This is a genomic window from Bacteroides congonensis (assembly GCF_900130125.1).
In the GTDB taxonomy this organism is placed as follows: domain Bacteria; phylum Bacteroidota; class Bacteroidia; order Bacteroidales; family Bacteroidaceae; genus Bacteroides; species Bacteroides congonensis.
Genome location: NZ_FQXY01000008.1, coordinates 692,059 through 749,729 on the forward strand (window position 1 = coordinate 692,059; position 57,671 = coordinate 749,729).

At 42.6% G+C, this 57,671-nt stretch carries 45 protein-coding genes, 2 pseudogenes and 1 riboswitch (1 of these 48 running past the window's edge); of the genes and pseudogenes, 20 read left to right on the forward strand and 27 right to left on the reverse strand.

Going from position 1 to position 57,671, the window contains the following annotated elements:
• Positions 1–498 precede the first annotated feature (498 nt).
• Positions 499–1,347, reverse strand: a complete 849-nt coding sequence (locus BQ7997_RS06155) for a helix-turn-helix domain-containing protein (RefSeq protein WP_022136740.1) — start codon at positions 1,345–1,347, stop codon at positions 499–501.
• 278 nt (positions 1,348–1,625) lie between these two features.
• Between BQ7997_RS06155 and BQ7997_RS06160 the strand changes: the two genes are divergently transcribed.
• The gene (locus tag BQ7997_RS06160) at positions 1,626–2,138 is read left to right on the forward strand and encodes a calycin-like domain-containing protein (RefSeq protein WP_073344542.1); all 513 of its coding nucleotides are present in this window, start codon (positions 1,626–1,628) and stop codon (positions 2,136–2,138) included.
• Between the two features lie 304 nt (positions 2,139–2,442).
• Positions 2,443–4,488 carry a PCMD domain-containing protein gene (locus BQ7997_RS06165; protein ID WP_083589177.1) on the forward strand — a complete coding sequence of 682 codons (2,046 nt, stop codon included), beginning with the start codon at positions 2,443–2,445 and terminating at the stop codon, positions 4,486–4,488.
• A gap of 165 nt (positions 4,489–4,653) precedes the next feature.
• Here BQ7997_RS06165 and BQ7997_RS06170 read toward each other — a convergent pair whose 3' ends face one another.
• From BQ7997_RS06170 to BQ7997_RS06195, 6 genes are all read right to left on the reverse strand, one after another.
• On the reverse strand, positions 4,654–5,439 hold the full coding sequence (locus tag BQ7997_RS06170; RefSeq protein ID WP_073344547.1) for a porin family protein: 786 nt from the start codon (positions 5,437–5,439) through the stop codon (positions 4,654–4,656).
• A 22-nt stretch (positions 5,440–5,461) separates the two neighbouring features.
• Entirely contained in the window at positions 5,462–6,649 is a 1,188-nt protein-coding gene (locus BQ7997_RS06175) for a PCMD domain-containing protein (RefSeq protein WP_073344550.1), read from the reverse strand.
• 183 nt (positions 6,650–6,832) lie between these two features.
• A complete protein-coding gene (locus BQ7997_RS06180; protein WP_073344553.1) occupies positions 6,833–8,167 on the reverse strand; it encodes an NADP-specific glutamate dehydrogenase in 1,335 nt (444 codons plus the stop codon).
• A 164-nt stretch (positions 8,168–8,331) separates the two neighbouring features.
• Positions 8,332–8,508, reverse strand: coding sequence for a hypothetical protein (locus BQ7997_RS25675; RefSeq protein WP_097677749.1), 177 nt, complete (start codon positions 8,506–8,508; stop codon positions 8,332–8,334).
• Positions 8,505–10,796 (reverse strand): NADP-dependent malic enzyme, encoded by a 2,292-nt coding sequence (locus BQ7997_RS06185; protein WP_073344555.1) that lies wholly within the window; start codon positions 10,794–10,796, stop codon positions 8,505–8,507. Before BQ7997_RS06185 ends, BQ7997_RS25675 begins: the two co-directional genes overlap by 4 nt.
• Before the next feature lie 553 nt (positions 10,797–11,349).
• Positions 11,350–12,198 (reverse strand): helix-turn-helix transcriptional regulator, encoded by an 849-nt coding sequence (locus BQ7997_RS06195; protein WP_044656305.1) that lies wholly within the window; start codon positions 12,196–12,198, stop codon positions 11,350–11,352.
• A 158-nt stretch (positions 12,199–12,356) separates the two neighbouring features.
• Between BQ7997_RS06195 and BQ7997_RS06200 the strand changes: the two genes are divergently transcribed.
• The 5 genes from BQ7997_RS06200 to imm9 all read left to right on the forward strand — a co-directional run bounded on the left by BQ7997_RS06200 (position 12,357) and on the right by imm9 (position 19,096).
• Entirely contained in the window at positions 12,357–13,502 is a 1,146-nt protein-coding gene (locus BQ7997_RS06200) for an efflux RND transporter periplasmic adaptor subunit (RefSeq protein WP_083589178.1), read from the forward strand.
• 18 nt (positions 13,503–13,520) lie between these two features.
• The gene (locus BQ7997_RS06205) at positions 13,521–16,718 is read left to right on the forward strand and encodes an efflux RND transporter permease subunit (protein WP_073344560.1); all 3,198 of its coding nucleotides are present in this window, start codon (positions 13,521–13,523) and stop codon (positions 16,716–16,718) included.
• A 19-nt stretch (positions 16,719–16,737) separates the two neighbouring features.
• Complete coding sequence (locus BQ7997_RS06210) at positions 16,738–18,102, forward strand: TolC family protein (protein ID WP_073344563.1); 1,365 nt, start codon at positions 16,738–16,740, stop codon at positions 18,100–18,102.
• Positions 18,103–18,112: 10 nt separating this feature from the next.
• A complete protein-coding gene (locus BQ7997_RS06215) occupies positions 18,113–18,721 on the forward strand; it encodes a TetR/AcrR family transcriptional regulator (protein WP_073344565.1) in 609 nt (202 codons plus the stop codon).
• 216 nt (positions 18,722–18,937) lie between these two features.
• Positions 18,938–19,096: an Imm9 family immunity protein gene (imm9, locus tag BQ7997_RS26095; protein ID WP_022137975.1), complete on the forward strand. Its 159-nt coding sequence runs from the start codon at positions 18,938–18,940 to the stop codon at positions 19,094–19,096.
• 19 nt (positions 19,097–19,115) lie between these two features.
• On the opposite strand, the gene BQ7997_RS06225 is transcribed toward imm9, so the two are convergent.
• A complete protein-coding gene (locus BQ7997_RS06225; RefSeq protein ID WP_073344568.1) occupies positions 19,116–20,603 on the reverse strand; it encodes a glycoside hydrolase family 30 protein in 1,488 nt (495 codons plus the stop codon).
• 209 nt (positions 20,604–20,812) lie between these two features.
• Here BQ7997_RS06225 and BQ7997_RS06230 point away from each other — a divergent pair, with 209 nt between their 5' ends.
• On the forward strand, positions 20,813–21,718 hold the full coding sequence (locus BQ7997_RS06230) for a hypothetical protein (RefSeq protein ID WP_073344570.1): 906 nt from the start codon (positions 20,813–20,815) through the stop codon (positions 21,716–21,718).
• A gap of 125 nt (positions 21,719–21,843) precedes the next feature.
• Here the strand turns inward: BQ7997_RS06230 and BQ7997_RS06235 are convergent, their stop codons facing one another.
• A complete protein-coding gene (locus BQ7997_RS06235) occupies positions 21,844–23,124 on the reverse strand; it encodes an O-acetylhomoserine aminocarboxypropyltransferase/cysteine synthase family protein (RefSeq protein ID WP_073344573.1) in 1,281 nt (426 codons plus the stop codon).
• 128 nt (positions 23,125–23,252) lie between these two features.
• Here BQ7997_RS06235 and BQ7997_RS06240 point away from each other — a divergent pair, with 128 nt between their 5' ends.
• Positions 23,253–24,293: an N-acetylmuramoyl-L-alanine amidase family protein gene (locus tag BQ7997_RS06240; protein WP_073344575.1), complete on the forward strand. Its 1,041-nt coding sequence runs from the start codon at positions 23,253–23,255 to the stop codon at positions 24,291–24,293.
• Between the two features lie 339 nt (positions 24,294–24,632).
• On the opposite strand, the gene BQ7997_RS06245 is transcribed toward BQ7997_RS06240, so the two are convergent.
• From BQ7997_RS06245 to BQ7997_RS06255, 3 genes are all read right to left on the reverse strand, one after another.
• A complete protein-coding gene (locus BQ7997_RS06245; protein ID WP_073344577.1) occupies positions 24,633–26,252 on the reverse strand; it encodes a RagB/SusD family nutrient uptake outer membrane protein in 1,620 nt (539 codons plus the stop codon).
• Between the two features lie 20 nt (positions 26,253–26,272).
• The gene (locus tag BQ7997_RS06250; protein ID WP_073344852.1) at positions 26,273–29,314 is read right to left on the reverse strand and encodes a SusC/RagA family TonB-linked outer membrane protein; all 3,042 of its coding nucleotides are present in this window, start codon (positions 29,312–29,314) and stop codon (positions 26,273–26,275) included.
• Positions 29,315–29,394: 80 nt separating this feature from the next.
• On the reverse strand, positions 29,395–30,171 hold the full coding sequence (locus BQ7997_RS06255; protein ID WP_073344580.1) for a glycoside hydrolase family 16 protein: 777 nt from the start codon (positions 30,169–30,171) through the stop codon (positions 29,395–29,397).
• 238 nt (positions 30,172–30,409) lie between these two features.
• On the opposite strand from BQ7997_RS06255, the gene BQ7997_RS06260 reads away from it, so the two are divergent.
• Both BQ7997_RS06260 and BQ7997_RS06265 read left to right on the forward strand, forming a co-directional pair.
• Positions 30,410–33,283 (forward strand): two-component regulator propeller domain-containing protein, encoded by a 2,874-nt coding sequence (locus BQ7997_RS06260; protein WP_073344855.1) that lies wholly within the window; start codon positions 30,410–30,412, stop codon positions 33,281–33,283.
• 412 nt (positions 33,284–33,695) lie between these two features.
• On the forward strand, positions 33,696–34,730 hold the full coding sequence (locus BQ7997_RS06265) for a YeiH family protein (RefSeq protein WP_073344583.1): 1,035 nt from the start codon (positions 33,696–33,698) through the stop codon (positions 34,728–34,730).
• Positions 34,731–34,829: 99 nt separating this feature from the next.
• Here the strand turns inward: BQ7997_RS06265 and BQ7997_RS06270 are convergent, their stop codons facing one another.
• From BQ7997_RS06270 to accC, 3 genes are read right to left on the reverse strand one after another with little or no spacing between them, the layout of a single operon-like run.
• Entirely contained in the window at positions 34,830–36,365 is a 1,536-nt protein-coding gene (locus BQ7997_RS06270; protein ID WP_073344586.1) for an acyl-CoA carboxylase subunit beta, read from the reverse strand.
• 2 nt (positions 36,366–36,367) lie between these two features.
• A complete protein-coding gene (locus tag BQ7997_RS06275) occupies positions 36,368–36,877 on the reverse strand; it encodes an acyl-CoA carboxylase biotin carboxyl carrier protein subunit (protein WP_022137964.1) in 510 nt (169 codons plus the stop codon).
• A gap of 22 nt (positions 36,878–36,899) precedes the next feature.
• The gene (gene accC, locus BQ7997_RS06280; protein WP_073344588.1) at positions 36,900–38,411 is read right to left on the reverse strand and encodes an acetyl-CoA carboxylase biotin carboxylase subunit; all 1,512 of its coding nucleotides are present in this window, start codon (positions 38,409–38,411) and stop codon (positions 36,900–36,902) included.
• Positions 38,412–38,546: 135 nt separating this feature from the next.
• A riboswitch (cobalamin riboswitch) is annotated at positions 38,547–38,751 on the reverse strand.
• Positions 38,752–38,954: 203 nt separating this feature from the next.
• On the opposite strand from accC, the gene BQ7997_RS06285 reads away from it, so the two are divergent.
• Positions 38,955–39,278: a thioredoxin family protein gene (locus BQ7997_RS06285; RefSeq protein WP_022137962.1), complete on the forward strand. Its 324-nt coding sequence runs from the start codon at positions 38,955–38,957 to the stop codon at positions 39,276–39,278.
• Positions 39,279–39,596: 318 nt separating this feature from the next.
• The gene (locus tag BQ7997_RS06290) at positions 39,597–40,364 is read left to right on the forward strand and encodes an N-acetyltransferase (RefSeq protein ID WP_073344591.1); all 768 of its coding nucleotides are present in this window, start codon (positions 39,597–39,599) and stop codon (positions 40,362–40,364) included.
• A gap of 1 nt (position 40,365) precedes the next feature.
• On the opposite strand, the gene pncB is transcribed toward BQ7997_RS06290, so the two are convergent.
• The 6 genes and pseudogenes from pncB to BQ7997_RS26100 form a co-directional block, all read right to left on the reverse strand.
• Positions 40,366–41,532 carry a nicotinate phosphoribosyltransferase gene (gene pncB / locus BQ7997_RS06295; protein ID WP_073344593.1) on the reverse strand — a complete coding sequence of 389 codons (1,167 nt, stop codon included), beginning with the start codon at positions 41,530–41,532 and terminating at the stop codon, positions 40,366–40,368.
• A 95-nt stretch (positions 41,533–41,627) separates the two neighbouring features.
• Positions 41,628–42,158 carry a hypothetical protein gene (locus BQ7997_RS06300; protein WP_073344596.1) on the reverse strand — a complete coding sequence of 177 codons (531 nt, stop codon included), beginning with the start codon at positions 42,156–42,158 and terminating at the stop codon, positions 41,628–41,630.
• Between the two features lie 187 nt (positions 42,159–42,345).
• Complete coding sequence (locus BQ7997_RS06305; protein ID WP_073344598.1) at positions 42,346–43,071, reverse strand: T9SS type B sorting domain-containing protein; 726 nt, start codon at positions 43,069–43,071, stop codon at positions 42,346–42,348.
• Positions 43,068–43,682 (reverse strand): TetR/AcrR family transcriptional regulator, encoded by a 615-nt coding sequence (locus tag BQ7997_RS06310; RefSeq protein WP_073344601.1) that lies wholly within the window; start codon positions 43,680–43,682, stop codon positions 43,068–43,070. The genes BQ7997_RS06305 and BQ7997_RS06310 overlap by 4 nt, the downstream gene beginning before the upstream one ends.
• A gap of 371 nt (positions 43,683–44,053) precedes the next feature.
• Positions 44,054–44,833: a 7alpha-hydroxysteroid dehydrogenase gene (gene hdhA, locus BQ7997_RS06315; RefSeq protein ID WP_022137956.1), complete on the reverse strand. Its 780-nt coding sequence runs from the start codon at positions 44,831–44,833 to the stop codon at positions 44,054–44,056.
• Between the two features lie 374 nt (positions 44,834–45,207).
• Positions 45,208–45,393: pseudogene (locus BQ7997_RS26100) on the reverse strand (hypothetical protein); the annotation flags it as partial.
• A 423-nt stretch (positions 45,394–45,816) separates the two neighbouring features.
• Here BQ7997_RS26100 and BQ7997_RS06325 point away from each other — a divergent pair.
• The 3 genes from BQ7997_RS06325 (at position 45,817) to BQ7997_RS06335 (ending at position 48,148) form a co-directional block, all read left to right on the forward strand.
• Positions 45,817–46,686, forward strand: a complete 870-nt coding sequence (locus BQ7997_RS06325) for a DUF6845 domain-containing protein (protein ID WP_073344603.1) — start codon at positions 45,817–45,819, stop codon at positions 46,684–46,686.
• A 198-nt stretch (positions 46,687–46,884) separates the two neighbouring features.
• Entirely contained in the window at positions 46,885–47,688 is an 804-nt protein-coding gene (locus tag BQ7997_RS06330; protein ID WP_073344605.1) for an AraC family transcriptional regulator, read from the forward strand.
• Between the two features lie 94 nt (positions 47,689–47,782).
• Positions 47,783–48,148, forward strand: coding sequence for a VOC family protein (locus tag BQ7997_RS06335; RefSeq protein ID WP_073344607.1), 366 nt, complete (start codon positions 47,783–47,785; stop codon positions 48,146–48,148).
• Between the two features lie 127 nt (positions 48,149–48,275).
• Here BQ7997_RS06335 and BQ7997_RS06340 read toward each other — a convergent pair whose 3' ends face one another.
• On the reverse strand, positions 48,276–49,133 hold the full coding sequence (locus BQ7997_RS06340) for an AraC family transcriptional regulator (RefSeq protein WP_073344610.1): 858 nt from the start codon (positions 49,131–49,133) through the stop codon (positions 48,276–48,278).
• A gap of 312 nt (positions 49,134–49,445) precedes the next feature.
• Between BQ7997_RS06340 and BQ7997_RS06345 the strand changes: the two genes are divergently transcribed.
• Positions 49,446–49,670: a winged helix-turn-helix domain-containing protein gene (locus BQ7997_RS06345; protein WP_022137951.1), complete on the forward strand. Its 225-nt coding sequence runs from the start codon at positions 49,446–49,448 to the stop codon at positions 49,668–49,670.
• Positions 49,671–49,933: 263 nt separating this feature from the next.
• On the opposite strand, the pseudogene BQ7997_RS06350 reads toward BQ7997_RS06345, so the two are convergent.
• Positions 49,934–51,246, reverse strand: a pseudogene (locus tag BQ7997_RS06350) (amino acid kinase family protein).
• Positions 51,247–51,690: 444 nt separating this feature from the next.
• Here BQ7997_RS06350 and BQ7997_RS06360 point away from each other — a divergent pair.
• Together BQ7997_RS06360 and BQ7997_RS06365 are read left to right on the forward strand one after the other, a co-directional pair.
• Positions 51,691–52,983 (forward strand): MATE family efflux transporter, encoded by a 1,293-nt coding sequence (locus tag BQ7997_RS06360; protein WP_073344615.1) that lies wholly within the window; start codon positions 51,691–51,693, stop codon positions 52,981–52,983.
• Between the two features lie 42 nt (positions 52,984–53,025).
• Positions 53,026–53,733, forward strand: a complete 708-nt coding sequence (locus BQ7997_RS06365) for a TIGR02757 family protein (protein ID WP_073344857.1) — start codon at positions 53,026–53,028, stop codon at positions 53,731–53,733.
• 37 nt (positions 53,734–53,770) lie between these two features.
• Here the strand turns inward: BQ7997_RS06365 and BQ7997_RS06370 are convergent, their stop codons facing one another.
• The 4 genes from BQ7997_RS06370 to BQ7997_RS06385 all read right to left on the reverse strand — a co-directional run bounded on the left by BQ7997_RS06370 (position 53,771) and on the right by BQ7997_RS06385 (position 56,957).
• Positions 53,771–54,457, reverse strand: a complete 687-nt coding sequence (locus BQ7997_RS06370) for an N-acetyltransferase (protein ID WP_073344617.1) — start codon at positions 54,455–54,457, stop codon at positions 53,771–53,773.
• A 124-nt stretch (positions 54,458–54,581) separates the two neighbouring features.
• The gene (tnpC, locus tag BQ7997_RS06375; protein ID WP_159436740.1) at positions 54,582–56,147 is read right to left on the reverse strand and encodes an IS66 family transposase; all 1,566 of its coding nucleotides are present in this window, start codon (positions 56,145–56,147) and stop codon (positions 54,582–54,584) included.
• Positions 56,148–56,224: 77 nt separating this feature from the next.
• Positions 56,225–56,632: an IS66 family insertion sequence element accessory protein TnpB gene (tnpB, locus tag BQ7997_RS06380; protein ID WP_235817251.1), complete on the reverse strand. Its 408-nt coding sequence runs from the start codon at positions 56,630–56,632 to the stop codon at positions 56,225–56,227.
• Positions 56,580–56,957, reverse strand: a complete 378-nt coding sequence (locus BQ7997_RS06385; RefSeq protein WP_235817250.1) for a hypothetical protein — start codon at positions 56,955–56,957, stop codon at positions 56,580–56,582. Before BQ7997_RS06385 ends, tnpB begins: the two co-directional genes overlap by 53 nt.
• A gap of 413 nt (positions 56,958–57,370) precedes the next feature.
• Here BQ7997_RS06385 and BQ7997_RS06390 point away from each other — a divergent pair, with 413 nt between their 5' ends.
• Positions 57,371–57,671: the 5' end (the start) of an McrB family protein gene (locus BQ7997_RS06390; protein WP_073344620.1), read on the forward strand. The gene runs 1,586 nt beyond the window's last position; the window shows 301 of its 1,887 coding nt (coding positions 1–301); the start codon lies at positions 57,371–57,373; its stop codon lies off the right edge, out of view.

Here is a 57,671-nt window from a genome sequence, read left to right on the forward strand (position 1 = left end):
TTTGCTCTCAGGGTATTATCATCCCATCCCCCTATAAAACATAGGATATACTAACGGGATATTAACGTTATCTCTTCGGTATCCTTTCGTCAGATTACCGATATCACTAATTCGTCACGGCCGTGACAAATTCCTACCACGGCTGTGAAGAGAATCTACCATGGCCGTGACGAATAGTTACCACGGCCGTGGTGAGATAACAATACCGGTAATCTAATGAAAGAATACCGGCAGCCTAACGCAAGGATAAAGGCAAGATAACTAACACTTCCTTACTTCATAACTTATGTTTCCCTAAACAACATAGCCAGGGAACCCACATTAAAGCACAACGTACTGAAATAAGTTAAACAGAATAGAAAAGATTCAAAACCGTACTGAAATGAATAAAAAACAGAATGCAGTTTTTTTTTATTAGAATATAAAATAAGGTGATATGTTTTGTCTTTCCATACACGTCACATACGCCTGTTTCCAATAATTATCGGATGTTTCCAATTATCCGTTATTCCGATATGCCAGTGGACTCATCCCCACATATCGTTTAAAATACTTGCCGAAGAACGACATATTGGCAAAGTTGAGCGAGTCGGAAATTTCCTGAATGGAGAAATTGGTGGATTTCAATTGTGACTTGGCATCCATAATCACCATGCGCGAGATGATTTCTACACATGTGTTTCCCGTTACTTGTTTTACTATGGTGCAGAGGTGAGTCTGTGCTATTTTTAGCTTATCAGCATACCATGCCACATTCCGTGTCTGATTATAATTCTGAACCACGAGTTGAGTGAAATTCTTGTATATAAGCTCCTTTTTCGATAGAAATTCTTTGGTGTTTTGCTGCCGGTTTTTGTACATGGCAGATATTCCTACATGAATATTATTATATAGATGTAAGGTGATTCCTTTGCGGGTCGGCTGGTCGAAAAAGGTATAAAGTTTTATTAGAAACAGAAAATACTCTTCTAGTAGTTTGGCTCCTTCTGTTTTTAATGAAATGACCGGTCTGCCTATTGTTACAAATAAGGTATCAACAGGAGATGGGTTTAAGCTGGTTTGTTCCAGATATTTTGATGAGAAACCACCAAAATACAATTTGGGCTCTCCACGTACATTGTGTATTTGAAGAATACTGCCCGGCATGATGGTGGCAAATTCATTGGCATGTATTGTGATACGGTTCAGGTTGACCGAAGCTTCTATTTCACCTTCCATACACAATACAAAAATCTCCGCTTTTAACCGGCAGGGAAAGTTGGTGTACAAACTAAGCAATTCCTTGCTGATCCCTGTGCCTATCACCCATTCTTCCGGTAAATCTATTTTAGGTAATTCTTTATTCATTGTATTTTTTCTAATCAGGCAAAGGTAACTGAACAATGGAAAATTCGACTACCTATTTCTTCCACAAAATGCGTCTATAGTTCGCATAGTTTCTTTATGGGATGAGATTGTTGAAGAAGAGGACAAAAACAGAAAAAATAGACCTTGTGCCACTCCGTAAATAGTCGTTACTTTGCGCTATCTTTTGAGAAAAAGGCGAAGAGAATAAAAGTGGTATTCTCTTTTGTAGATAAAACCATTCACTAAAAGAGAAAGTTATGAAAAGAATTTCATTTTTTATGTTTGCAATGCTGATTGGCTCGATGAGTCTGTTTACAGCTTGTGGTGACGATGACGACGATGATACTACTCCTTCGGGAATAGTGGCTGGTACATACAGTGGTACTTTGGTTGCTAGCATAGAGGGAGAAGTAGTTGCCAACGAGGCTAAATCTCTGTCTTTGGAAAAGAATGGCGATAATGCTGTGGATGTGGTTATTAAGGATTTTACTCTAAATGTGGTTCTTGGTAATAGTGATCCCATACCTGTGAACTTAGGTGATTTGAAAGTGGAAAAATGTACTTTGACACAGAAGGATGGAAAAACGACCTTTAGTGGTACTAAAGAGTTGAAAGGGATACAAGTCCCGTTGAGCCCTGAATTAAACATTCCTGCTGATTGTAAAGTTGATATTGTAAATGCGACAGTAAATGGTAAGAATTTGAGTTTGCCGATAGATGTAGCTGTAAGTGCAATGGATGTGGAGAACCTATTAAGTGTCAAAGTTCAATATACTGGAACGAAAAAATAAAATACAGAACATGGTTTCACGCAGTTTCTCATAACATTTAAACTATATTTATGAGGAACTGTGAGAACTGTTTCTCTTACTAAACTGTTTTTATTCTCTTTACTACCTCATGTTGGCAACTTGCCTAAGGCAAGTATAATCTAAAAAATAGACTATTTAATTCATGAAATAGACCTTATGTATATATAAGGTCTAAGAGATTTCTTTATGCCATTTTTTAGCAAGGAAGAGTAATTATCTCTTCTTGAAAATGGACTTTTCTATTTGTAATTAACTTATTATTATTAACTTAAACAGAGTATCAATGAAAAAGAATTTGTTGTGTTTATTTGTATTAATCTGCTCGGTAAGTCTATTCACGGCTTGTAGTGATGACGATCCGAAAAACACGGGCCCTGACTTTACTATGCTTCAAGATGCGACAGTCGGCACTTACGACGGGGGCTTGAAGGTTTCCATGAACGGTGTAAACTTGACTCCGGAAGCTATATCTCAGAGAATTTTTGTAAAAGCTGAAGGAGCGGATAAAGTGGAATTGTCATTGAGAGACTTTTCATTTTTAACTTTCTCTGTAGGTGATATTGTAGTGAGCGGCATACCTTTGAGTGGTGATGAAGGACAGGTGGTTCTACAGGAAACTGCAACAACAATGAACCATGCTGTTTTGGGAAATCTGACTATCAAAGTATCAGGAACAGTAAGTAATGAAAAAGCTAATTTAAATATCAACGTTATCCAGAAAGGTGGGAGCGTAGAGGGCGGTCCTGCTGAAGATATGGACATTGTGGTTTCATTTGACGGTACTCGTATTTCTAAAGAAATAGATGATACGGATTATTCGGAAACACTCGTAGGTTTCTATCCGCGTTCCGCGACAGGATTTACCTGTGATTATGAAGCAGAGGGTTTTTCACTGGCTTATCCGTCTGCAACAGGTGGCATTTATTTGACTGCTGCGGGATATAATAAGATCTCAATTACAAAATTTAGTATCTCATTTCCTTATAATCCTGAGTTGGGTACACCAACGGCTTCCAAAGCTACTCAGCCTCTTGTGGTAAATGGTGCACGGTTAATAAAGAATGTAGATGGAACTTTTTCTATTGAGGAATTTAAAGGTACGCTTGCTGAAAATAATAAAGAAGAAGTTGAATACACAGTATCCGGTACGTGGGCTAATCAAATCCTCTCATTGAAGATAATGGTGAAATCGGCGACTTATACGGTGAATTATACCTATACATCCGAACCGGTACAGAGAACAGGTAATAAATTACTGAAGATGACTATCGATAGTAATATAATAACTGTTCAACCTGAGATTACCGAGCAAAATGTGGTGTTCTATGTCACTCCGGGTACGACGACAGAACAATTGAAAGAATTGGTACCTACTTTTGAGGTTTCAGAGGGAGCAACACTGCTTTATAACAATGTAGAGTATGTGAAGGGGACTCCTATTGATTTCTCCGGAGAAAAGACGCAGGTAAAAGTAAAACCGGAAAAAGGAACAACACTGACTTATACTATTACCTATGATGTGATTAATGACTTTTCATTTAAGGTTGATTTTGATGCCCCGTGGGAACTGAAGAATGCCACTGACGTTGAAACCAATAAATATCAGGAATATTATGAACCGGGAAATGGATGGGTGACATCAAATGAAGGACTGAAATATATCAAAGCGATGTATGGTACGGGAAGTACTGCTTTGTATCCACAAGCAGGCCCTTATCTGGTGACTGAAACTGACGATACTGCTACTGGCAGTGGAAAAGCGGCACGTCTTGTAACGGCTGATACAAAAGGAAGGTATGTATTGGTAACTGCTATTCCTAAAGTAACGTCAGGTACAGTATATAATGGAATATTCAGCGTGAATATTATGAATACCTTGCAAAGTACTCATTTCGGCAATGTATGTACCAAAGAACCAAAATCTTTTAAAGGATTTTACAAATATGCTGCCGGACCGGATTATTATCAGGCCAATACTCCTGGTGATCCCAAAAAGGCTCATGAAGTGACGCTGGATAACACTAAGACAGATGCTCCTGCAATGAATGCGGTATTATATGAGATCAAATCTTATTCTGCAGATCATTTGGATGGAACTAATCTGTTGACATCTGACAAGATCGTGGCTATCGCTTCGGTAAAAGACGCAGGCGAACGCTCTGAGTATACTGCGTTCAACGTTAACTTCGAGTATAAAAATGGTAAATCCTGGGATTCTTCCAAGATATATAAGTTGGCTATTGTTTGTTCGTCCAGTAAGGATGGAGATAACTTCTCGGGTGCACCGGGTAGCGTACTCTATATTGACAATCTTGAAGTTGTATTCTAATCATTAGAGTATAAAGATAAAGAAAGAGGTCGTCTCAATAAAACATGAGACGGCCTTTTTTATGAAAAGGTAATCTTCTGATATAAATATAAAGAAACCGGCGAAGAATCATATAACAAGATTCTTCGCCGGTTCTTTATATATCCTTGTATAGAGGTCTACTTATTAGAATGAGTAACCAAATCCTATATTTAAGTAAATAGGATACATGGCAAATGAAATCGTAGTGAAATCTTTTTTGAAGATATCATTTAGTCCCCATGTCAGGTCAGCATGTATATTTAAGTGCTTATACGCTTTCCATTCTCCACCTACTTGCAATCCCCATTGGAATTTGCGCAGATCTTCGGAGAAATCATAAGTTGCAATATTATCCCCGGTGAAATTCACCCGGTCGCCGGTAGCGTCCGGCGAGCGCAGGTGTCCTTCATAAACATGGCCTGAAAAGTCTTTCTCAATCATATATGAGAAATAAGGGCCTGCAACGAGTTTCCACCGGTCACTGATTCTGTAGTTAGCAAGGACAGGTACAGTCAAAAGGGACATTTTTACTTTGGTCTTGACCCCACCTGTCCAAAGTCCTTCTACCTTTCCGCCTGTTTCATTAAAGATCTCCATGCCATAGTTCTTTACCGTAGCTTCGGTAGTCATATTTTTGTTGTCGAGACGGAGTCCTAAGCTGACTCCCCACTTTTTTTGCACGTCTATCCATTTGGTAATATTCGCTTCCAGGGTGATGGCAAGCCCGGGAGAGTAGCTGTCGATGCTTCTGATCTCTTTAGGAAGAGGGAGAGGGGCAGTCCCACCTATGTTCACACCCGCTTTGAATTGATAATCTAACCCATGAAGCGAAGACCATAAAAGCCCTTTGTGTTCATTAGATGATTGTGCATTGATTTGGCCGATGCCGAAAAAAAACATAGCTAAACTAGCCAATATATATTTTTTCATATATAAATTACTTTTTAAATTATTAATCGTTGTCTTCCTCGCAATGGATTGTCACTTCGTCTATCCATAATGTACTTCCTACTGAACCCTTGAAAGCTGCTCCTTCCACACTGGAAGAGAATACGATGGCAAGTTTATATTTGCCGGCAGCAAGCATGTTGTCATTGATTGTTTTGTTATTTTGAAGTACAAACGGTAAATCGAAAGAAGTCCATTCGTTTGTTTCTTTCACGTCCTCTGATTTGATTCTTGCAAGAGATACTATTTTAGGAGAATTCAAAGAGTTGTAACCGTCCAGGAAATCCTCAACATTGTCTGCTTCATATAAAACAGCATATATATCACCCTTATCTTTACCATTCATGCTGGCATCTATGAAAAAGTTTTTCTTTCCATCCGATCCCAAAGTATAGGAAGTATAATCAGTTCCCGGTTTGAACTTATAATATCCTGAAAGCCGTGTAGGATGCTTGTAGAAAGGGAAACCGAATTTGGTAGCCTTCATTGCGTCTTTCAATGCGTTGCCGACTTCAAATGAACCGATGAAGAGATTTCCTGCAGCAATAGGCATACTCACCCCTGCACCGAAACTTCCGGTACTTTTAGTTTCCAGTTTTGCACCCTTACCTATATATCCTTGTGACTGTATAGTTATATAATCCAGTGGAGATCTCGCCATACCGGTGAGGTTGAAACCGGGATTACCACTTGCCCATTGGAGCATTTCCGCCTTTTGCAGATTGAATTCATAGAATATATGGTACTTGTTATTACCGTCTTCTATATTTTCAAAATGATACTCCGTAGGAAGTTCCGACTTGATAACAGTAATCATATAAACGGCTTCCGTAGTGCGGCTCTCGGATGTCACTCTGAACTTACGCTGGTATTGCTCCAATGTCTGTTCCGAAGTAACGGGAACTTTTGAATTTGAAAAGTCATATTTAGGAGCATGATCGTTTGCCGCTGCGTCGACAGGTTCTATGTCGGCTCCCTCAGGCAGTTCGAACTGGATTTCCAATGTTGATAAATCTGTGGCTTTTGATACGTAAATCGATACTGTCTTACTGTAAGTATTGATAGTAGATAATTGGATATTACTACCGTTGCATCCATCTATGGCAGCTTCAACGTTTAAACCTTCGTCTTGAATGCAGGAAGTTATTGCCAGACACATTATCATTCCGGCGAATACATTTTTTAGTTTCATCTATTGTTATGAGTTAAGGGATTATATAAGTTACAAAGATAGCTATAAGCGTTGACGCCAATTTTTGTAGAATGTTAAAAGAGGGAGCATAACTGTCGGGAATGTAATACAAAAAAAGACTCCCGCTCTTCCTTCCGGAAGGTGGGAGTCTTAAACTATAGCTTACTATATCTTATAAGCTGATTATACGATACCTTGTGCCATCATAGCTTTGGCAACCTTCATGAATCCTGCTACGTTAGCACCTTTCACATAGTTTACATATCCGTCTGCTTCAGTACCATACTGAACACAAGCTTCGTGGATATTCTTCATGATGCTCTTCAGCTTTTCATCTACTTCTTCAGCGCTCCAGCTCAGTTTGATAGAGTTTTGAGTCATTTCAAGACCTGATACTGATACACCACCGGCATTGGCTGCTTTACCCGGAGCGTAAAGAATCTTAGCATCCTGGAATACTTTGATAGCTTCCGGAGTAGAAGGCATGTTTGCACCTTCAGATACGGCAATCACTCCGTTAGCAACCAATTTCTTAGCGTCGTCGCCGTTCAATTCGTTCTGAGTGGCAGAAGGCAGGGCAATATCTGCTTTTTCGCCCCAAGGACGAGCTCCTTCTACATATTTGCAACCATATTTATCTGCGTATTCACGGATACGGCCACGGTACAGGTTCTTCAGTTCCATGATGTAATCCAGTTTTTCGCGGTCAATACCGTCCGGGTCGAAGATGTAACCGTCAGAATCCGACATTGTCAGAACTTTACCACCGAGTTCGAGAACTTTTTCCGCAGTATATTGGGCAACATTACCCGAACCGGAGATCAAACAGGATTTACCTTTCAAGTCAGTTCCTTTAGTTTTCAGCATTTCCATCAAGAAATAGATGTTACCATAACCGGTAGCTTCCGGACGAATCAGTGAACCACCGAATTCGCGGCCTTTACCAGTGAATGTTCCGGTGAATTCGTGAGCCAGTTTCTTGTACATACCGAACATGAAACCTACTTCACGACCGCCAACACCGATGTCACCTGCCGGAACGTCAGTTTCAGGGCCGATGTGGCGCCACAGTTCCAACATGAAAGATTGAACGAAACGCATTACTTCCATATTTGACTTTCCACGGGGAGAGAAGTCGGAACCACCTTTACCACCACCCATCGGCAGAGTAGTCAGTGAGTTTTTGAATGTTTGTTCAAAGGCAAGGAACTTCAAGATAGAAAGGTTCACAGATGCATGGAAACGGATACCGCCTTTGTATGGGCCAATCGCGTTGTTATGCTGAACACGGTAACCCATGTTCGTCTGAATGTTACCTTTGTCATCCATCCAAGTCACGCGGAACTGATATACTCTATCAGGAATACACAAACGTTCGATTAAGTTCACTTTGTCGAACTCCGGGTGTTTGTTGTATTCTTCTTCAATAGTAGAAAGAACTTCTTCTACTGCTTGATGATACTCCGGTTCATTGGGAAATCTTCTTTTCAGATCGTCTAATACCTTTGCTGCATTCATAATCTTTTTTTCTTTTATAGGTTGTTTAAAATTCGATTATCTATTTCTCTTATGCGGTTGCAAAAGTAAAGATAAAAATTGAACTGGCAAACATTTTATAAAGAAAAATGCGATAAAACATCAAATTTGATATTTTATCGCATTAAAAATGGGAAAAAAGATATTTATTTGTTCTTTTTGATCGACTTATAGACAGGAATGAATACCAACGCTGCCGAAATGACAAGCGTTACTATCGTCATGCCGTCAATTCGTTCGGCTTTTGTGATAACTAAATAGCAAAGCGCCAACCAAAGCAGGCTGATACAAACTATTTGTGATTTAGACAGCGGCCTTTTCATTTACCTTCTTTTTTCTTCTTGACAACGATGGCGTCAATCACGGCTACGGCTGTGATATTGACGATGTCGCGGACAGAGCTTTCAAAATCGGTGAAATGGATAGGCTTGTTCAATCCCATTTGGATAGGGCCGATAAATTCCGTATCCGGATCCATTGCCTGTAGCAATTTGTAACCTGCATTGGCCGAACTCAGGTTCGGGAAAATCAGTGTATTCACATCTTTGCCTTTCAGACGGGTAAACGGATATTTAGTATCACGCAATTCGCGGTTCATGGCAAAGTTTACCTGCATTTCACCGTCGATAGCCAGTTCTGGATACTCTTTCTGCATATAGTCTACGGCTTCGTGTACTTTTACCGGGCTTCCGGTAGTATCGGCGCCGAAGTTTGAGTAAGACAGCATAGCCATTGCCGGAGTATGATTGAAGAAGCGGACTGTCTTGTCGGACAGTTTGGCGATGTCAATCAACGTTTCAGTGTCCGGGTGACGGTTAATCAGCGTATCTGCCAGGAAGTAAGTACCTTTCTTGGAATTCAGGATATGCATGGTTCCGAAGTGCTTGAAGCCCGGCTGGATACCGATCACTTCTTTGGCAACCTTGATTGTATTGCTGTATCTTGTATAAAGTCCGGTGATGAATGCGTCTGCATCTCCGGTTTCCACCATCATCATGCCGAAATAGTTGCGCTCGAACATCTTGTCGTTGGCTTCCTCGTAAGTAAAGCCTTCACGTGCACGTTTTTCCGACAGGATACGTGAATAGCGTTCGCGGCGGTCGGCTTCGTCGGGGTGACGGAGATTGACGATTTCGATACCTTCCAGACTGAGGTCTAGCTCTTCCGCCAACTTGCCGATAGCTTCATCGTTTCCTAATAAGATAGGATGGCAGATACCTTCGGCTTTCGCTTCAACGGCTGCTTTCAGCATATTCGGGTGGATACCTTCGGCAAACACCACACGTTGCGGATTGCGGCGGGCAGTGTCATACAGTTGGCGGGTCAGTTTGGACTCATATCCCATTAATTCGCGCAGATGTACGCAGTAAGCATCCCAGTCCTTGATTTCCGTGCGGGCTACTCCGCTTTCCATGGCGGCTTTTGCTACGGCACAGGAAACTTCTGTGATAAGGCGGGGATCCACCGGTTTCGGAATGAAATATTCAGGCCCGAAAGAAAGATTGTTTACGTGATAAGCTGCGTTTACAACATCGGGTACAGGCTGTTTTGCCAGATTGGCGATAGCGTGTACGGCTGCCAGCTTCATTTCTTCATTGATTGCTTTGGCATGAGTGTCCAAAGCGCCACGGAAGATATACGGGAATCCGATAACGTTGTTGATTTGGTTCGGATAGTCGGAACGTCCGGTTGCCATCAATACATCGGGACGGGCTGCCATGGCATCTTCGTAAGAAATTTCCGGTGTAGGATTGGCCAACGCGAATACGATAGGCATGGGAGCCATGCTGCGTACCATATCCTGGCTCAATACATTTCCTTTGGACAGACCGAGGAATACATCCGCGCCTTTGATAGCTTCTTCCAGTGTATGGACATCTGTACGGTCGGTTGCAAAATATCTCTTCTGTTCGTTCAGGTCGGTACGTGTCTTGCTGATTACGCCTTTACTGTCGACCATGACGATATTTTCAAGGCGTGCGCCCAGTGAAACATACAATTTAGTACAGGAAACAGCAGAAGCACCTGCACCGTTAACGACGATTTTTACATCTTCGATTTTCTTTCCGGCCACTTCGAGCGCGTTTACCAGTCCGGCACTGGAGATAATAGCTGTTCCGTGTTGGTCGTCATGCATCACCGGGATATCCAGTTCTTCTTTCAGGCGACGTTCGATTTCGAAACATTCCGGCGCCTTGATATCTTCAAGGTTGATACCACCGAAAGTAGGAGCAATCGCTTTTACTGCCGTGATAAACTTTTCAGGGTCTTTCTCGTCGACTTCAATATCGAATACGTCGATGCCTGCATAGATTTTGAAAAGCAAGCCTTTACCTTCCATTACCGGTTTGCCGCTCAATGCGCCTATGTCGCCCAGTCCGAGTACGGCCGTACCATTGGAAATAACCGCAACAAGATTACCTTTTGCGGTATATTTGTATGCATCTTGCGGATTCTTCTCAATTTCGAGACATGGTTCTGCCACGCCGGGAGAGTATGCGAGTGCTAAATCTGACTGTGTACTATACGGTTTGGTAGGAACTACCTCAATCTTACCAGGTTTGCCCTGTGAGTGATAGAGCAAAGCGGCTTCTTTGGTTATTTTAGCCATAGTATCTGTATTATTTATTAATAAGTTATCATTTGGCTGCAAATGTAGGAATAAAAGTTAGAAATTGTAGTCCTTGGTGGATAAATTCTATTAATTTTATAGCAAAATGACTGATTTTATAATACGACTTGTAAGGTTTGCACATTTATATTTGGTTCGGAAAACATCGTTTGTTTTTATTGATATGAAAAACCATGTAGGAGATATAGGGAAGTCATATAGAAGAAATACCCGGAACAAGTACAAGAAATATGTGAAACATGTACACGAAACACAGGAAACCTGTACGACAGTTGTTGTAATTACGTATTTGAATAGAGAAAGTCCTGTACTTGGATTCAGCGATAGTCAAAGTTATGGATATTTATAATTATAGTAGGAAGAATTTATACCTTGTTCTCAAAAAGTCTTTTTTTGTTCATGTTTAGGCTATAAGGATACGCTGAAATACTGCTACTTTCATTCCTGATATTTATTCGTTTGTCACTTTGCGCGCTGTGGGCTATCAGGCGGGCGACACTGAAAGTAGCAGCATACAGAATCTGACGGCTGTTTAAATAGAATATTTACTCTGATACTCCTTCGGTGATATCCCCTCATGTCGCTTGAAATATCTTCCCAGGTATGACTGGTCAGGGAAACTTAACCGGTCGGCTATTTCCTGTATCGTCAGTTCGGTGGACTGAAGCAGTACCTTTATCTCCAGAATGGCGAAATCGTCAATAATCTTTTTGGCGGAATCTCCCGTTACGCTTTTGCAGATACCGGTCAGGTACTTCGTAGAAATACAAAGCTTGCCGGCATAAAAAGTCACTTCCCGTTGGGAAGTGCAATTGGCGTGTACTAGCGCGATAAAGTTCTTGAAGATTTCGTCCTGCCGGCTTCCACCCTCTATTTCCTGTGCGTCGAAATGGCGATAACATTTATCATAGATATCGAGCATGAAAGACTGAAGGTGATTCTTGGCTATCTGGTTTCGGAAGCGATTCTCACGGTCTTTGTAGATGGCAGTCGTGGCGCGTATCAGTCCGTTGATGGCTCCGGTATTCTCTTCCGGGAGAACATAGCAGGGATGCTCCTTTATAAACCGGAAAAAGATTGGTTCGAACCGCATACAGGCTTCTATGAACATTTCCTTGGGAAATCCGAAAAAGGAAGCGGTAAAATCGCTGCTGCTGCCATTGATGCGGATAATAGTTCCCGGAAGGAGCACTATCTGAGTGTTTTCTACAACTTCATAATCTTTCAGGTCAATCGTGACGTGTGCCCACCCTCTGCGGCAGAAGTAAATGGCGCCCCCTTCCAGTTTCCACAGGTGGTGCATGATTGGCGATAACTTTTCATCAATTCCGGCGATGAAGGGTTCTCGAAGTACGGCTAGGTTAGAGTTTCTTTCTTCCATATATTATAGCTTTATTGCCGGGCAAAAGTAGGACTTTTTTGCTAAATATTAGTTTTTGTGTTCCGGAAATGAACAAAACTGGAGATACTATGCCTAGTTTTCTGTGGTAAAAAGAGTCTACCTTTGCCGCGTTCAAAAAATATTAAATAGGTAACACAATGAGTAAAAAGATTAGTAAAGTGAAGCAGGGGCTATTGTTGCTCTGCTGTCTGATTGCTGCGACTGGCTGTAAGCAAGCTCCACCGGTACAAATGGAAGCTGAATACGAAGTAATGACTGTATCTCCGGCCGACCGGATGATTTCAAGCGCGTATTCGGCGACCATCCGTGGACGTCAGGATATAGACATCTATCCCCAGGTAGGCGGTACGCTGACCAAAGTCTGTGTGACGGAAGGCCAACGGGTTAAGAACGGGCAGACACTGTTCGTCATCGATCAGGTGCCGTATGAAGCAGCCTGGCAAACCGCAGTGGCAAACGTTGAGGCTGCACAGGCTTCACTGGCTACCGCACAACTGACTTATGACAGTAAAGAGGAACTGTATAAGGAGAATGTAGTTTCCTCTTTCGACTTGAGCACGGCGAAGAACTCCCTGCTGGCTGCCAAAGCACAGTTGGCACAGGCGAAAGCCCAGGAAGTGAGTGCCCGCAACAACCTTTCCTACACAGTAGTGAAGAGCCCGGCTGACGGCGTAGTAGGTACATTGCCCTACCGTGTGGGAGCATTGGTTAGTTCCGGTCTTCCCGAACCGTTGACAACCGTTTCTGATAATTCGGATATGTACGTTTACTTTTCTATGACGGAAAACCAGTTGCTCGGACTGATTCGCCAGTACGGTTCTAAAGAAGAGGCATTGAAAAGTATGCCGGCCATCGACCTTCAGTTGAATGACAAATCGTCTTATTCCGAACAAGGACAGATTGAGTCTATCAGTGGAGTAATCGACCGTTCAACGGGTACTGTCAGCCTGCGTGCCGTATTCCCCAACAAGGAAGGATTGCTGCATAGCGGCGGTGCGGGAAATGTGATTGTTCCTGTTCAGAAAGCGGGTTCTCTGGTTATTCCGCAGGGTGCTACGTTCGAAATCCAGGACAAGAGATATGTGTATAAAGTAGTGGACGGTAAAGCACAGGCTAACCTGATTCACGTGACACGTGTAAACGGCGGACGTGAATTTATTGTTGACGAAGGACTGGCGCCGGGAGATGTAATTGTAGCGGAAGGCGTAGGATTGCTCCGTGAAGGTACACCGATTAAAGCCAAGACAGCACAGGCTGCCGCTCCAACAACTACTGAAAATTAAACAAAGGAGGAATCATCCATGAATTTAAGAACCTTTATTGAACGCCCCGTATTATCGGCAGTGATTTCTATCACGATTGTCGTAGTGGGTATCATCGGGTTGTTCAGTCTACCCGTTGAGCAATATCCCGATATTGCTCCGCCTACCATTATGGTGAGCACCAACTATTATGGTGCCAGTGCGGAAACTTTGCAGAAGAGTGTAATCGCACCGTTGGAAGAAGCTATCAATGGTGTGGAAGACATGACATATATGACCTCAACGGCTACCAATGCCGGTACGGTAAGTATCACTGTTTACTTCAAACAGGGGACAGACCCGGACATGGCTGCCGTCAATGTGCAGAACCGTGTGTCACGTGCTACGGGACAGCTCCCGGCAGAAGTAACGCAGGTCGGTGTGACCACTTCCAAGCGTCAGACCAGTATCCTTCAGATGTTCACGCTTTCCAGTCCGGACGATAGTTATGATGAAAACTTCCTGTCCAACTATCTGAGCATCAATATGAAACCGGAAATTCTCCGTATCAGCGGCGTGGGTGACCTGATGATTCTGGGCGGTGAATATAGTATGCGTGTATGGATGAAGCCCGATGTGATGGCGCAATACAAGCTGATTCCGTCGGACATTACTATGGTGCTTGCCGAACAGAATATAGAATCGGCAACAGGTTCGTTTGGCGAGAACTCCAACGAAACCTATCAATATACGATGAAGTATAAAGGGCGTCTGATTACTCCGGAAGAATTCGGGGACATTGTCATTCGTTCTACGGATAACGGCGAAGTGCTGAAACTGAAAGATATTGCCGATATACAACTGGGACAGGATAGTTATGCTTATCATGGTGGTACGGACGGGCATGCGGGTATTGCCTGTATGGTATTCCAGACGGCGGGTTCCAATGCGACCGAAGTCAATCAGAACATCGACAAATTCCTCGAAGAAGCCCGCAAGGATCTTCCGAAAGGAGTGGAATTGACGCAGTTGATGAGTTCGAACGACTTCTTGTTCGCTTCCATCCATGAGGTAGTGAAGACCTTGATTGAAGCCGTCATCCTGGTTATTCTTGTAGTATATGTTTTCTTGCAGGATTTCCGTTCCACACTGATTCCTTTGGTGGGTATTGTGGTTTCGCTGATTGGTACGTTTGCCTTTATGGCGGTGGCGGGGTTCAGTATAAACTTGCTGACCCTGTTTGCACTGGTGCTCGTTATCGGTACGGTGGTGGATGATGCCATTATTGTCGTCGAGGCGGTGCAGTCGCGGTTCGACGTAGGGTACAGGTCATCCTATATGGCAAGTATCGACGCGATGAAAGGTATCAGTAATGCTGTCATCACCTCTTCATTGGTGTTTATGGCTGTATTTATTCCGGTGTCCTTCATGGGCGGTACTTCCGGTACGTTCTACACGCAGTTCGGTCTGACCATGGCGGTTGCTGTAGGTATTTCCGCTGTTAACGCGTTGACGCTAAGTCCGGCTCTGTGTGCATTGCTGCTGAAACCTTATATCAATGAAGACGGAACGCAGAAGAATAACTTTGCGGCACGTTTCCGTAAGGCATTCAATTCGGCTTTTGACGTAATGATAGAAAAGTACAAGAATGCTGTATTGTTCTTTATCAAACGCCGATGGCTGACCTGGTCACTATTGGCTTGCTCCGTAGTATTGCTTGTGTTCCTGATGAATACGACCAAGACCAGTCTGGTGCCTGACGAAGACCAGGGTACGGTATTTGTCAATGTAAGTACGGCGGCTGGTAGCTCGCTGGCTACGACCAATGAAGTGATGGATCGTGTTGAAAGCCGTTTGATGGGTATTCCCCAGGTGGCACACGTACAGAAGGTGGCAGGTTACGGATTGCTTGCCGGACAGGGAAGTTCGTTCGGTATGTTGGTTCTGAAACTGAAAGATTGGTCTGAACGGCCGAAAGACGAGGACAATGTACAGGCGGTCATCGGTCAGATATACGGTCGTACGGCTGATATCAAGGATGCGAGTATCTTTGCCATTTCTCCGGGTATGATTCCGGGCTACGGTATGGGTAATGCGTTGGAACTTCATATGCAGGATAAGATGGGCGGTGAAGTAACCGATTTCTTTGCGACTACGCAGCAGTATTTGGGAGCATTGAATCAGCGTCCTGAGATTGCGATGGCTTATTCTTCGTTCGATGTCCGCTATCCGCAGTGGACGGTGGAAGTAGACCCGGCTAAATGTAAGCGTGCAGGTATCACGCCCGATGCTGTGTTGAGTACACTTTCCGGTTATTACGGTGGTCAGTATGTGTCCAACTTCAACCGTTTCTCTAAGGTATATAGAGTAATGATTCAGGCAGACCCGCAGTTCCGTCTGGACGAGACTTCACTGGATAATGCTTTCGTACGCATGTCGAACGGGGAGATGGCTCCGTTGAGCCAGTTCGTTACGCTGACACGTACCTACGGTGCGGAAACTTTGAGCCGTTTCAATATGTACAACTCTATTGCAGTGAACGCCATGCCGGCTGAAGGATACAGTACCGGTGACGCTATCAAGGCAGTACAGGAAACAGCGGAACAGTCTCTCCCGAAAGGCTATGGCTATGACTACGGTGGTATCACCCGTGAAGAAAACCAGCAAAGCGGTACGACGATTATTATCTTCGGTATCTGCTTCCTGATGATTTACCTGATTCTGAGTGCATTGTACGAGAGCTTTATTATTCCGTTCGCTGTTCTTTTGAGTGTGCCTTGCGGATTGATGGGAAGTTTCTTGTTCGCCAAAATGTTCGGACTGGAGAATAACATCTATTTGCAGACAGGTTTGATTATGTTGATCGGTTTGTTGGCCAAGACAGCTATCTTGCTCACAGAATATGCGGCAGAACGCCGCAAGGCAGGTATGGGGCTGATTGCTTCTGCAGTCAGTGCGGCAAAAGCCCGTCTGCGTCCGATTTTGATGACGGCATTGACCATGATTTTCGGTCTGTTCCCGTTGATGATGTCCAGTGGAGTAGGAGCGAACGGTAACCGTTCATTGGGTACGGGTGTAGTCGGTGGTATGACTATCGGTACATTGGCATTGCTTTTCATCGTGCCTACCTTGTTTATCGCTTTCCAATGGTTGCAGGAACGCCTTCGCCCCGCGCAGAGTGCACCTACACACGACTGGAAAATAGAAGAAGACATGAAGGTGAGTGAGGAAGAAAAGTCCAAGGCAGGAAAAGAATAATTGATTAAAATAATAACTAATGAGAAAGATAATAATCTTATCCGCAGCGACACTTGTGCTGAGTAGTTGCGGTATCTACAATAAATACAAGCCGGTATCGGAAGTCCCCGAGGGACTTTACGGCAGCGAGTCAGTCGTTGCCACCGATACGGCAAACTTCGGTAACCTCTCGTGGAGAGAGGTCTTTACCGACCCGTACTTGCAGACTCTGATTGATTCGGCTTTGGTACGAAATACGGATATGCAGACAGCCCATCTGCGTGTGAAGGAAGCGGAAGCTTCGCTTCTGACGTCCAAACTGTCTTACCTGCCTTCTTTGTTCCTCGCACCGGAAGGGGTTGCCAGCAGCTTCGACCGCAGTAAGGCTACACAGACTTATTCATTACCCGTGACTGCTTCGTGGGAACTGGATATTTTCGGAAAGATAACGACGGCGAAACGTCGCGCGAAAGCCGCTTATGAGCAGAGCAAGGAATATGAACAAGCCGTTAAGACGCAACTTGTCGCTGCTATGGCGAATACATATTATACATTGCTGATGCTCGATTCTCAGTATGAAATAGCTGTTGCTACCGAATCAGCCTGGAAGGAAAGCGTGAAAACGACCCGTGCCATGAAAAACGCCGGTATGGTGAATGAAGCCGGACTGGCGCAGACGGAAGCTACCTATTATAATATATGTACGACCGTGCTTGATTTGAAAGAACAAATCAACCAGGCAGAAAATTCACTGGCATTATTATTGGCCGAGACACCCCACGAAATCCAACGTGGCAGACTGGGAAACCAGCAGTTGCCGGAAAACTTCTCCGTAGGTATTCCTTTGCAGATGCTCGCCAACCGTCCCGATGTACGTAGTGCAGAGTTTTCACTGGCACAGGCTTTCTATACGACGAATGCCGCCCGTGCTGCTTTCTACCCGTCTATCACATTAAGTGGTAGTGCCGGATGGACTAACAGTGCCGGAAGTATGATTATCAATCCGGGTAAGTTCCTGGCTTCCGCCGTAGCTTCTCTGACACAGCCTTTATTTAATAAAGGAATGAACGTTGCACAGTTGAAAATAGCGAAAGCCCAGCAGGAAGAAGCCCGTCTCGGCTTTGAACAGACTTTACTGAACGCAGGTGTGGAAGTCAACGAAGCATTGGTGCAGTATCAGACTGCCCGCGAGAAAGCGGCTTTCTACGAAAAGCAGGTTACTTCTTTGCAGACGGCTGCCCGGAGTACGAGTCTTTTAATGAAGCATGGCAATACCACATACTTGGAAGTATTGACCGCGCAACAGACATTGCTCAATGCGCAGCTTTCTCAAGTAGCCAATCGCTTTACCGAAATCCAGGGCATGATTACTTTGTATCAGGCTTTGGGCGGCGGTCGGATGTAAGGAGGTGCATATGAATACTGAAACACTGCGCGGCCGGATACTCGACTATACAAAGCGGGAAATGTCCCTGCATGGTGTCAGTGGACTTACTATGGATGATATAGCCAGGGGAATGAAGATGTCGAAGCGGACGCTTTACAAGCTCTTCCCCAGTAAGGCTTATCTGTTCCGCATCTGTCTTTCTGATTCTGCCAAGACAGTCAGAAACCATATACAGCAGAAGCAGCTACGAATGGATAGTTCATGTATGGCTCTGCTTTTCACGACAGTGAACGGATATCTCACCCTGTTGTACTCGTTAGGGAAAACTCTGTTGCTGGACATCAACGCGGACAAGGAATATCGCTCTTCCTTCGAACGTGAAGAGGCTTTTTGGCTGCAACAGTTTATAGATGTACTGACGCATTGCAAAATCTGTGGTTATCTGCTTCCAGAAGTCGAACCTGACAGTTTCGCAACGGATTTGCAGGAGGTAATCTATCAAGGTTGCCTGCAAGGCACTCCGTGTATGGTGCAGCGTATGATGAACTATACACTGTTGCGGGGACTTTTCAGGGTAGATGGCATCCGGTATATTGATGAACACCTGGAACCTGATAAATTTAATGTTTGTGTATAAGAAGAGAGAGGTGCGTCCGACGAAAGAAGGGCGCACCTTTTTTAATTACTGAAATTTGTTTATTATCGCAGTTATACTTCTACTTATGTGCACAGGTTATAATATTATTGCTTATATTCCTTCGTTTTTCATTTAATAAAACGGTATATTTAGAGTCGATAAAATAATAGCCGATGAAATATCAATAAGAAATAAGCACTCTGTTAATTCCCGTCAATGCACATTTACTGTTTGAAAAATGTCAGGCTGATTCCTGTAGATTTTACAAAATATGATGATATGGGAAGCTATATTGAAGATACTATAAAAATAGCCCTTCAGAGTTTGTTTGAAGTTGGTTTTACTCTGAAAGGCTGCAAAGTGAGAAAAAAATAAGATTGTTATTTCCAACGCTTTATTTTTCTACAAATGTATTCAGTGAATGGGGTGGTAGGGTAACTCTTAGATAGCGGCTGTCTAATTTCACTGTTACTTCTTTAGCTTCTTCGTTGAAGTTTCCGGCTATCACTACTTGTTTCTTTTGTGGAGCCATGACTACCATTACCGGTGTTTTATCTTCTTTAGCCGCTCTATATGCCAGTACCTTTGAACCGGGCGTAACATAGTGGCTGTAATGTTTTACCGCATAATATTCAGGAGTAAAAGTTGCTGTTCCCGCCTTTGAATCTACATGGATTAAGGAATTTTGTTTCCATCCCCATCCGCTGAAACCACCAGCATATAAGATAGCATTCCAAAAAGTATATTCTTCGCAACCGTTACCCAAGTAGTGGTTTATCAGACTGAAGGTATGTTCGGCAGCTTTCCAGTCGAAAGAGCCCCAACCACATTCACTTTCTGTCTGTACATATTTATATTGCGGGTATTTGGCACGGAGTTTAGGCAGAATCTGTCCGCCTTCCCATTGGAATCCGACTCCTTGTATCGTTTCCGGCATACGAGGGTCAGAGAGAATCTCGTCGATGACATCATAGCGGTTGGTATTGATTGTACCTAAGTATAACTTAATTTCCGGGTGTTGTTTCTTCAATGTCGGAGCCAGGTATTCTGTGTTGAAACGGATGATGCCTTCCGCTGTCCAGGCACAACCCGGATAGTTGGTATAACTCCATGACTCATTTTGGAACATGACCATTGAAACGGGAATACCTTGTTCCTTGTAAGCGTCGATGAATTTGCAAAAGTAGTTGGCATAGGTTTGCAGGTAGCGCTGGTCTTGGATGAAGTAGTCGTTCACTGCCAGTTGTTGAGGGAATACTTTGGTATCCTTCTCTTTGCCGTCTTCAAAAAGGGCTACGTCCGACAGGGGCGACATCTCGTTTTGATTACGGTCACTGCGGACGGAATAATAATGGTTTATCTTCATCCATGAAGGCGGCGACCATGGAGACATCCAGAAAGTCATATGGGGATTATACTGCTGCGCGGCTTTGATAAAAGGAATCAGGGTCGTTTTATCACGGTTGATATTGAAATGTTTCAATTGGAAATCACCGGGGACTTCATCACAACTGTACCAGTCGCGGGCATAGTCATTGGCATTCATGGAAAAACGTCCCATTGTAAACTTTAAATCTCCTTCGGGAGAAAAGAGTTTTTGGAGAATGATTTCCTGTTGCTTGCGTGGAAGCATATTGAGGGCGTCCCATCCTAATTCATTGAAGCAAGTTCCCCAGGCTTTGAAAACAGTACCTTCTTCTGTACCATTGACTTCTAGTAAAGGAGTTTGTCCGGTATTCGTCTGTAACTTGACTTTGTTTTGCTTCCAAATGTTCCCTTCCGTACTGCTAATCCATTCGAAAGACTGGGCATATGCGCCATTCACAGACAATGCCATTACCAAACCACTTAACAAGGTCGTTCTTTTTAGAATGTTTTTCATGTTCTTATTGATATGTTTTTATTCATTATTTGATTCGTCACAAAGATAGATAAGAAGGAGAATATGGAAGCACAGAAATGTAACAGATACTGTAACAAATGTATCAATAATAAAAAGGAATATATTTCCTCAATAAAGAATTCATTTTTACATGATACTTTAATATCTTTGCAAAACAATATAAAAAAGACAAACTTATAACTGAAAATATGAAAACAAAAACTTTACTGGCTTTCTTTCTTTTGTCCGTTATGACATTCTGCATGTCTGCTTGTCAGGATGACGCGGAGATTATTTTATTTAGTGGTTCCGAGTTAATCAATGAGACGGGAACTTGCACAAATACCATTTCTTCTACGGTTTTATACCTGAACGGACGGGAAACCGGAGACATTGGAATAGCTAATGGAAAAGGTGGTTATTCGGCACAAAGCTCTGACGAAACGATTGTGACGGCAACGGTCAGCAATGACAGGTTATTGTTGGAGTCACATGGTAAAAAAGGAAAAGTCATGGTTACTGTCAGTGATAAGAAAGGGAACAGCGTTGTTCTGCCTGTGACGGTTTCGTATGGGATTATGACTTTCTACTGTGGAATGAACCGGTCAGGGTTTGCTATAAGTGTGGACAATGAGATTTTGACCTCAGGAACGGATGAAAATAAAGAACTCTTGAAATCGTTGAATGAGGTAATGTTGGAATCATATTCATTTTTAGCGGAACAGGATATTTGTGTTCTGCAACCGGATAATGTCAGCCGCTTTTTGGAAGATGGCAAGGGGGAGTTTAAATTGAAAAGTGCCGATGGTGGAATACGTGCCGAGGGTACTTATAAAGTAAACCGTGATGAGGAGTTGGGAACCGGCAAGCCGGAGTTGGCTTTTTCTTTCTATCAGCATCAGAATGGTGCTGACAAACTATTACATAAGTTTTATTTTGAGCCTTCATTCGTTCGTCAACCCTCTACCAGAGAGGTAGGCCCCATAATATATTATTGGATGGAACATGTTGCGGATTCTCATTATTGGGATGGAGTCTCCTTACCGGAAGCTGGGAACGTAAAAGTGCTTTATGTAGTGTTAGCGAGTTCTTCCGGTATCAGACCTGAATTATAAAATCATTGTAAAGCGCGGATACGTATTTCCGTCGCTTTGTCATCCTACAAAAAAGAGACTGGATTCAAATATGCACTTGAGTCCAGTCTCTTTTTTGTAGGATGTAATACTCTAATAATCAGTCTTTATGCATTCAGCGCCTGTTCGATGTCCGCGATAATATCATCCGCATTTTCGATACCTACTGACAAACGGATTAAGTCAGGACGTACGCCTGCTTCCATAAGTTGTTCATCCGACAACTGGCGGTGAGTATGGCTTGCCGGATGAAGAACACAGCTACGTGCATCGGCTACGTGAGTAACAATGGCGATGAATTCCAGTGAATCCATAAACTTGATAGATACGTCACGTCCGCCTTTCAGTCCGAAGGAGATGACTCCGCAAGAACCGTTCGGCATATATTTCTGTGCTAAAGCGTAGTATTTATTATCCGGCAGTCCGCAATAGTTAACCCAAGCCACTTTCTCGTTTTTAGAAAGATATTCGGCTACTTTCTGTGCATTACCGCAATGTTGGGGCATACGTAAGTGAAGCGTTTCAAGTCCCAGGTTCAGTAAGAAAGAGTTTTGTGGGCTTTGGATGCTGCCGAGGTCACGCATTAATTGTGCCGTAGCTTTGGTTATATAAGCGCCTTTGCCGAAAGCTTTTGTATAAGTCAGTCCGTGATAAGACTCGTCCGGTGTACAAAGTCCCGGGAATTTCTCAGCGTGGGCATCCCAGTCGAAGTTACCGCTGTCTACGATACAGCCGCCTACGCTTGTAGCGTGTCCGTCCATGTATTTGGTAGTAGAGTGGACTACGATGTCCGCTCCCCATTCAAACGGGCGGCAGTTGATTGGAGTCGGGAAAGTATTGTCAACAATCAACGGAACTCCGTGGCCATGCGCGATACGTGCGAACTTCTCAATATCCAGCACTTCGAGGGAAGGATTGGAGATTGTTTCGCCGAACAATGCTTTTGTATTTGGTTGGAAAGCTGCGGAGATTTCTTCTTCGCCGGCATCCGGGTTGACAAAAGTAACGTCGATGCCAAGTTTCTTCATTGTAACACCGAACAGGTTGAAAGTACCACCGTAGATAGCGGAAGAACAAACGAAGTGGTCTCCAGCCTGGCAGATATTGAAAATGGCGTAGAAGTTGGCAGCCTGACCACTGGAAGTCAGCATGGCAGCTACACCACCTTCGAGAGCGGCAATCTTGGCGGCAACGGCGTCATTCGTAGGATTTTGCAGGCGGGTATAGAAGTAACCGCTGTCTTCCAAATCGAAAAGACGTGCCATCTGCTCGCTGGTATCGTATTTGAAAGTTGTACTTTGATAGATGGGCAATACGCGTGGTTCGCCCTTTTTAGGCGTCCACCCTGCCTGTACGCACAGGGTTTCGGGCTTGAATTGTTTTGCCATAATGTTATCGGGTTTTAATGATTTATTTCAAAAAATGTTTTAATGGCGCAAAAGTAGGGAAAATAATTGTATTTTTGCCCTGTTTATGAGTGAAATGATACTCATGTGAAGGAGATAATTGTGTAGATATGAAAAATAAACTCTATGTTCTTTTATTCTTAGCTTTTCTTTTTTCGGGCACAACGCTTTGGGCACAGCAAAAGGCGACTCCGAAGGCAGGCGAAGGTATCTCTACTTTTCTGTTGAGGCACAACCGTTCTCCGAAGAAATACTATGATGATTTTATAGAACTGAATAAACAGAAACTGGGAAAGAATAATGTGCTGAAGATGGGCGTGATTTATGTGATTCCGCCGGTAAAGAGTACAACCGCTAAAAATACAGGAACCAAACAACAACCCTCGAAATCCAAAGCGTCAAAAATAGGAACTACCATCAATGAACCCCTGTTTGGCAAGGAACTGGCAAATGTCAAAGTTACTTCCAACCGACTTGCGGGTGCCTGTTTCTATGTAGTCAGCGGGCATGGCGGCCCTGACCCCGGAGCTATCGGACGGGTAGGGAAACACGAGCTTCACGAAGATGAATATGCCTATGACATTGCCCTTCGTCTGGCGCGTAACCTGATGCAGGAAGGCGCGGAAGTGCATATCATCATTCAGGATGCCAAAGACGGTATCCGTGACGATACCTACCTGTCGAACAGTAAACGTGAGACGTGTATGGGAGACCCGATTCCGTTGAATCAGGTACAACGTCTTCAGCAACGCTGCAATAAGATAAACGCCCTCTATCAGAAAGACCGCAGGAATTACTCTTACTGCCGGGCAATCTTCATCCATATAGATAGCCGCAGCAAAGGGAAGCAGACCGATGTCTTTTTCTATCATTCGAGCAAGAAAGCGGAAAGCAAGCGTTTGGCGAATAATATGAAAGATACATTTGAATCGAAATACGGAAAGCATCAGCCGAACCGGGGATTTTCCGGGACAGTGAACGGACGCAACCTGTATGTGCTTTCCCATACTACTCCCGCTTCCGTTTTTGTGGAACTGGGTAATATCCAAAATACTTTCGACCAGCGCCGTCTGGTGATAAATTCCAATCGTCAGGCATTGGCTAAGTGGCTGATGGAAGGCTTTCTGAAAGATTACAAAGATAAAAAATAGACATTAAGACATCTTTTTCGTGAACAAAACCGAAATCGGAATGTTTTATATATGCAAATCACCTGATGACTGCTTGTAGGTATGCGAATATATACGAGTCAGTGAATATGCCTCCCCGGCATAACAGGAAGATTGCATAGTAGTTTTGTCGTGTTTTATTTTGTGTTTGTGTTGTGACGGTGCTGCGATGTGAATCGGGGTGCCGTTTTTTATGTATGTAACAGAAAGATATTTTTAAAATAAGAAATAACTGTGTTAAATAGAAAAGAGTAAGCATGAAGCCATTATTTGTTCCGGCTTCGTGCTTACTCTTTACTTATATACTGCAATCAGGCAGTGTTATTTCCATTCGCTGTGCTGTTCCAACATCGGGTTTGTGTCAATTTCACTTTGCGGGATAGGCCATACCAAATCCTGTGCTCCACGCAGATTACCGCGTTCGACTGCTCCGAAGCCATAGAATGACTTGTCTTCCTGCATACGTTTCTGGGCGTTTTCAAATTCTCCCCAGCGATAAAGGTCGGCAAAACGCAAGTCTTCAAAAGCCAGTTCCACACGGCGCTCATGGCGTACAATGGAGCGTAGCTCTTCTTGTTTCAGATTGGTTCCTTCTACCTCTTCCACAGCAGGCATGCCAACGCGATCGCGGACTTCATTGATATACTTGGTCACTTCCGCCTGGGAGTAACCACCTTTTTCAATCATAGCTTCAGAGAGTGACAATAGCACCTCTGCATAACGAATGACGTAGAAATCGAGGCTACCGTCATACTCGTTTGCCGTATTTTCCGGTGTGTACCATTTGCGGATACAGCAAGTGGAGGTGGCGGGTAAGTTATTAGTGTACAACTTTCCGTTCCATTTCATTCCCGGAAGCATCAATGTTGCCTTCATGCGAGGGTCGCGGTTTTCATAACGTCCCATATCCGGATTTTCTTTTGTATGAGCTCCTTTGTCAAGACTACCATTAAATAAAGGAGACTTGTCAATAGGCAATCCATCCGTGCAATAAAAATCATCGCATAAATTCATTGAACCTTCGATGGCGTTCATTGGAGCAGACCAGCAAACTCCAAAGCAATTACCTTCGCCCAGTCCCGGACCTTTGTAGTGAACACTCAGCAACACTTCACTAGCTATTTCATTAGCTTCCTTGAATAAATCTGCAAAGTTAGCTGCCGGGTCGCTGCCATCACCCGATTTGAAAAGTTGTACTTTGCCGAGCACATTCTTGTAGGCATTTATAGCCTCGTCCCAATGCTGATTGAAGAGGGCTATTCGTCCCATAATGGCGTAAGCCGCTTCTTGAGTCAGACGTCCTGTCTGTGCTTTTCCTATCACGGGGATTTTAGGAATCCATAATTTCAGGTCTTCCAGTAAAGAAGAGATAATCTGGCTACGTTCCGTTTTGGGCGCTTGGGCTTCTGCCAGGGTGAGAGGTTTGGTCAGATAGGGTACATCGCGGAAAACGGAAGTCAGATTGCAATACATCAGGGCGCGCAATGCTATTGCTTCCGCTTTGTATGCTTCTATCTTTTCTTGTTCCATCGGTATACGTTCTACGTTTTCCACTAACATGTTGCATCGCTTGATAACTTCATAATTAGCGTTCCAGTACATTGAGAAACATTCATCGGTGGTAGCCGAAGCACATTGTGAAATGGAACTGCCCAGCATCCAGTTACCCCATGTGTGGTCACCATTGTCTGTACTGGTTTCGCGTCCCAGGAATCCGAATTTCCAGCCGTCAATGTTGTCGTCATACAAGTTTTGGCTTTGCATGGCGTCATAGCAAGCGGTCAGTGCCATCAATGCATCCGATTCAGTTTGCCAATAGGTCGTTTGGGAAGGCTGGTTCGGAGAATCTGTCTGTAGGAAACTGTCCGAACATGCGCCGGCAGACAGTAACATTCCGGATAATAATAAAACTCTGCATATATTTTTTGTATTCTTAATCATAATATGTATCCTCCTTGTAATTAGAATTGAATGTTTAATCCAAATGAATAAGTACGCATATTGGGATGTACGTCATTTCTTGTATCACCCGATGACTTTTCCGGATCCCAGTTCTTCAACGGTGTGAACGTCAATAGATTGCTTCCGGCAAAGTAAACACGGATGCTGGAAATACCAACTTTGGCAAGTTCGGTTTGACGGAAAGTATAGCCGAATTCCAGATTCTTCAGACGCAGGTAATCCGATTTTTCAAGCCAGAATGAAGAATAAGAATCGTTCATGGTGTTGCCTAGTGCGGGCATAGGAGCATTTATGTTGTCGGCCGAATAACGGTTCACCCAACGGTTGGTAAGGTTACCGCGAATGTCGGTAGAAGTCTCCCAACTGTAACGGTAGATACCACCCACTCCCTGCCAGAAAGTAGACAAGTCGAAGTTTTTCCATGATGCACCCAGATTGAAACTATAAGAGTATTTCGGGAACGGATTGCCTATAATATCGCGATCTTCGGGAGTAATGTTACCATCATCATCCAGGTCGGCGTACATGATATCGCCCAATTTGGGAGCCACACCGTTTTGTTTGATAACTTCACCTTTTGAGTTGGTACGTTGCAAGTCGGCTTCCGTACGATAGATACCTATTGCTTTATATCCGAAATAAGCACCGATAGGGTTGCCGATACGGTTGATTGTATTACCATCAATTTTTTCCTCCAGCTCACCCATTTCAAGGATTTTATTCTTCACGTGCGACAGGTTGAAACCGACATTCCAAGCCCAGTCTCCTTTGCTGTCGGAGTAATTTACGGTCCATTCCCAACCACGGTTACGGACTGCACCCACATTCTGATAAGGAGCGGAGAGAGAACCCAGGAAAATGCCCGGCATAGCCAATTGCATTAAGATGTCGGAAGTTTTCTTGTCAAACCATTCGAAGGAGGTCTGTATTCTGTTGTTGAAGAATCCAAGGTCGATAGCGACGTTTACAGAACGGGTCGTTTCCCATTTAATGTTTTCATTGGGGACGGATGTCTGTACCATACCCGCCTGCTTGTTTGCACCTTGGTCGAAGAAATAATTTCCGCTTGCACCCAAAGTAGCCGCATAAGCGTAGTTGCCGATTTCCTGATTACCCAATTTACCCCATGACAGACGTAACTTTCCGAGAGAGAAGTTTCTATAGTCTTTCATAAAACCTTCGTTTGAGAATACCCATCCGGCAGACAATGAAGGGAATGTGGCATAACGATTGGCTTTAGGCATACGTGAGGAACCGTCATGACGAATATTGAATTCGAATAAATACCGGTCGTCATAACTATAGTTTACACGACCGAAGAATGATTGAAGCTTATATTCTTCTGATTCTCCTGTTGCTCCCGGATTGATTGTACCTCCTTTGAGCTCATAAATATTCTCGGTTGGGAACCCTTGTATGGAGGCTGTTGTTTTGTAAAAACGTGAACCGATGACCGAATGTCCCAACAGCACATTGATGCTGTGCTTGTCGAATTGCTTGTTATAAGTCAGCAAGTTTTCGTTTGTCCATGTTGCGTTGCGATACCAATAATCCTCTTCCTTATTAGTCTCTCCTGCTGCTTTTACGATGTTTCCGTCCGCATCATAGCGAGCAGGAGATTTTGGGGTGTAAGACTTAGTCGCATTCAGGTCGAAAGCATAAGCAAGGCTTGTCTGGAACTTCAATCCGTCCCACAGTTCAATACCGGCAAACGCCTTGCCGTTGAAACGCCAATATTCGTTGCTGCGATGACCTAAGGACATTAACTCTACGGGGTTTTTCACCATTTCAGCGCTCATTGACGAACCGTCTACATAGCCATAATGTCCGTTGGAGTACATCACCGGTACGGTTGGACGGGTGAACCAGGATACGAAACGCATGATACCGCCTTCGCCCGAAGGAGCAACAGCAGGAGCTGTCACGTTGTTTTTGTTACCGGACAAGTTCAGTCCGAATGTGAAACGTTTGTAGCGTGTGTCAAGGTTCGAACGGAAAGAGAAGCGTTCTACTCCTGTTTTCATCATGATACCCTCTTGGTTGGAGTACGCCACTGAAGTCATGAAGTGCGTGTTTTCACTACCACCCGACACTGATAAATGGTGTTGGTGCATGCTGGCATTGCGTAACACTGCGTCCAGCCAATTGGTGTTTGCATAATGGTCGGGATCCGAACCGTCTTTCAGCTTTTGTAGAGCTTCTGGTGAGAAAGTGTCAGGGTTCACTTCGTTTCTCATCAAAGCCCAGTTATAACTGTCTACATAGTCGGGAACGATGCCCGGAGTCTGTAGTGTATAGCTTCCCGAGTAGGATACTTTTACTCTGCTGGAAGCTTGTCCGCGCTTGGTGGTAATCAATATCACACCATTGGCGGCACGTACACCGTAGATAGCCGCTGATGCTGCATCTTTCAATACGGAGATATTGTCGATATCCGCAGAGGGGATTTCGGATATTTGTGAAAGGCTGCCCTCTACGCCGTCAATTAATACCATCGGATTGTTGTTTCCAAAAGTACCGATACCACGAATTCTTATTTCCGGATTGTCATTGCCGGCTTGTGCGCCGTTCTGAGTCAGCACCAACCCCGGCAGACGGCCTTGCAGCAAAGTAGCTGTGTTGGCCACCGGAATATCTTGAATATCTTTGGCGGATACAGAAGCTACAGAACCGGTTAGATTCACTTTCTTTTGGGTTGCATATCCCACCACGACTACTTCGTCAAGTTTTTTGGAGTCTTCTTCCAAAGTTATTTTAAAATCGTTTTTGTTTCCTACGGGAAGAATTACGTCTTTATATCCCAAAAAACTAACGACCAACGTTTGTGAAGGTTGTACTTTCAACTGAAAAGCACCGTCTATATCGGTTATAGTTCCTTGTGTTGTACCTTGAATCACTACACTGGCTCCTATGATAGGTTCGCCGGCTGCATCGTACACTTTACCTGTCACTGTGCGTTCCTGTGCATATGCTGTAAGAGATAACAGCATGAGGACGCCTGCTAAAAACATACGTAAAAAATTTCGCTTTTGTCCATTCATAATTTTAAATTTAACTAAGTTAATAGGTTCTTTGTTATATAATACTGATGTTTTCATAACTAAAAGATATCAGTGTGTTTTTATTTCCATTGATAATGGCGCACCCAGTCCACTTCCATCTCTACGGGTAATTCGGCAGAATCTACCGTACCTACCCAAGTACCGCCTAGCTGCATGTCTATGAGCAGATATTGAGGAATATTGAAAGGAAATTGTCCTTCCTGTTCGGTTTCAATTCGGGGGTAAACAAAGTTGCGCTTTCCGTTGACATGGAACACCAGGCTGTCCGGCCAGAAATCCACTCCATATACATTGAATTCCTCGGGATTAATGGATATAGTATTTCCATGTTTGGGATTGTTTTCTATACCTAATGTGTAGGTATAGTGAGAGTGTACCGTCTGGTAAACAACAGAATCATGGTTCAGGCGTTCCATGATATCCACTTCACCTCCTATAGGCCATGAATATTTATCGGTTTCATAAGGCAGTGTCCATATGGCAGGCCATGCCCCTTTTGCCCCGTGCAGTTTGGCGCGTACTTCGATACGTCCTCCATGGAAAGCATGCTTGCCTTTTGTCCACAATCCTCCGGTCAGATACTTGGCAGTGTCTGCCTTTGTGTCGTCATTGACTATTCCTTTTAGGATTAAAAGACCGTCACGCATTTCGTAACAACGGTCGTCAAACGACTGGGTGTTTTGCCAGTCTGGCTTGCCGCGGGGGATACGGCTCCAAATGGCGGTGTCGGGTTCTGTTCCGTTAAAATTGTCTTCCCACACCAGTTCCCATTTAGGGGTATGAGTACAAGAAAGTATACCACATACTGAGAATAATAAAAGTATAACCTTTTTCATACGTTTTAATTTTGGGTTACATAAATTGCTTTAAAAAATCAATGCTGCAAACGTATTTTATTTATTTTATTTAGAAGTCAGATATCGTATAATTCAAGTCAATTCTTGTCTAAATAGGGCTGATTCTTGTGTTTTTTTTAAGAAGTACTCTTGTTTCTATGATGTTTTTTTAAGAAAAATGCGATATGGATTTTTGTTGAAAAGAAAAAAATGTATTTTTGCAGAAAATGAAAATACAATGTATCGCGCCTTAATCATACTATTATTTCTATTGGCAGAGATTAGTCTGTTTGCTGATGAACACACTGTTAATTATTCATTCACCAAACTCTCCATAGAGCAAGGACTTTCTCAAACCACTGCCCAATCTATTTTGTTCGACCATAAAGGGGTTTTGTGGATAGGAACCAAAAGCGGATTGAACAGCTATACTCAGGAAGGGATAAAAACTTACTTGCATCACTCGGGTGATTCTTATTCTTTGCCAAGTAACCATATCAACCATCTGGCAGAAGATTCTTTAGGGAATTTCTGGATAGCGACTTCCAAAGGACTGGCTCTTTACGATGTCGAACAAGACCGCTTTACAACTGTCAATTCTTGTATTATCTATTCTTCTGTGGAAGTCGAAGGCGGAATTTGGTTTGGTAGCGAAAATGCCATTTACTGTTATGATTATAAAAGCAAACAACTAAAAACAATTCACATCGAAAAAGAAGAAAGCAAAGATTCTAATCTGGTGGATTACAGGATTCAGAAAATGCTTTATTTGGAAGAAGGCAAGATTCTGATAGGTACGCGCAAGAAAGGAATCTATTTATATGACTGCCGCATCCGGCAATTCACCCTTTTGATACCACACGGTCGGAACCTGTTGACATCGTTATATGTAACAACAGACCGGCGCATTTACACAGCTTTTTATGGAGATGGATTTTATTGTTATGACCGGACAGGGAAAATGCTGGAGCATTATACAAAAGAAAATTCCGGATTGAAAAACAATTATGTGTTGGACATGGCAGAATATAATGGTAACATATGGTTGGCAACAGACGGCAGCGGTATCAATTTGTTTACTCCCCGAACCTTTCAGTTTTCGCAATTACAACACGTTGTGGGTGACTACTCTTCTTTGCCGGTCAATTCCATTATATTGCTGTACAAAGATATGAAAGGAAATCTATGGGCGGGAAGTGTGCGCGGAGGAGTATTCAGTATAAAAGAGACATATATAAAGACTTATAAAGATGCAATCTTAAACGATACACATGGGCTTAGCGAAAAATCTGTTATCAGCCTTTATGAAGAAAAGGACGGCAAAGTATGGATTGGAACGGATGGGGGAGGAATTAATCTCTATGACCCGTCTACCGATAAGTTTACCCATTTTCCCTCTACTTACGGAGATAAGGTTGTTTCTATCGCCGAGGTGTCCGAGAGTGAACTGATGGTGTCTTTATATACAAAAGGAATTTTTCTGTTCAATAAAAAAACACATAAGTACCGCCCCTTCACTATTATCGATGAAGAGACCAATATTAAAGAATGTTTTTATGGATTTCTACCTTTGGCCAATCAGGTGGCGGACGACAAAATATATATTATCAGTTGCGGTGCTTATGTATACCACACGCATGACCGTACATTCTCGAAGATAGAAACCGACCGTGATTATGATTTCTCCAATGATGCACTTTGCCTTTCATACTCTAATGATAGATTTTCCCTGTTAAAGTGTGCTCACCAAGCTTTTTGGGTCGATCAGAAGAGTGACAGTATCCGGTTGTTGTTTGAGTTGGAGAAAGATGAATTTATCACTTCCATGTCCTACGACAATAATCGTAAGATATGGACCAGTACTAACAAAGGACTCGGATTCTTTGATTTGGAGAGTCAGAAGTTTCATCGTATCCGTACCAAACTTTTTGGTGGTATTTCTTTTCTTATTGCTGACGGAAAGGGACGTTTATGGATTTGTGCCCAGAATCATCTGTATTCTTATATCATTAAAGAGAATAGATTCACCCTTTGGAACAGTTCGGACGGTTTCCCGCCTAATGAAATCTTGTTTGCATATCAAAAGCAATCTAACAAGGATTATATTTATTTGGGAGGTTCCGAAGGATTGGTTAAAATTGATACGGATATTCCAACTACCGAAACTCAACTACCGGAAATATATCTGTCTGAAATCCTCTTTAATGGTAGCCCTTTTTTAAAGAGAGTAAAAGAAAATACGATAGAGATACCCTGGAATTATAATTCGCTTTCTGTCCACTTCCGGATAAAGAACAGGGATGTGTTTCAGAAGTATCTGCTGCAATATACTATTGAGGGTAGGAGCAAACAGTTGATTGAAACCTATGAACCGATGTTGAATTTATCTTCTTTGTCGGCAGGTGAATATTCAATATGGGTTTCGTGTAATACAAAAAATGGAAACCAAACCCCGGCCAAGCAATTGATACGTATTATCGTTACTCCTCCTTGGTATAAAACAGTCTGGTTTATTAGTACGGTTGCCGTTTTGTTTATTGCTATGACGGCAGGTATCGGTTACATTAATTACCGTCGGAAAGAACGCAATATGAAAGGTAATGTGAACCACTTCTTGCAAGCTATATTAAATGATATGCTTAGTAGCAAAGAAGAGAAACAGAGGAGTGAAGAGGATAATCTTTTGGAGCCTTCGTTGTCTGATGTCACATTAAAAGAAGTGGATGATAATCGGATGGAGGAAATAGAGCAGCAAACTCCAAAGAAAAACAGCAAGGAAGATGAAGACTTCATTAATAAACTTAACACACTTATCAATGAGAATATGGCGGGTGGAGAACTTTCTATCAAATTTCTAACGGATAACATGGCTATGAGCAGAGCTTCTTTATATAATAAGGTGAAGTTGCTGACCGGTTTGGGAGTTAATGATTATATTAATCGGTTGCGTATTGAGAGATCTGTTTTTCTGCTTACAAATACTAATATGAACATTAATGAAATATCCTATGAAGTAGGTTTCTCTTATCCCCGATATTTTAGCACTTCCTTTAAACAAGTTAAAGGAATGACGCCTACCCGATTTAAGGAAGAGAATAGGAAGGGGGAATAATTGTTTTGTGTTATGCTTGCTTGTATGAATAAAAAAGAGATATGCTTGCTGTTTTTTTTGTTAAAATCCTGTTCCTTCCTCATTTTTCTTAAACTTCCGTGAACAAAATACGGATGAGTCTGTTTTTAATTATGCAAATCGCCTGATAAAGCTTCTTATGGGTATGAGAATATAGATAATCAAGCAAGACATGCCTCCCCGGCATAACAGGAAGATTGCATAGTAGTTTTGTCGTGTTTTATTTTGTGTTTGTGTTGTGACGGTGCTGCGATGTGAATCGAGGTGCCGTTTTTTATTCCAGATAGGTATAACCGGAGATTATCCGGTATAATAAAATACTGTGAACCGGTTTGATGAAAAATGGTTTTCTTTGCAGAGTAATAAATTCAGTATCACTAAAATCTAGTAATTTATGTTCAACGAAAAAAGAAGCAGCATGTTGCACGGTGTCTTGTTGATAGCACTGTTTTCTTGTGCGGCGTTTTACATTGGTGAGATGTCTTTCGTGAGAAGTCTCTCTTTCAGTCCGATGATTGTAGGTATCATTTTGGGTATGCTTTATGCTAACAGTTTGCGGAATAATCTTCCCGAAACTTGGGTGCCGGGCATACAGTTCTGCTCGAAAAAGATTCTGCGTATCGGTATTATCCTGTATGGTTTCAGACTGACTTTTCAGGATGTGCTGGCTATTGGATTGCCTGCTCTGTTGATTGATATTATTATTGTGGTAGTGACGATTTGTGGTGGTATTTATCTCGGCAAGTTATTGAAAATGGACAGGGGGATTGCACTACTGACTTCTATCGGAAGCGGAATTTGCGGTGCTGCCGCTATTCTTGGTGCGGAATCTACTATTAAGGCAAAACCATATAAGACGGCCGTTTCCGTTTCTACCGTGGTAATCTTCGGTACTATCTCCATGTTCCTATATCCTTTCCTTTACCGGAATGGTATCTGTGCACTTACTCCCGACCAAATGGGAATCTATACAGGTTCTACTCTTCACGAAGTGGCTCATGTGGTGGGAGCCGGTGACGCAATGGGAAGCGGCATATCGGATTCGGCAATTATCGTGAAGATGATTCGGGTGATGATGCTGGTTCCAGTACTTTTGATTACTACTTACATGGTGGCAAGGGCGAGAAAGAGACAGGTACAGAAAGGGCAGAAATTTCAGAAGATTGCCATTCCCTGGTTTGCAATCGGCTTTATGGGGGTGATCGCTTTTAATTCTTTTGATTTGTTGCCTGTGCAGTTGGTGGCAGGAATCAACACACTGGATACTTTTCTGTTGACAATGGCTATGACTGCACTTGGGACGGAAACAAGCATTGACAAATTCAGAAAAGCGGGGGCGAAGCCGTTTGTCTTGGCGCTTCTTCTCTATATTTGGCTGGTAGTAGGTGGTTATTTCCTGGTGAAGTATCTCACTCCTTATTTAATGTAATAAAAAAGCGGACTTACGTAGATTCTCAGAATGACATTCTTCAGAATTTGTGTAAGTCCGTTTTTGGTGGTGGTACTTTGACAAGTACCTATCTAGTTGTTATAAGGGCATATTTCCATGCTTCTTGGGCGGATTGGTCTGCATCTTGTTTTCTGTCATTTCCAATGCCTGAATCAGACGTTTGCGAGTCTGTCTCGGATAAATGATTTCGTCAATGTATCCCAGTTCGGCAGCCTGATATGGAGTGGCAAACTTCTCTTTGTAGGCTTCCAGTTCTTTGGCTTTCGTTTCTGCATCGGCTTTGCGGAACAGGATATTTACGGCTCCATCCGCACCCATCACTGCGATTTCCGCACTTGGATAGGCGAAGTTCACATCGGCGCCTGTCTGCTTGGAGTTCATGACGATATAGGCACCGCCATAAGCCTTGCGGGTGATAACTGTCAGTTTGGGAACAGTAGCTTCCGCGAATGCATAAACGATTTTCGCGCCGTGACGGATGATACCGTTGTTTTCCTGAGTATATCCCGGAAGGAAGCCCGGAACATCTTCGAAAGTAATCAATGGAATATTGAAACAGTCACAGAAACGGATGAAACGGCTTGCTTTGTCGCTGGCGTCAATATCGAGCACTCCGGCAAGGTAAGCAGGCTGGTTGGCGACAATACCTACCGAACGGCCTGCCAGGCGGGCAAAACCGATGATGATATTCTTGGCAAAATTCGTCATTACTTCGAAGAAATAGCCGTTATCCACCACTCGTTCTATAATATCTTTCATGTCATACGGAACGTTCGGGTCTGTTGGGATGATAGTATCCAAAGTAACATCTTCACGATTGGTTTCATCCGTGCAGTTCTGCTTTCTAGTCTCATCCATATTGTTCTGCGGCAGGAAAGAAAGCAGTTCACGGATGCTCATCAACAATTCTTCTTCGGTATTGCACATAAAGTGAGTGACACCGCTCTTGCTGCTGTGCGCCATTGCGCCACCCAATTTCTCTTTGCTGACCTCTTCGTGGATGACAGTCTTTACTACATCCGGGCCTGTCACGAACATATGGCTCTTCTCTTTCACCATAAAGATAAAGTCGGTGAGGGCGGGAGAGTAGCAGGCTCCGCCGGCACAAGGGCCGAGAATAGCGGAAATCTGTGGAATCACGCCGCTTGCCATTGTATTCTGGTAGAAAATATCCGCATAACCGGAAAGGCTTTCGATACCTTCCTGAATACGGGCGCCACCCGAATCGTTCAAAGCGATAATCGGTGCACCATTCTTCAAGGCAAGCTGCTGCACTTTCACAATCTTCCTGGCATTGGAAGCCGACAAGGAGCCGCCATAAACGGTGAAGTCATAGGCATAAACGAAAACTTGGCGACCGTCGATTTTTCCATAGCCGGATACGACGCCGTCTCCCGGAATCTTATTCTTGTCCATGCCGTAGTTGGTGCAACGGTGAACCATCAGTTTGTCCAGTTCGACAAATGTACCTTTATCGAGCAGCATGTCGATACGTTCGCGGGCAGTCATCTTTCCGCTTTCATGTTGAATGTCTATTTTTGCGATACCGCCCCCGAGGGAAGCGATGCGGTCACGTTCTTCGAACGTGGCATATGCTTTATTCTTTTCTTCCATTTTTATTCGATTGTTTCAAGGGTTATTAATGTCTGGTCGCCGGTGATGCTGTCACCTTCCTGAACCAGGATTTCTTTGATGCGGCAGTCGGAAGTCACTTTGTAGTTACTTTGCATCTTCATGGCTTCGATGACGATGACTGTATCTCCGGTTTTCATTTCCTGTCCCGCTGTTACGGGTATTTTCACTACTTTGCCCGGCATCGGAGAGGTGATACGGTCGTTCTGCTCTTCTTCACCTTTCTTGCGCATACGCAGGTATTTCGCCTGACTGTCTACGATTTCGACATTGAAACTGCTATAGTGGGTATTTACCTTGTAACTCTTTCCGTTCTCCTTGCGAATCAACTGTGCGTTTGTACTGCGACCGTCCATAAGAATGTTGCAGGTTCCATTTTCTGCCATCACGACATCGGCTTCAAAAGGCTTTCCGTCGATGGTAAGCACCACTTTGTTATCTTCTTTGCTGACCAGTTCTATTTCGGCCACGCGATTTCCTATATGAATTTCCATAATTGAATTCTCTATGTTAAAATTAGATTCTCAACACGCCTTTATGCAGTCCGAACTCTTTCCATTTGCTGATAGGACGGTTGTCGGTCGTATTACCTTTGTTCTCTTCAAGATTCATCAGGTAGTCCATATAGGCGGCAATCATGGCTATGTTTTCAGAACGCTCGCTGGTGCGCATGATGCACTGTTGCAGATACTCGCCGTTCTTGGCGATGAATCCGGTGTCGTAATGTCCTTCCACGAAATCGGGGGTATCCATGATGGCGCGCAGGTAACTGATATTATTCTTGACTCCCGTCAGCTTGTATTCGTGAAGCACGCGACGCATCCGTTCGATGGCATATTCGCGGTTGGTAGCCCACACAATCAGTTTGCCTATCATCGGGTCGTAGTAGATAGGTATTTCATAACCTTCGTACACGTAGCTGTCGATACGCACACCGATACCGTTCGGTTCTGTAATCTGCTTGATGATTCCCGGACTTGGCATGAAGTTCATTTCGGTATCTTCGGCGCAAATACGACATTCGATGGCGTGTCCGCGTTGCTGTATATCTTCTTGTTTCAGTTGAAGCATCTGTCCGTCGGCAACCTTGATTTGCTCTTTCACGAGGTCTACACCTACTACTTCTTCCGTAATCGGGTGCTCTACTTGCAGGCGGGTATTCATTTCAAGGAAGTAATAATTGCGGTGTTTGTCAACAAGAAATTCGATGGTTCCCGCTCCGATATAGTTCACTGCTTTGGCGGCTGCCACGGCTTTTTCTCCCATATCTTTCTGCAATTCGGGAGTGACGAATACCGATGGCGTTTCTTCTACAATCTTTTGATTACGACGCTGAACGGAACATTCGCGTTCGCACAGATGAATCACATTTCCGTGCTTGTCTCCCAGGATTTGAAACTCGATGTGATGAGGTTCTTCTACGAACTTCTCCAGATAAACCGTATCATCACCGAAAGAAGAAAGAGATTCGCTTTTGGCAGTCGTATAGGCTTCTTCCACCTCTGCTGCACTGTGGATAAGGCGCATCCCTTTTCCACCGCCACCCATAGAGGCTTTCAGCATCACCGGGTAACCGATTTTGTTGCAAAGCTCCACGGCTTCTTCCACACTTTTCAGGTTTTCTTGCGTGCCGGGTACAACGGGCACTCCGGCTTCAATCATCTTGATGCGGGCGGCAATTTTATCTCCCATTGCTTCCATTGTCTCCGGGTCAGGCCCGATAAAAATAATACCTTCTTCCTGACAGCGTCTGGCGAAGGTAGCGTTCTCGGACAGGAAACCATAGCCCGGATGAATAGCATCTGCGTGGCATGCTTTCGCCACTTCGATGATTTTTTCTATATTCAGATAACTCTCTTTAGATGCGGCGGGACCTACACAATATGCTTCGTCTGCGTAGAGCACATGTTTTGCAGTCCGGTCTGCCTCGGAAAATATCGCGATACTCGTTATTTCCATCTCCCGGCAGGAGCGCATCACCCTCACGGCTATCTCACCGCGATTGGCTACTAAGATTCTTTTTATCATACTTTTCTAAATTAAGTACATACTTATTTTATGTCTTCCCACCTTGCGGACATACTCCACCTGATGAAAACACAGTATTTTCTTGATTTGGGGCTTAACAAATGATGTCCTTTCTCCTTATCCACGAGGCGGAAGAACGTTTTACGTGAAGTGGCAGGTCTTCTGACTGACTCTTGTCTTATTTGCCTTCCCGATAGAACATCAGTGGCGTCAAATTAGTTCATTTATAAGACATTGAATTGAGCTTCACAGCAGCGGGACTGTCCGGGATTTGCACCCGATTCCCTATTAATCGTCGTCCGTTGGCTACGGATTCCGAACCATTTCGGCGGCAAAGATAAATAAATTTTGAATAGAGTGTTCTCTTTTTGCACGAAAGTTGCTTTTATGTGCAATAGTCGGCTGTCCGGATATTAGAAACGAAAGACGGTAACTGCAAGTGGATTTAATAGTTAAATCTGTGTGTATTATTGTTTCCCCTTTAAACTTTCTTTCTTTTCGTATTGTTGAAGTAGCAATTATTAATCAAAACAGTAATCAATTATGAAAGAGAAAAAAGTAGCCCGTGAGGAACGGAATCAAGAGAAGCTGGCTAATGCCGATTGGGTAATGGCGGAATTTTACGCAACGTGGTGTCCTCATTGCCAGCGTATGAAACCTGTCGTTGAGGAATTTAAGAAACTGATGGAAGGAACGCTCGAAGTGGTGGAAGTGGATATAGACCAGGAAACTGCCCTTACTGATTTCTACACTATCGAAGTAACGCCTACTTTTATTCTTTTCAGAAAAGGACAACAGCTTTGGCGGCAATCCGGTGAACTTACTTTGGAAAGGTTGGAAAGAGCCGTAAAGGGATTCAAATCTTGAAAAAGTATTAATAAAAGGGGGACTATTCCTCAGAAAGTTTTAAATCATGTTATGAAACATGCTTTTTTATTTGGATAATTTGCAGATAATCGGAAAGTGCGTATCTTTGCACTGTGTTTTTCATAGTATTAGATTTAAGGTTAACAAAGGTTGGAGCAAGGCGTTGCTCCTTTTTTTATGCCCGTACCTCACTTTCTACTAAATAATATTGATTTTTACGGGATTGGATAATGACTGCTACACTTGAATGTTTATCTTTGTGGATAATATATATCCGATATTTTTTCATTAAAAAACTACTAATAAAAAACTGATATTATGAACATCGACTTTATCACGCTTACCAAAGACAACATAGAGAAAGAACATATCTGCTGCGCTTTCTCGGATAAGAAATGCCAGGAAAGTTATAACCTGAAAAAGGAGTGGCTGAAGAAGCAATTTGAAAACGGGTATGTTTTTCGTCGTTTAAATGAGCGTGCGAAAGTATTTATCGAATATGGCCCTGCCGAAAACGGGTGGGTTCCTGTGAAGGCCGACAATTACCTGTTGATAAACTGCTTTTGGGTAGCCGGGCAGTATAAAGGGAAAGGGTATGCGAAAGCTCTGCTCCAAACTGCGATAGATGACGCCTTGCAGCAAGGCAAGGACGGTTTGGTGACAGTCGTAGGAACAAAGAAGTTTCATTTTATGAGTGATACCAAATGGCTGTTGAGACAAGGATTTGTTGCTTGTGAACAACTTCCGACAGGATTTAGTCTGTTAGTGAAGAAATTGAATATTGATGCTCCGAATCCGACTTTTAATGAATCTGTACGAACAGGAGAATGCCCTGATAAAAAGGGTATCACTGTTTATTTCTCCAACCGTTGTCCGTTTGCGGAATTTCATGTGACGAGTTCTTTGAAGGAAACCGCCACCAAAAGAAATCTGCCTTTGACGATTATAAAGCTGGAGACAATGGAGCAGGCACAGGCTGCACCTACTCCGGCTACGATATTCAGCTTGTTTTATGAAGGCAAGTTTGTCACAACGGATATCAGTGCTTGTATGGATAGCCGTTTTGATAAAGCGATAGGGAAATAAGCTAATTCAGTCTCAATTCATGCAAACATGCCTGTACTTCTTCCGGACTACCGGTATGTTTGCCTTCGTCATCAGATAATTTGATACATTCCCGCCATTCTTGATTGACATTCATCTTGCATTGTGTCAGCTTCATGACAATGTTCGAAGGCTCGAATCCGGTGTCATTAGTGAGATTTGTCCCGATGCCGAAGGAACAACGGATTTTGTTCTTGCAATATTCCTGAATCTCCAGTGCTTTTGTGAAATCGAGGGCATTGCTGAAAACGATAGTCTTGGTGGTCGCGTCAATTCCCAGTTCTTTGTAACGGGATACCAAACTATCAATAAAATCGAACTCATTACCGGAATCGCAGCGGACACCGTCAAACAATTTCGCCTGTTTACGGCTGAGATTGCTGAGGAAGATACCGGAAGTATAAGTATCGGATAAGGCAATTCCCAAATCGCCGTCATAGACATTCACCCAGTTTTCGAGCGCCATATAATTGGCATGTTTATATCCGAATTGCGCTCCATGAAACATGAACCACTCATGCGGATGAGTACCCATCATTTTCATGTCGTACTTCATTGCAAAATAACAGTTGGAAGTGCCTGTGCAATACTGCGCCGTTTCTTTTAATTTTCCGATAACCGTTTCCTGCACATGGACAGAGAATCTCCGCCGCGTACCGAACTCCGAGAAACGTAACTGATGTTGATTGGACAGTTCCACTTTCTCCGATAATTTGCATAAGATTTCGTCCGTATCGGCTACATTGCCGAAGAACTGGTTCTTTATTTCGGATACAATGGCAAGCAAAGGTACTTCATACAGGGTAGCTTTATAGAGAAAATCACTGACTTCGATGTGAAGATGATGCGCCTCATCCAAATACATTTTGATTTTATCAGGATGAAAGCGGAAAGATGACAGCCATTCCCAATAAACTCTCGGAAGGAACCGGCAATTCCGTGTCATATATTCCAGTTCTTCTTCTGTAAGTCTCAATCGGCTTAGCTTATCAATTTCATGTTTAAGTGTCTTCAGAAATTCTTCAGTATATTCAGTCTCATTTCTATCATGGAAGCTGAACTTCCCCATTGCATAGGGAAATAGTTTGATATAAGCGTACGATGTGGTAAACTTATAGAGGTCTGTATCCAGTAGCGTTCTAACAATCATGCCGTTCGTTCTTTATTATTGATAACGTTGTAAAGTTAGTATTTGTTGAACAAAACTACCGCTTGATTGCTGATATTTCTTTCTTTTAATGTTTTCTAATAAGTTAGTCCGACTTTGAAAGTGATAGTATGATGAGATAATTTTTCCTTGAACTTGGTATGGAAATATTCATCCGTATGTTCCTTCAGCCGTTCCAACTTCTGTATTTCATATCCTAATGCAAAATTCATTTTCAGTTTTTGCGTAAGCTTTAGTTGTGTTCCTATGGAAGGCGAGAGATAAAATCCGCCGTTTGCTTCTTTGGCGGCAGCGAATGAGCCACCGATATTACATTCCAGATAAGGAGTCAGCTTCCTGGGCTGGGTGATGAAGAACTGTACGTTGGCATATAGCGGGACAAGCACTTTCTCATAGACGGACAAGCCGCTGCCTGCACCGATAGTAAACCGTTGGTTGATGTGATAATGGGCAATAACTTGTCCGATGAAAGGCGTGCAGGAAGGTTGGCTCATGGAGACTCCTGTTCCGATAGATGCAGTATAGGAAAAATGCTTGTGAACTGTCTGCCCGTCAGCGTATATTGCGATGAAGGATAATAGGATAAAGATGAATGTAGACTTTTTCATAATGGTATAATGATAGATTAATATAATGCTGTCCGGATACCGCTAAACGCCATGCTTGTGCCAATCCATTGTCACAACAGTGCCAACGTGCTGTCACAACAGTGACATAGGCATGGCACAACTGTGCCAACGGGATAGCACAAGTGTGGCACGGCAAAGTTTAATTTTGATGATATATGTAATCCTGTTATCGGATATATATCGTTATGCTTTTGACAATATGTAATGCAGTTGTGAGCGAAGAAGTATCTTCTGTTATATCTCCGTTGCTTCCGTCCGGACTGCTATGTCCGATTAACTTGGCGGCAAAAACTTTCTCATTGGAAGTTAAATCTACCTCTGCTGCATAGACAAGGGCCGGTTGCCCGCTTCCTTCTTTTCCACCTGAATAATGGACGTCTCCTTCTTTGGCGGATTTCGGATATGCGTCATTGAAATCCGTAGAATGATTGATTTCTGCTTTGACTATGAACCTCTTTGCTTTACCAACAGGCGTTATCCGTACATCAAAACTGCCTTTTGGGGTTGCTCCGCTGATTCCGTCGGTGAATGGCGATTTCTTTGTCGGAAGATACAGTCCGTCCTCATATTGAACACCTCTTTGATAACACCAGTGCGGCAGAGCTTCTTTTCTGCGGTTTCCGCCGGATGCTTGCCAGGATTGGGTAGCTATTTTATGCGTCACATAAATAGTGGACAAATAATGTCCTTCCGTATCTTCCGTCCAAATGGCAATTTGTGGCGGATTCTTCTTATTGATACCTAAGAAGAGCGGAAAGTCATGCATCCATTCCTCACCCTTTTCGATAGATATTTTGAGGTCATCGGTGTTGTACTCTATTAATTCCCGGTTGCATCCGCTATTAATCAATAGGGAGAGGAACCATAATCCCATAATCGTCATTTTATTCATTTCGTTAAAGTTGTTTTTTGTAGCCAAAGGTCTACTAATAAGTTAATCCCTTCTTCCAGTTGTTCCCAACCGGTTTCTTGTTGTATCTTGAGTCCGTTATATACTTGGCAGTTTTCTTCGAGTAGTGCCAGATAGCTGATAGCCGCTGTGATAATGGAAGCTACGGCGGCAGTTTCCTTTTGCGGATGCTTTGAAAGCTTGCTGACGGCTTCTATCAGCCAAAGTCCTTTTTCTTCCCGCTTGTCGCGTAATTCTTTCACGAATTTGTTATCTGTTGAGAGCTCCCAGCGATATAACCGTTTCAAAGTATAACTTTCTCGTAGCCGGACGATTTGTCTTTTGAATGCTTGCTTGATAAAATCGGCTAAGTGTTCCTTATCTGGGAGTTCTTCGTTGAAGTTAATCCAATAATCATTTTGTTGGATATAGGCTGCTATCAATCCATCCAATGAATTGAAATAGCGGTAGATAAGCATTTTGGATACTTTCGCTTTGGCGGCTATTGCATTGATGCCCAATCCCTCGAAACCGCTTTCTTCGATGATGTCATTGACGGCTTTAATCAGGGTAAGTTCCGTTGCCTGCCTGTTTTTGGTAATCTCTTTTTCCATACTTTTATACTCTTGTTACTGATTGGTCACAAAAATATGTTTCCTATCGGTAACATCAAGAGAAAAAGAGAATTTTTTATGTGGTTAGTTTAAACTTGGAAGAGAGTGATGGGATAGGGGGGGGAAGGGAATCATGCGTTGAGTTATGCGATGTAATCATTAAGTTGTGACAATGCATCATTTAAGAAACTGCGTTGCATAAATGAATTATTCAACCTGCTATTCAGTTTTCGTTTGACAGGAAGTTGAACGAACGCTTGACTTATGTTAAACTATCGCTTGACAACTGTCAAATGAAAACTGAATAGGCAACGGAGAAAATAATCTATATGAATGAACATCTTATTTGTAGTTAATAAGACGCTTCTTTCTTATGATAACTCCACTGTCGGGTTATGGACGGTCAAACCACCGTCTACGACAATTGTTTGGCCGGTGATATAACGTGCGTCATTCGATGCCAGGAACGCGATTGTTGCAGCAACATCTTCGGGTTCTCCTAGATACGGCGTAGCACATTGGCCGAGGAATATATTACGGACATCTTCGTTCAGGTTGTTTAAGGCGGCGGGGGTAAGAACCAGTCCCGGAGCTACGGCATTGCAACGGATATTTTTCTTTCCCATTTGGGTGGCGATATATTTCGTCAGGTTGATAACCCCCGCTTTACTGGCTCCGTATAACGTGCCGTTGGCATCGGCGGTCAGTCCGCTTATCGAAGCTACGTTGACAATGTTTCCACCGCCGTTGGTTGTCATAATGGGAATGACCTGTTGTGACAGATACATCGTACAGCAAAGATTCAAGTGGAAAGCCTCATCGAAATAGTTGATATCCAGCTTTTCAATATTCAGGTCACGTTTGGGGTCGGTTCCGCCTACGTTATTAATCAGTACATCTATTCTTCCATATTCATTCATGGAAAAATCAATCAACTCTTTGCAACTTTGAAGTTCAGTAGCGGAGAAATAGACGTGGCGTACGTCTGCTCCTGCATGAGTGAGTTCGGCGGCGAGCTGTTCGGCTCTTTTTTCAGAATAATCGGCGATGACTACTTTGCCGCCTTCGGAGACAATGCGGCGCGTGGTTGCTTCGCCAATACCACCGGCGGCACCGGTGATGACTACTACTTTATTATCGAATCTGTTCATATATAGGGAAATTTGATGGTTACCTTCAGTTATAAACAGATGGCGGAAGAATTTGTTAGACTGCGTAAACTCTCTTTAATACGAGAGGACACCCGATTCGAAAACTTTTGCATCTCGTTCAGTTTTTCGCCCTGATTATTTAAGAAAACTGTTAAATGTTAATGCCAGGTCGCTTATTTGTTAATGCGATCCCGATTCTATTAAACCATGTTATAAGATAGGCTGCTTTGCCCTGAAAATTTGGAGATATGCAGAAAGTCCGTATCTTTGCAATGTGTTTTTCATAGTATTAGATTTAAGGTTAACAAAAGATTGGCTGTCTGGGATAGATAGCCTTTTTTTATGCCTGTACGTTTGGAAATAGATACAGAATCTTAAAACAATGAATATTGATTATTCCGCAGACTTTTCATCTCCCGTTCTTTCACTACATCATCTTCCGACAAATGCCCGATAAGTAAAGGGGAATTTTTATCATGCTTCTCCATATTATATGCCGCAGTATTATAATTGCCTTTGATGGCATAACAATAGATGCATCCGTTGAGACGGGTTGAAAAAAAACAAATGATACTGGATGGGAGGAACATGTTGTTTCTTTGAATTATGATTGTGAACGAATATGTTAAATGTTAACGTGAAAAGTCTGAATTGTTAACGTGAATCGGAGAGTATTAAACCGTGTTATAATATGCCCTTATTTTACTCTGAAATTTGCTATTTACCCGAAAGATAGTACCTTTGTAATGTGTTTTTTTCATAAGTATTAGATTTAAGGTTAACAAAAGATTGGTTGCTCGTGATGAGTAGCCATTTTTTGTTTTTATACGTCGATGATTGTTTATTCCTTAATTATCGTCAACAACATCTTAAACTTTTCTGCTGTATATAGTTTTAAAGCACTTATCCGATATGCATTGTTTGTCTATAACAAAAAACGATTTTTATTGTTATAGTACGAAAGACTTAATAAACTGAACATTATGAAGAAAAGAATCTTGTTTTTGGGAGCACTCGTAGGTGCTTTCTTATTGGTTTCCTGCTCGGGTGGAAGCAAAAAACAGGCTACGTCCACGGTCACTCCCGAAGAGTTGGATGATGCCAGTAAGGTGATAAACTATTATCATACGTCTCTCATTGTGTTGAGACACGTAGCCAATGCGAAAGATGTGAATGCTGTGTTGGGATATATGGAACAAAACGGAAAAGTACCCGAAGTTGCTCCAATCGCACCGCCGGAAGTTTCTGCAAGGGATACTGCGGAACTGATGAATCCGGGCGCTTATTTTAATGAGGAAGTTCGTCAGAACCTGAAGCTGAATTACAAAGGCTTGTTTACCACACGGGCACAGTTCTATGCCAATTTTGATAAATTCCTTTCCTACCGTCAATCAAAAGAGACTGTGAAAGCTGCCAAACTTTTGGAAGAGAACTATCAGCTTAGTGTAGCAATGTCCGAATATAAACAAGTGATTTTTGATATTCTAAGCCCTCTGACGGAACAGGCGGAAAAGGAACTTCTGGCTGACGAGCCGCTGAAAGACCAAATCATGGCTATGCGTAAGATGTCGGGCACTGTGCAAAGTATAATGAATCTCTATTCCCGTAAACATGCGATGGATGGTATGCGGATTGATGTGAAGATGGCTGAATTGAAGAAGGAACTGGAAGCGGCGAAGAAACTTCCTGCCGTCACCGGATATGATGAAGAACTGAAGAATTATCACAGTTTCCTTTCTTCCGTAGAATCGTTTATGAAAGATATGCAGAAAGCAAGGGACAAAGGTGCTTACTCGGATGCGGATTACAACTCAATGTCCGATGCCTACGAATACGGTCTTTCTGTTATCTAAAGAAACAGCTTCCTGCTATCCTGCCACTATTGGCATGATAGCGGGAGTTATTGTTAATAATATTTATATCCTATATAAGAGAATGTCCCGTTTTTACAATACATTATCCGGCAAACTTTCTACTTTTGCGGTTGCAACTTGAAAAAACGGTTGCAACATAAAAAACGGTTGTAACTTAAAAAATAGAAAGTCTGTCGTATGCAATCATTCCAAATTGTAACCCCTGTTTCCGTATTGGCTCCTTATATCCGGCATTACTGGATATTGCAGGATGATGCGACGGCCCCCGTTTCCGAACGGACGCTGCCTGTTGGTTGCATCCAGCTTGTGTTTCACAAAGGCAAGCGGCTTCTTTTGCAGAACGAATCACGGTTGCAACCGCAATCGTTTGTTTGCGGGCAGTCGGTCGGCTTTTCCGATGTGGTATCTACGGGCAGGATAGAGATGATAACGGTTGTCTTTCAGCCTTATGCGGCAAAGGTACTGCTTCACATTCCCATCAACTTGTTTCACGGGCGGAATGTGCCTATGGATGAGGTGGAAGACACCGGACTCTCGGATTTGTCGAAGCAAGTTGCTGATACTCCCGACAATACGGCTTGTATCCGTCTGATAGAACAATTCTTTCTCCGTCGCTTATATTCTTTTTCCGAGTATAATTTAAAGAGAATGTCCACTGTCTTTGAGGAAATCAACAGTCAGCCACAGATTCAAATTTCTCAGTTGTCCGAAGCGGCTTGTCTGAGCAGCAAGCAGTTCGGTCGGATTTTTGCCGATTATGTGGGGACAACTCCCAAGGAGTTTATCCGTATCGTACGTATGCAGCGCGCGTTATTCCTGTTGCAACGGAATCCGTCTGTCCCTTTCGCCCGGCTTGCCTATGAGTGCGGGTTCTCCGACCAGTCTCATATGATAAAGGAGTTCAAGCTTTTTTCAGGCTATACGCCTGTCGAATATCTTTCTGTTTGTGCTCCTTATTCCGATTATTTCTCCGAAATTTAGAAGATGTCCCTTTTTTCCTATCAGGGCTTGGCGGGTTGCCCTACTTTTGCAGTGTCTTTGCAAAGGCTTAGTAGTAACCATAAAAAGAAACAAAATGAAAAAGTTTATTGCATTTTTTGAAATTCCTTCTGTTGATTTTCTCCGGGCTGTTGATTTCTACGAAACGGTGTTGGATGTGCAACTTCCGGTTTCTGAATGTGAAACAGAGAAAATGGCGTGTTTCACCGAAGAGGGGGAAACGGTCGGAGCTATTTTCTATGCACCGGACTATCTTCCTTCAGAGAAAGGAGTGATTATCTCTTTTCATTGTGAAGATATTACCCTGACATTGGATAAGGTTCTTCAGAAAGGTGGAAAAGTCGTGATTCCCAAAACGAAAATAGAAGTGGAAGGCAGAGGATGGTTTGCCCTGTTTACCGATAGCGAGGGGAATCGAGTGGGGCTCTATGCCGACAAATAACAGATAAAAGAGAGGAAGATTATTTGTACGGAGTAATTGCCATTCGTCAGGAATGGAAATGAGCTGAGTTAGTGCAGGTGTACTGTGACAAAACGGTACACCTGCATTTTATACTTCTTATTTCGTTTTATTCCACCGGAATATAAATCTCCGTCAGCAACTCTTCGGGAGCTGTATCACGGGGATTGTTCAGATAGCGTTCGGCACTGGCCTCGTCACGCAATGTACATTCCATTTCAGGAAGGTATTTCGCATAAATCGTATCATATACGGCTTGCAGATTGTCGTACGAACCTTTGTAAAGGAAGATGGCATAACGTCCGGCAGGGATTACTTTGAATCCGATGTCACTTTTGGGAGTCACTTTTGCCGGTACGACCATACATACATCTGTACGAAGTTTGTCGGCAGGTGTCACTTTCGGATCGTCGTGATAGATACAGAGCGGGCTGAAGTCCCCCATCGGTAGTTTGTGCTCCTGGATAAACTGGAATAAACGCATCCATGTTCCGCAGTAGTCGTTCAGTTTGTAGTCTCCTGACAGGCGGATATAAATCACATTCCGTTCGGATACATTCTTAATCTCACTTGTCAGTTCCAGGTCTGGCCTGATAATCGCTGGTTTCATAATTACAAAGTTTTTATTGTTTCGATATTCTAAAGGTGAAATGCCATAAAACTGCCTGAACACTTTCGACAGTGAAGAGGGAGATGAATATCCGATGCGATAGGCGATATCGGCAATCGGAATATCCGAGTAACGGAGTAAACGTGCGGCAGCTTCCGTCCGCGTCCGGACAATAAACGTGCCAACCGGCTCACCGAGAAATGCTTTCATTATCCGGTGAAAGTAAAAAGGAGAAAAGTTTGAGATTCTGGCCAGAGATTTTAAATCAATCTCTTCTCCCAAATGCCGGTTGATATAATCTATCACGACATTCACACATTTCTGATACTCCTCTTTCGTTGTCTTTTTCTGTTGCATAACTTGTTTTTGATATTTCACTTCGCAAAGGTATTGGTAAAAAAGGGAACTAACTTGTCCGATATTGCTAAAATGCAGATTTTCTATTTCTTATTCCTTTTCCCCTTTGTTCTGTTTTGAGAATTTATCTTGATACTTTTTGTGCTTTCCTGTGGTGTTATAGTGTGAAAATTGACCGGATATTTAACCGTTGGGAGTGAAAAATGTTTTGATGTTTTAAATAATGTCAAAACCTAAAATAAAAAGCCCTTTTATGTTATAATCTATTATTAAAATCACTATATTAGAACCGAATTATTAATAAAAATAGCCATGGATAAAACAATTGTAGGGAAGAATGCCGGAAAGATTTGGTGTGCCCTGAAAGAAATTGGTGAAATTTCGATACCTGAATTGGCAAGAAGATTAAACCTGAGCGTTGAAAGTACAGCATTAGCCGCCGGTTGGCTGGCACGGGAGAACAAAATTTGTATCCAGCGAAAAAATGGATTGATAGCCTTATCCGATGAAAGCGCTTTTCCATTTAATTTTGGATAACTGCTGATTTTGTGAGTAAATGTCTTCGGGTTTTCATAAACTTATAAGTAAGGAAATATCGGTACAAAGTATTATAAGTTGAATTTGAATCTGAAGAGTTTTTATATTTAAAAGAGTCGCTCTGTTATTGAGTGACTCTTTTATTGTATAATAGCTATGGAACAATGTTGCTGTTTTTCTTGATATGGATAAAATATGTATACTTTTTTACCTTTCCGTATGGATGATGTCAGGGGTACAAAAGTTGTGGCGTTGCTTTTGAATCAGGCTGCGCACTGGTTTCCGAAGAATTGTCTGGATAGTGAGTTGATAAGCCTGTTCTTATCTGTGGTGTGCACGGATAATGTGAAACAGTGATCGCTTCCCCCGTACGAAATGAGGGATACGGGAATGTCCTTGATGGTGTTCATTATATGACTTTCCACTTGGGTGCGTTCCCAATGAAGCGAACCGATGATGTGTATCACAGACATATTTTCGTCTATAACCATTTCGGCATACTTATGCAGTTCCCTTTGGAGCATTCGCAGGGTATCACTGCTGGCTGTCAGCATCATGGAGATAGATACGTTGGACGAGGCCATTGAAACAACGTTTATTTGATATTTGTTGATGACTTCCAGTAATTTGCCCATTAGCAGATATCCGGGCAATACATTCAATGATGTAAAGCGCACAAAGGTGGCCGAGTCCTGCGAAAGTATTGCTTTAACACTGTCTCCTGTGTCGTGGGAGGAAATATAGAGCCGTTCGGTTGTCAGGTCGTGGATATCTGTCAGGCGGATAGCTATATTGGAACGTGCCGCAAGAGTGATGCAGTCCGCATAGAGAAGGTGTACTCCGCTGTTAATCAGTTGTCCGGCTTCCGTATAAGTCAGTGAGTGCTGCTCTCTCCGGGAGTCCGGTTTGCGTAGACATGGTTGATTTGGGTTGACAGAACGATTTCATCCGCTTTGAATATGCTGGCGAGCACTGTTGCGTAGTAGTCGTTGTGGCTTTCACTTATGAAGTCTGTTTCACCATATACATTTTTGCAAATAGAGAGCGGAGCGACAAAAATATCTACATCCCGATTTTCATCAATATATCGGCGGATAGATTCCTGAATATAGGGGATATCCGGTTTTCTTTCCAGATCGATTTGCATAAATTTACCGGTGTCCAGAGTCTGGGCACGAACCCCCTGTTGGCGTAAGCAGTAAGTGAGCAAATCTGTGGATAACCTGTATATTTCAGCCTTTATTATTTTATCAATCAGTAAATCGGCCTTGTCTTCTACCAAGGTATGTATCTTTTTTATGCATTCTTGGATATGGGTTTTCATATCCTGATTCAGTTTCGGTTCTGTGACGAGATGATCGGTCAGGGTACGGCAATATTCTTCAATGGCATTAACAGTGGCGTGGGAAGCTTCATCTTCCTCGTGAAACCAACTGACGGAGATGTCCTGCATCCATTCTTGTAACCGGGTCAATACAGGAAGTACGGCTACATAAGGATATTCTTTCTGAATACAGTTGATAACTTGCCTTATTTCATCCTCATCTTTTATTTTTTCAAATTTGCAAACTTTCATTGTTGTCTGATTATTTATGGGTTGCTACTCTTTTTCAAAATGATATGCCTTTTTTCAAAAGGGAATGATTGGAAAGCATCATTCTTTTGCTTTGAAATCAAGTATATCACTATAAATCAATTTGTTAATCTTATAATCAATACCTGTGAGGCATTTTCTTACTATAAATAATCTGCCAATACCATACCACATTGGGAAATGAAAATAAGATTTGCTATCTTTGTTGCGTAATTGATTGATAAACCAACAATATTCATCTATTTATGAAACTCTGTATATAGCTGCGCTCAACGAATAGCATACTTCTTTAATAAAACTATTCAGCTATTAGACAGGCAGATACTCGCCTGTCAAAGAGTTTTATATCCATTTTTGTAAACTTACGAAACTGTGTACTGCTATGGGAATGTGGTATGCCGTATCGTGTTATTTTTAAGTTGAGCGATGAATTATACATATAAGCAAATATGGCTTATCAACTTTCCTGTGATGATGAGCATACTCATGGAACAATTAATCAATATCACCGATGCTATCTTTCTGGGGCATGTGGGAGAAGTCGAACTCGGAGCGTCCGCACTTGCCGGAATCTATTATTTGGCCGTTTATATGCTGGGCTTCGGATTCAGTATCGGGATGCAGGTGATGATTGCCCGTAGAAACGGAGAACAGCAGTATAAAGAGGCAGGGCGTACCTTTTTTCAAGGATTATATTTTCTGTCAGGGTTGGCAATCATCCTTTGCCTGCTGCTCCACTTTGCCTCTCCCTTAATCCTGCGACAGTTGATAACTTCCGATGAAATCTATCGGGCAGTGATTCAGTATCTGGACTGGCGTAGCTTCGGACTGTTGTTCTCATTTCCTTTTTTAGCTTTACGCTCCTTTCTGGTAGGGATAACAAATACCAGAGCATTATCCGTAGCAGCTATTACAGCTATCTGCATCAACATTCCTTTTAACTATTTACTAATTTTCAAATTGGATTTGGGTATATCAGGAGCAGCTATGGCTTCTTCTTTAGCAGAGCTTGGAGCCTTTGTCATGCTTCTATTATATATGTGGACGAAGATAGACAAAGTGAAATATGGATTAAAAATAGTCTACGACAGGAAGTTATTAATGAAATTATTAAGACTTTCTGTTTGGAGCATGCTCCATGCCTTTATCAGCGTTGCTCCCTGGTTCCTGTTCTTCGTAGCTATCGAACATTTGGGAAAGACAGAGCTTGCTATCTCTAATATTACCCGTAGCGTTTCTACCGTTTTCTTTGTGATAGTCAACTCTTTTGCATCCACTACCGGTTCATTAGTCAGCAATCTGATTGGGGCGGGGCAGGGGAAAGAACTTTTCCCCGTTTGCCGTAAAGTTCTTAAATTGGGCTATGCCGTGGGACTTCCACTGATAGTTCTGGCTCTTTGGGGCAATCAATGGATTATCGGATTCTATACGAATAATGATTATTTGGTAAAACTGGCCTTCTGTCCTTTTATAGTCATGTTGTTGAATTATATATTTGCATTGCCCGGATATGTTTATATCAATGCTGTTACGGGGACAGGAAAGACACGGCTTGCATTTGTATTCCAGTTAGCCACTATTTTGGCGTATTTGATTTACCTGTATCTGCTGAGTGAATATTTCCATGCTTCCCTGACTGTGTATATGACAGCAGAATACCTGTTTGTCATTCTCTTGGGAATACAATCTGTTATCTACTTAAGGAAGAAATCCGGCTAGAATATGTACTTTTGTACTTTCAATATTAGATACATTCTCAAAATGACTGAAGATATAAAGAATAAACTATTAATGTGTGCGGAGATTTACCATTGCGCAGACTTTATAACAAGCGACCCGGTACAATTTCCTCATCGCTATACGCTGAAACAGGATATTGAAATCAGTGGCTTGCTGACCGCAATTATGAGTTTCGGCAATCGCAAACAGATATTGAAGAAAGCGGACGAGTTGCACAGGCTAATGGGGGATTCGCCTTATCAGTATGTGCTGTCCCGTCAGTGGGAGGTCGATTTTCCTTCGGGAGGCGCCAATAGCTTTTATCGTATGCTGTCGTATGCCGACTTTTATGGATATTTCCAGCGGTTGTATGCAGCCTATACACAGTTTGAAAGTTTGGAAGAAGCCTTGAATGCGTACTCAGGAATACCTATGGAAAAGTTGTGCTCATTCCTTGAAGTATCCGCTAAAAGTCCTCAAAAGAAACTCAATATGTTTTTGCGTTGGATGATTCGTCAGGATTCGGCCGTTGATTTTGGAATTTGGAAAAGCTTTGACCGCAAAGAACTGATTGTACCTTTGGATACACATGTCTGTCGGGTAGCCCATTATTTCAAGTTGACGGATACAGAAACCTTCTCTCTGAAAAATGCCCGTCAGATAACGGCAGCATTGGCTGAGGTCTTTCCGGATGACCCTTGCCTGGGCGATTTCGCTCTGTTCGGCTTGGGGGTGAATGGGGAGATTTAATGTATAATCTGATAAAATCAGAGAATTGTTGACTTTGTTAGGATAGTTCGTTAATATTTATTTTGTCTAATTCGGGGTTTTGAAAAGCAGGATTTAAATAAAAGTATTCACTTCGTTTATAGCGTTTAAATCCCATTTTCTTATAAAAATTGTATAACTGTTTTTTTGCGATATTACTATCCTGTTCCATTTGTTTAAAATTCATTTTAGTATTCCATTCACTATCCTGTTTAGAAGAGTTAGGATGACTAACTTCTAATTGTAATGGAAAAGCTTTTAGGATTGCAATTCCATATGAACTATTTAACCTAAGCAGAATATCTTTCGTGATGAGTCTACCATACCCTTTTCCGCGATATTCAGGTAAAATTTCAATTCGGTCTAAATATAGAATATTTGAGTTGGATGATTCGTCGATTTCTTCTTGCCATTCTTTCTTAAAACTATTAGTATCGTAATCAAATAATAGTCCTCCTAATTCTTTATGATCGAGTTGGGAAAATAAATCATCAACCCAATAATTGTCTTCTATACATAGTTCCCATAAGAAAAGTTTAACGTTTACTTTTCCTATTAGTGAAGCACTTTCTTTGTCGTTTTCGTCTATTTGAATTTCATATACGTCGATGTTGTATTTATTGATATAGCGCTCTTCTTCAATATTTCCAGTGCGTGATGATAAACTATAGTTTAATCTTAAGAATGTAATAATGTCAGTGTCCATAAATAAAGTATTATTGATTTGCGAATATAGTGATTGTTTGTAAGCATTCGGTAAACCACGTTGCAAATATTGTGAATTAGTTCCGAATCGGTGCTATTCGTAGTTAATTCGGAACTAATAGTATCTATTCGGAACAAGTTTGATTGGATTTTGCCCAATTACGTGGTAGAAGTTCTGTCATATCCTTTTTATCCCTTTCATAATATGGGATTTTACTCAGGACATCTTCCATCCAGATTCTAGGGTCTACTTCTGCAGACTTGCAGGTGGCTATCAGAGAGTACACGATGGCAGCCCTGTATGCGGATGCGTCGTTGCCGCAGAACAGATAGTTCTTTCTTCCCAAAGCCAAAGGTCTTATGACATTTTCTATGCGGTTGTCATCAATTTCTATTCTTCCATCGTTTACGTATCTGGAAAGCCTGGGAAGAAGCGCGTACGTATATTCGATAGCTTTACCCATGCGGCTTTTAGGAAGCACTCTAAGATAAGCATCCTGCAGCCACTTTTCAAATTCAAGTATCAGCGGATAGGCCTCACGAATACGTTTTTCCTTACGCTCTTCAGCTGTGAGTCCGGCTTCACCGGCATCAGACTCTACCTTGTACAGCCTACCGATGTAATGAATCGCCTGTGTGGCCAGCGTCCTGTTTTCTTCCAGGGCATCCACGTACTTCCTTCTGACATGTGCCCAACAGCCGACCAGAGTGATTCCTTTCATCTGCTCAAACTGTTCGTAAGCTGCATAGCCATCGCATTGCACAATGCCATGGTAGCATCCCAGCAGTTCACGGGCTACCATACCCGAACGGCTGCCACGGTCATAATGGAACATGACGTCTCCCGTGATGCCGTCGCGCACGCACCACTCATACCCCTTTTTCGCTTTATGTTTCTCATTGTCCATCACAGGAATGACACTCTCGTCCACTTGTATATAATCACTGGAGAGTATCTTCTGTTTGAGCAGGTTGTACAGCAGCTTGAGTTTCTCCACCGCCATTTCATACCATCCGCACATGGTAGATTCGCTTATGCTAATTCCTGATTCGCGATACTGCTGTATCAAACGGTAGAACGGGAGATGATACATGAACTTGCCGATGATAATGTCTGTCAGAACCGAGGAGTCTGCCATACATTTGCTGACCGGAACAAGAGGTAGCGGGTGAATCAGAATCTGCCTTTCCTCGGGGTATTTCTCCATATCGGATTTACTTATCACTTTGTGACGGACGGTCTTCAGAATATATACTTTTGCCGGAACACGTTCCAGGCGTGAACTCTCTTCCTTTCCGATTTCAATGAAATCATCCTTAAGCCTGCCTTCCTCGTCTGTTGTCCCTTCGGGGTAAAGATCAATAATCTCTACAGGCAGTGAGGAAGTGTCCAGAGACTTGCGGACCGGTTTTTCCTTTACTTTTATAGTTCTGGTGATTTCTTCTTCACTCTTGCGGACTTCCTCCTCAAGCCGGGATATTTCCATGGAGGACATTGCTTCCTTTGAGAACAGAAACAGCTGGTTGGGATCAAGCGGAAGACTCTTCTCGCTCATCCGGCCAAAGACTTTTTTCCGGAGCCAGTACAGGGATTGTTCCAGCGAGGAAACCCTGCTGATAAGCGCCGCTTTATCCTGACGGAGCTTCTCAATTTCTTCCAATAAGGCTTTTTCCTGTTCTTCTGTAAGCATCTGCATCTCATTGTTTCACAATGTAAATATACTAAAATCCCATGGCATACAAAAGCGAACGGAGTAAAAAGCCGGTACTATTTTCGAAGCTTTTGCAGGTTTTCAAGTCTCGTGCGTCGCGAATCGCGGGCTTCCATGATACCCTCCACAATCATGACAAGTTCTCGCCATTCTATATTTGCACAGACCTCATTATCGCTGGCAGAATCAGGCTTACCTAAAGTGCCGGCTTCCAGAAGTTTGGAATACAGCACCATGCCGCCTGGCTCCCAATGCAGGAGTTTTATACGGTCACGGGTACGGTTTATGAAGATATACACGTTGCCGTTGCAGGGGTCCTGACCCATGGCGTCTGTGATGATACCGCTGAGGGTATGGAAGCTTTTGCGCATATCAGTCGGGCGGTTATACAACAGATAGCGCATACTGTCATTAAGGCTGAACATGGTTGCAGGACTGGATGATTGAAAACAGTTCCTTTTCATTTAGCTCACCGCAAATGCGTATGGCACTACCACCCGGTGTACGTATTTCTATCTCTTTCAATCCGCTTGGCGTAGCCGGTGTACTTTTCTGTTTCCGTCCGGTTGTACCGGCAAATGAAGGAACCGGAACAAAAGATCCACTGTGCGGGAGCTCGATAAACTCACCTTGAGCCGTTTTACCCGATGATTGCTCGCCGGCATAACGGGATTTGCTGTCATAAAACCGCCATACAGGGATGTTGAGTTCCTCTAATCTTGACTTATAAGTCACTTTGTGCTCTTTGCAGTAGTTCATTATCTCTACTACTTCTTCTCGTGTCATCATAACTTTGCTTTTTGGACGTAAAGTTAATGACGGAAGTTTGAGGAAAAAATACGTGGTTTACCGAATGCTTACGATTGTTTTTGAGAATGGAATTTTTTTTCCTGTTCTTTTAAGAAAATGTATATCAGATAGCGACCACATTGGCTTGAAATTTTTCCAAATGATTCTTGTCTAGGTAATTTGGCCTTATTTGATTATAACTGAGAAAGTCGATTTAATTTGTTTGTTTCGGGTGTAAAAATGATGATTAGGGCTTTTAATATACCCCTTAGGGTATAGTGCGATGATAGTTGTTATTATAACACCCTGTAAAATAATAATTATGATATACCCGTTTGTTGTTTGATTTTTCTAAATAATTTGTACTTTTACGGTGATTTAGTTAGGAAGTTAAAAGTACAAATAACTTTATTATGAAAGAATTACCTAGAAACATAAAACGCGATGATATTCTTCAGGGTATCCGTAAAATAGAAGAAGAGGGTATTCCACCTCAAGCTCATTCGTCCACTTATGATCTGTTATACAATGGAAAAAGGTTTCCACCTAAATTGGTTTTGGCTTATGCTAATATTTTTGCAAATGGAGAAGAATTAGATCGTAATGAATTTGAAGGCGGAAAAGGTACTACTTGTTTTAAGATATTGAAAGATAATGGTTTTAAAATAGTTTTGAAGAGCGAATCCAATTCTATATCGGAAACATTAGTAAAGT

What these genes read in the sequence shown, in the direction of transcription:
- BQ7997_RS06155 (WP_022136740.1), bottom strand. Translation starts at nt 1,347, where the DNA reads ATGAATAAAGAATTACCTAAAATAGATTTACCGGAAGAATGGGTGATA.
- BQ7997_RS06160 (WP_073344542.1), top strand. Translation starts at nt 1,626, where the DNA reads ATGTTTGCAATGCTGATTGGCTCGATGAGTCTGTTTACAGCTTGTGGT.
- BQ7997_RS06165 (WP_083589177.1), top strand. Translation starts at nt 2,443, where the DNA reads ATGAAAAAGAATTTGTTGTGTTTATTTGTATTAATCTGCTCGGTAAGT.
- BQ7997_RS06170 (WP_073344547.1), bottom strand. Translation starts at nt 5,439, where the DNA reads ATGAAAAAATATATATTGGCTAGTTTAGCTATGTTTTTTTTCGGCATC.
- BQ7997_RS06175 (WP_073344550.1), bottom strand. Translation starts at nt 6,649, where the DNA reads ATGAAACTAAAAAATGTATTCGCCGGAATGATAATGTGTCTGGCAATA.
- BQ7997_RS06180 (WP_073344553.1), bottom strand. Translation starts at nt 8,167, where the DNA reads ATGAATGCAGCAAAGGTATTAGACGATCTGAAAAGAAGATTTCCCAAT.
- BQ7997_RS25675 (WP_097677749.1), bottom strand. Translation starts at nt 8,508, where the DNA reads ATGAAAAGGCCGCTGTCTAAATCACAAATAGTTTGTATCAGCCTGCTT.
- BQ7997_RS06185 (WP_073344555.1), bottom strand. Translation starts at nt 10,796, where the DNA reads ATGGCTAAAATAACCAAAGAAGCCGCTTTGCTCTATCACTCACAGGGC.
- BQ7997_RS06195 (WP_044656305.1), bottom strand. Translation starts at nt 12,198, where the DNA reads ATGGAAGAAAGAAACTCTAACCTAGCCGTACTTCGAGAACCCTTCATC.
- BQ7997_RS06200 (WP_083589178.1), top strand. Translation starts at nt 12,357, where the DNA reads ATGAGTAAAAAGATTAGTAAAGTGAAGCAGGGGCTATTGTTGCTCTGC.
- BQ7997_RS06205 (WP_073344560.1), top strand. Translation starts at nt 13,521, where the DNA reads ATGAATTTAAGAACCTTTATTGAACGCCCCGTATTATCGGCAGTGATT.
- BQ7997_RS06210 (WP_073344563.1), top strand. Translation starts at nt 16,738, where the DNA reads ATGAGAAAGATAATAATCTTATCCGCAGCGACACTTGTGCTGAGTAGT.
- BQ7997_RS06215 (WP_073344565.1), top strand. Translation starts at nt 18,113, where the DNA reads ATGAATACTGAAACACTGCGCGGCCGGATACTCGACTATACAAAGCGG.
- imm9 (WP_022137975.1), top strand. Translation starts at nt 18,938, where the DNA reads ATGCACATTTACTGTTTGAAAAATGTCAGGCTGATTCCTGTAGATTTT.
- BQ7997_RS06225 (WP_073344568.1), bottom strand. Translation starts at nt 20,603, where the DNA reads ATGAAAAACATTCTAAAAAGAACGACCTTGTTAAGTGGTTTGGTAATG.
- BQ7997_RS06230 (WP_073344570.1), top strand. Translation starts at nt 20,813, where the DNA reads ATGAAAACAAAAACTTTACTGGCTTTCTTTCTTTTGTCCGTTATGACA.
- BQ7997_RS06235 (WP_073344573.1), bottom strand. Translation starts at nt 23,124, where the DNA reads ATGGCAAAACAATTCAAGCCCGAAACCCTGTGCGTACAGGCAGGGTGG.
- BQ7997_RS06240 (WP_073344575.1), top strand. Translation starts at nt 23,253, where the DNA reads ATGAAAAATAAACTCTATGTTCTTTTATTCTTAGCTTTTCTTTTTTCG.
- BQ7997_RS06245 (WP_073344577.1), bottom strand. Translation starts at nt 26,252, where the DNA reads ATGATTAAGAATACAAAAAATATATGCAGAGTTTTATTATTATCCGGA.
- BQ7997_RS06250 (WP_073344852.1), bottom strand. Translation starts at nt 29,314, where the DNA reads ATGAATGGACAAAAGCGAAATTTTTTACGTATGTTTTTAGCAGGCGTC.
- BQ7997_RS06255 (WP_073344580.1), bottom strand. Translation starts at nt 30,171, where the DNA reads ATGAAAAAGGTTATACTTTTATTATTCTCAGTATGTGGTATACTTTCT.
- BQ7997_RS06260 (WP_073344855.1), top strand. Translation starts at nt 30,410, where the DNA reads ATGTATCGCGCCTTAATCATACTATTATTTCTATTGGCAGAGATTAGT.
- BQ7997_RS06265 (WP_073344583.1), top strand. Translation starts at nt 33,696, where the DNA reads ATGTTCAACGAAAAAAGAAGCAGCATGTTGCACGGTGTCTTGTTGATA.
- BQ7997_RS06270 (WP_073344586.1), bottom strand. Translation starts at nt 36,365, where the DNA reads ATGGAAGAAAAGAATAAAGCATATGCCACGTTCGAAGAACGTGACCGC.
- BQ7997_RS06275 (WP_022137964.1), bottom strand. Translation starts at nt 36,877, where the DNA reads ATGGAAATTCATATAGGAAATCGCGTGGCCGAAATAGAACTGGTCAGC.
- accC (WP_073344588.1), bottom strand. Translation starts at nt 38,411, where the DNA reads ATGATAAAAAGAATCTTAGTAGCCAATCGCGGTGAGATAGCCGTGAGG.
- BQ7997_RS06285 (WP_022137962.1), top strand. Translation starts at nt 38,955, where the DNA reads ATGAAAGAGAAAAAAGTAGCCCGTGAGGAACGGAATCAAGAGAAGCTG.
- BQ7997_RS06290 (WP_073344591.1), top strand. Translation starts at nt 39,597, where the DNA reads ATGAACATCGACTTTATCACGCTTACCAAAGACAACATAGAGAAAGAA.
- pncB (WP_073344593.1), bottom strand. Translation starts at nt 41,532, where the DNA reads ATGATTGTTAGAACGCTACTGGATACAGACCTCTATAAGTTTACCACA.
- BQ7997_RS06300 (WP_073344596.1), bottom strand. Translation starts at nt 42,158, where the DNA reads ATGAAAAAGTCTACATTCATCTTTATCCTATTATCCTTCATCGCAATA.
- BQ7997_RS06305 (WP_073344598.1), bottom strand. Translation starts at nt 43,071, where the DNA reads ATGAATAAAATGACGATTATGGGATTATGGTTCCTCTCCCTATTGATT.
- BQ7997_RS06310 (WP_073344601.1), bottom strand. Translation starts at nt 43,682, where the DNA reads ATGGAAAAAGAGATTACCAAAAACAGGCAGGCAACGGAACTTACCCTG.
- hdhA (WP_022137956.1), bottom strand. Translation starts at nt 44,833, where the DNA reads ATGAACAGATTCGATAATAAAGTAGTAGTCATCACCGGTGCCGCCGGT.
- BQ7997_RS06325 (WP_073344603.1), top strand. Translation starts at nt 45,817, where the DNA reads ATGAAGAAAAGAATCTTGTTTTTGGGAGCACTCGTAGGTGCTTTCTTA.
- BQ7997_RS06330 (WP_073344605.1), top strand. Translation starts at nt 46,885, where the DNA reads ATGCAATCATTCCAAATTGTAACCCCTGTTTCCGTATTGGCTCCTTAT.
- BQ7997_RS06335 (WP_073344607.1), top strand. Translation starts at nt 47,783, where the DNA reads ATGAAAAAGTTTATTGCATTTTTTGAAATTCCTTCTGTTGATTTTCTC.
- BQ7997_RS06340 (WP_073344610.1), bottom strand. Translation starts at nt 49,133, where the DNA reads ATGCAACAGAAAAAGACAACGAAAGAGGAGTATCAGAAATGTGTGAAT.
- BQ7997_RS06345 (WP_022137951.1), top strand. Translation starts at nt 49,446, where the DNA reads ATGGATAAAACAATTGTAGGGAAGAATGCCGGAAAGATTTGGTGTGCC.
- BQ7997_RS06360 (WP_073344615.1), top strand. Translation starts at nt 51,691, where the DNA reads ATGAATTATACATATAAGCAAATATGGCTTATCAACTTTCCTGTGATG.
- BQ7997_RS06365 (WP_073344857.1), top strand. Translation starts at nt 53,026, where the DNA reads ATGACTGAAGATATAAAGAATAAACTATTAATGTGTGCGGAGATTTAC.
- BQ7997_RS06370 (WP_073344617.1), bottom strand. Translation starts at nt 54,457, where the DNA reads ATGGACACTGACATTATTACATTCTTAAGATTAAACTATAGTTTATCA.
- tnpC (WP_159436740.1), bottom strand. Translation starts at nt 56,147, where the DNA reads ATGCTTACAGAAGAACAGGAAAAAGCCTTATTGGAAGAAATTGAGAAG.
- tnpB (WP_235817251.1), bottom strand. Translation starts at nt 56,632, where the DNA reads ATGAAAAGGAACTGTTTTCAATCATCCAGTCCTGCAACCATGTTCAGC.
- BQ7997_RS06385 (WP_235817250.1), bottom strand. Translation starts at nt 56,957, where the DNA reads ATGATGACACGAGAAGAAGTAGTAGAGATAATGAACTACTGCAAAGAG.